The following is a 56,386-nucleotide window of genomic DNA, read 5'->3' as shown; positions in this document are numbered from 1 at the left end:
AATGGGGTGCCTGGATGGTGAAGCTGGTACTGACTCTCCGTCAAGAGACTTATCCGGCCAGGGCGTTGTGAGACACCGGACGCCGGCGCTCACGGGAAGGTCAATGCACGCAGAACTCGTTGCCCTCCGGATCCGCCATCATGACCCACTCCCCGCCCCGCTCCGCCACCCGCCGCAGCGCACGCGCACCGAGCCCCTCCAGCCGTGCGACCTCCTCCGCTCGCCGCCCCTCGCCCGGGTGCAGATCGAGGTGGAGTCGGTTCTTGCCCGTCTTCGCCTCCGGCACCCGCTGGAGCAGCAGCCGCCGCCCCAGCCCGGTCCCGCTCTCCTCCTCGAACGGGTCCTCGGGGTGTCGTACGGCGACCAGGTCCCGGAAGGCGCGGCGGCCGTGGAACTCGACCGTTGCCTCTTCCGGCAGGGCACCGAAGCCGAGCAGCTTCTCGATGAGGGCGCTGTTGTCCTCGACCTCGTACCGGAGGGCGGCGGCCCAGAAGTCGGCCTGTGCGTGCGGGTCGTTCGCGTCGATGACGATCTTCCAGTGCACGGGGGCGGGTGATGCCGGGGTCTGTGTCATGTAACCACTTATACTGGTTAGGTGAGTGGACGCGCAGGGGAATCGCCGGACCGGGCACCCGGCCTGACGCTGGTCTCGTACCAGGGGAAGGCGTACCGCTTCGACCCCGGCGCCCTGTGCCTGGAGCTGCTGACGACGGGCGGCCCGGGGGAGTTCGCGCGGTACGAGGTGCTGCACGAGCCCGCCGACCTGGTCGCCTGGACCGCACGCAGCCGACTCCCGGACGGCCTGGACATCACCGTCACCGAGGACGAGCTGGAGCGCGTGCGCGCCCTGCGCGACGCCGTGTTCCCGGTCGCCGCCGACCGCGCCCACGGCCGCCCGCCGCAAACCGCCCACCTGGACGTCGTCAACGCCGCTGCGGCCGGGCCCCCGCTGGTCGCCCGCATCGAGCCGGACGGCACCCGTGCCTGGGCCCCGGGCGCCACCGGAGCCCACCTGCTCGCCACGGTCGCCCGGGACGCGATCGACCTGTTCACCGGCCCTTACGCCCATCGCGTCCGCGAGTGCGGCGCCCACGACTGCTACCTGCTCTTCGTCGACACCTCCCGCCCGGGCCGCCGCCGCTGGTGCGCGATGGAGCACTGCGGCAACCGGGAGAAGGTCCGGGCGCACCGGTCCCGTCAGGCTCCTAGGGCGCCGTAGCCTCCGCGGCCCGCGCCTCCGCCTCGCGGGCGTCGTACGCGGTGCGGGCCGCCGCGATCTCCTCCTGGTGCCGCTCCGTCCAGGTCACCAGGGACCGGATGGTGGTGTGCAGCGTCCTGCCGAGGGAGGTCAGTTCGTACTCGACCCGCGGCGGCACCACCGGGTGCACCGTCCGCTTCACCAGGCCGTCCCGCTCCAGCGACCGCAGGGTCACCGTCAGCATCCGCTGGCTGACCCCGTCGATCTCCCGGCGCAGCTCGGTGAAGCGCAGCCGCCGGTTCTCCAGCAGCGCGATGACGAGCAGCGACCACTTGTCGGCGATCCGGTCGAGGATCTGCCGGACCTGGCAGTCCTCGCGGGTGTCCCACTGGAAGGGATCGGCGTCGACGTAGTCCACGGTGCTCTCGCAGTTACTCGGTGACTTCGAAGTGCCTTCTTCCATGTCTGTCGATGCTGCCGCAGGGTGGACGTGGTTACAAGAGGGAACCGACCCTCATGCGCGTAACCGACCTCTACAAGGGAGTGTTGACTCATGGGCACCCGTGCCTGGGCGCTGCTGTTGGTCCTCTGCGGAACGATCTTCCTCGAAGGCATCGATGTCGCGATGATGGCGGTGGCGATCCCGGCCATCCGCTCCGATCTCGGGCTGGCCACCGACACCGCGGCCTGGGTGATGAGCGGCTATGTGCTCGGTTACGCCGGCTTCACGCTGCTGGGCGGCCGGGCCGCCGATCTGCTCGGACGGCGGCGGATGTTCCTGCTCTGGCTGGCCGTCTTCCTCGCCTTCTCGGGGCTCGGCGGCTTCGCGACCGAGGGCTGGATGCTGGTCGTCGCGCGTTTCGTCACGGGCGTCGCCGCCGCGTTCATGACCCCGGCCGCGCTCTCCCTGATCACGACCTCGTACGAGGAAGGCCCGAAACGCAACAAGGCCCTGCTGGTCTTCGCCGGCACGGGCGCGGCGGGCTTCTCCCTCGGCCTGGTCATCGGCGGTCTGCTCACCCAGCTGGGCTGGCGCTGGGTGTTCTTCGCGCCCGTGCTGCTGGCCGCGGCGCTGCTCGTCGCGGCCGTACGCCTGGTGCCCCGGCAGGACGGCCCGCCCGCACGCCGGCGCGGGTTCGACCTGCCCGGTGTGATCACCGCCGCCGGCGCCATGCTGCTGGCCGCCTACACCGTCGTACGCCTCGAACACGGTCTGCACGACTGGCCGCTCACCGTGGTCTCCGGTCTCGCGGCGCTCGTCCTGGCCGGCGCCTTCGTCGTGGTCGAACGCCGCTGCCCCGATCCGCTCGTCAGGCTCGGCATCCTGCGCCAGGGGCCGGTCGTGCGCGCCGACCTGGGAGCGCTGCTCTTCCTGGGCGCCTTCTTCGGCTTCCAGTTCGTCGTCACGCTCTATCTCCAGGAACTGCGCGGCTGGTCGCCCCTCATGACGGCGGTGGCCCTGATCGTCATGGGTGTCGACGCCGTCATCGCGCCGACGCTCACCCCGAGACTGGTCGCCCGCTTCGGCAACGCCCAGGTGATCGTCGGCGGCTTCGTCCTGGCCGTGATCGCGTACGCGATGTTCCTGCCGGTCGGCATGGACTGGTCCTACGCCGCGATGTTCCCCACCCTGTTCCTCGCGGGCCTCGCCTTCGCCCTGGCCTACGGGCCGCTGACGATCGCGGCCACGGACGGGGTCACCGAGTCGGAGCAGGGTCTGGCCGGCGGGCTGCTGACCACCGCCACGCAGTTCGGCTCCGCCATCGGCATCGCGGCGGTGACCGCGGTCTACGGCCTGGCGTCCACCGGGTCCGGTTCCGAGGCCACGCTGTCGGCGTTCCGGGCGGCGCTGATCGTGCCGGTGGTCCTGGTGGTGCTGGGCACGCTGCTCTCGGTGGTGAATGCGCGGGAGGCCCGGCGGGCGGTACGCAGGGCGTCCCAGGTGAGCAGTGTCAGTGCCAGCCACACCAGCGCGAACCCGGCCCAGCGCTCCGGCGGCATCGCCTCGTGGAAGTAGAAGACGCCGAGCAGGAACTGGAAGACCGGCGTCAGGTACTGCAACAGGCCGATCGTGGACAGGGGCACGCGGATGGCGGCCGCGCCGAAGCAGACCAGGGGCAGCGCGGTGACGATCCCGGCCGAGGCCAGCAGCGCCGCGTGCCCCGCGCCCTCGGTGGTGAAGGTGGAGCCGCCCCGCGCGGTCAGCCACACCAGGAAGCCGAGCGCGGGCAGGAACTGGATCACGGTCTCGGCGGCCAGCGACTCCACGCCGCCGAGGTTCAGCTGCTTCTTCACCAGTCCGTACGTGGCGAAGGAGAAGGCGAGGCCGAGGGAGATCCACGGGGGCCGGCCGAAGCCGACGGTCAGCACGACGACCGCCGCGACGCCGGTCCCGACCGCCAGCCACTGCACCGGCCGCAGCCGCTCCTTCAGCAGCAGCACGCCCATCGCGATGGTGACCAGCGGGTTGATGAAGTACCCGAGCGAGGCCTCGACGACGTGCCCGGAGTTCACGGCCCAGATGTACAGGCCCCAGTTGAGGGTGATGACCGTCGCGGCGACCGCGACGAGGCCCAGCCTGCGCGGCTGCCGCAGCAGCTCACCGGCCCAGGCCCAGCGGCGCAGCACGAGCAGGGCGGCGCCCACGAAGACCAGCGACCACACCATCCGGTGGGCCAGGATCTCCATCGCCCCGGCGGGTTTCAGCAGGGGCCAGAACAGGGGGACGAGCCCCCACATCCCGTAGGCCGCGAAGCCGTTCAGCAGTCCTATGTGCCGCTCACCCCTCGGCTTGCCGCTCACGGGCCCCTCCTCCGTACGTGGTGTTCGCGTCCACGACGGTAACGCCGAGTGCCCCCGGCTGTCATGCCCGTATCGGTATACGGTCATGACAGCCGGGGGCAGGTGCGCTCAGGGGCCCGCCGGGGGAGTTCAGCCCTTGAGCGCGGCGGTGATGGCCTCGGAGAACGGGGTGGTCGGACGGCCGGTCAGGCGGGACAGGTCGCCGGTGGAGACGACCAGTTCGCCCTTCTCGATGGAGGCGTCGACACCCGCGAGGACCTGGGCGAACGGCTCGGGCAGACCCGCGCCGGTCAGGATGCCGACCAGGACCTCGGGGGAGACGGCGTTGTAGGCGATCTCCTTGCCGGTCTGCCGGCTCAGCTCGGCCGCGTACTCGGCGAAGCTCCAGGGGGTGTCGCCGCCCAGCTCGTACGTCTTGTTCTCGTGTCCCTCGCCGGTCAGCACGGCGACGGCGGCAGCGGCGTAGTCGGCGCGGGAGGCGGAGGAGACCTTGCCCTCACCGGCGGCGGCCACGACCGCGTTGTGCTCCAGCGCCGGGGCGAGGTTCTCGGTGTAGTTCTCGTGGTACCAGCCGTTGCGCAGCAGGGTGTAGGGCACGCCGGAGTCCAGCAGCAGCTCCTCGGTGCCGCGGTGGTCGTCGGCGAGCGCGGCGGTCAGCGTGCCCGGGGCGCTGGTGTAGGCGAGCAGGGCGACACCGGCCGCCTTGGCGGCGTCGATGACGACCTTGTGCTGCTGCACACGGCCCTTGTCGAACTCGTTGCCGGAGACCAGCAGCACCTTGTCGCCGGCGGAGAAGAGCCCGTCGAAGGACGCGGGCGCGTTGTAGTCGGCCAGCGCGATCCGCACCCCGCGGTCGGCGAGGTCGGCGGCCTTCTCCGCGTTGCGGACGACCGCGGTGATCTGCTCGGCGGGGACCTTCTCCAGCAGCTGCTCCACGACGTGACGGCCGAGATTTCCGGTGGCTCCGGTGACGACGATGCTCATGGTGATGGCTCTCCTTGTGGGGTGCGATGGCACTAACCCTAGAGGAGGCGCTAACTCTTGGAAAGTACCCACTTTGAAGTAAGGTACTGGCATGGCAGTAAGTGACGGTGAGGCCCTGTGTCCGTACCGGCTGGTGCTGGAGCACGTCACCAGCCGCTGGGGCGTGCTCGTGCTGATCGAGCTGCTGGACCGCCCGTACCGGTTCAGCGAGCTGCGCCGGGCGGTCAGCCATGACGGGGGCCGGCGCGTCAGCGAGAAGATGCTCACGCAGACGCTCCAGACCCTGGAGCGTGACGGCCTCGTCCACCGCGACGCCAAGCCCGTGATCCCGCCCCGCGTCGACTACTCCCTCACCGACCTGGGCCGCGAGGCCGCCGAGCAGGTGCGGGGTCTCTCGCAGTGGACGCACCGGCGCATGGACGACGTGGAGAAGGCCCGCCGGGCATACGACGAGGCCCGGGCCGCGTCCTAGCAGCACCGGGCCTCGTTGCCGTACGGCGGGGCCGTGCTCAGCCGACGACCGTCCAGGTGTCGCCGCCCGCCAGCAGAGCGGCCAGGTCGCCCTTGCCGTGCTGCTCGATCGCGCTGTCCAGCTGGTCGGCCATCTGCGTGTCGTAGACGGGCCGGTCGACGGAGCGCAGGACGCCGATCGGCGTGTGGTGCAGGGTGTCCGGGTCGGCGAGGCGGGACAGCGCGAACGCCGTCGTCGGGGACTCGGCGTGCGCGTCGTGGACGAGCACCTGGTCCTCGTTGTCCGGCGTCACCGCCACCACCTTCAGATCACCGGTCACCGGGTCCCGTACGACACCCTTGGCCAGGTCGCTGCCGAAGCGGATCGGCTGACCGTGCTCCAGCCGGATCACGGCCTCCTCGGCCTGCTGCTTGTCCTTCAGGGCGTCGAAGGCGCCGTCGTTGAAGATGTTGCAGTTCTGGTAGATCTCGATCAGGGCCGTGCCCTGGTGGGCGGAGGCCTGCCGCAGCACCTCCGTCAGGTGCTTGCGGTCGGAGTCGACCGTCCGCGCCACGAACGACGCTTCCGCGCCGATCGCCAGCGACACCGGGTTGAAGGGTGCGTCCAGCGAGCCCATCGGCGTCGACTTGGTGATCTTGCCGACCTCGGAGGTCGGCGAGTACTGCCCCTTGGTCAGACCGTAGATCCGGTTGTTGAACAGCAGGATCTTGAGGTTGACGTTGCGCCGCAGCGCGTGGATCAGGTGGTTGCCGCCGATGGACAGCGCGTCACCGTCACCCGTGACGACCCACACCGACAGGTCGCGGCGGGAGCTCGCCAGACCCGTGGCGATCGCCGGGGCGCGGCCGTGGATGGAGTGCATCCCGTACGTGTTCATGTAGTACGGGAAGCGGGAGGAGCAGCCGATGCCCGAGACGAAGACGATGTTCTCCTTCGCCAGCCCCAGCTCGGGCATGAAGCCCTGCACCGCGGCGAGGATGGCGTAGTCGCCGCAGCCGGGGCACCAGCGCACTTCCTGATCGGACTTGAAGTCCTTCATCGACTGCCTGCCCTCGGCCTTGGGGACGAGGGAAAGCGCTTCGATGGTGCCCGTGCCTTGTGTGGACGTCTCAGCCATCGATGGCCTCCTTCAGAGCCGCGGCGAGCTGCTCCGCCTTGAACGGCATACCGTTGACCTGGTTGTACGAGTGGGCGTCCACCAGGTACTTCGCCCGGATGAGCGTGGCGAGCTGCCCGAGGTTCATCTCGGGGATCACCACCTTGTCGTAACGCTCGAGGACCGCGCCCAGGTTCTTCGGGAAGGGGTTGAGGTGGCGCAGATGCGCCTGCGCGATCGACTCCCCGGACCGGCGCAGCCGCCGCACCGCGGCCGTGATCGGCCCGTACGTCGAGCCCCAGCCGAGGACGAGGGTCCTGGCCCCGTCCGGATCGTCCACGTCGAGGTCCGGGACCTCGATGCCGTCCACCTTCGCCTGCCGGGTGCGCACCATGAAGTCGTGGTTGGCCGGGGCGTAGGAGATGTTGCCCGTGCCGTCCTCCTTCTCGATGCCGCCGATCCGGTGCTCCAGACCCGGCGTGCCCGGGATCGCCCAGGGTCGGGCCAGGGTCTGCGGGTCGCGCTTGTACGGCCAGAACACCTCGGTGCCGTCGTCGAGCGTGTGGTTCGGTCCCTGCGCGAACTGCACCCTGAGGTCCGGCAGCTCCTCCAGGTCCGGGATGCGCCACGGCTCGGAGCCGTTGGCCAGGTAACCGTCGGAGAGGAGGAACACCGGCGTGCGGTACGTCAGCGCGATCCGGGCGGCGTCCAGTGCGGCGTCGAAGCAGTCCGCCGGCGTACGGGGCGCGACCACCGGGACCGGAGCCTCGCCGTTGCGCCCGTACATCGCCTGGAGCAGGTCCGCCTGCTCGGTCTTGGTGGGCAGACCGGTCGACGGGCCACCGCGCTGGATGTCCACGATCAGCAGCGGCAGCTCCAGCGAGACGGCGAGACCGATCGTCTCCGACTTCAGCGCCACGCCCGGGCCGCTCGTCGTGGTCACGGCCAGCGAACCGCCGAAGGCCGCCCCCAGCGCCGCCCCGATACCGGCGATCTCGTCCTCGGCCTGGAAGGTCCGCACCCCGAAGTTCTTGTGCTTGCTCAGCTCGTGCAGGATGTCCGACGCCGGCGTGATCGGGTACGACCCCAGGTACAGCGGCAGATCCGCCTGCCGGCTGGCGGCGACCAGGCCGTACGACAGGGCGAGGTTGCCGGAGATGTTGCGGTAGACACCCGGCGGGAACGCCGTGGCCGCCGGGGCGACCTCGTAGGAGACGGCGAAGTCCTCGGTGGTCTCGCCGAAGTTCCAGCCGGCCCGGAAGGCGGCGATGTTGGCCGCCGCGATGTCGGGTTTCTTCGCGAACTTCGATCGGAGGAATCTCTCCGTGCCCTCGGTGGGCCGGTGGTACATCCAGCTCAGCAGGCCCAGCGCGAACATGTTCTTGCTGCGCTCGGCCTCCTTACGGGTGAGGTCGAACTCCTTCAGCGCCTCCACGGTGAGCGTCGTCAGCGGCACGGGGTGGACCTGGTAGCCGTCCAGCGACCCGTCCTCCAGCGGACTGGTCTCGTAGCCGACCTTCTGCATCGCCCGCTTGGTGAACTCGTCCGTGTTGACGATCACCTCGGCACCGCGCGGCAGGTCGCCGATGTTCGCCTTCAGCGCGGCCGGGTTCATCGCCACCAGCACGTTCGGCGCGTCACCGGGCGTGAGGATGTCGTGGTCGGCGAAGTGCAGCTGGAAGGACGACACGCCCGGCAGGGTCCCGGCGGGCGCCCTGATCTCGGCCGGGAAGTTCGGCAGGGTCGACAGGTCGTTGCCGAACGACGCGGTCTCCGAGGTGAAACGGTCACCGGTGAGCTGCATACCGTCACCCGAGTCCCCCGCGAACCTGATGATCACCCGGTCGAGGCGGCGAACGTCCTTCGCGCCCGCCGCTTTGCGCTGCTCTCCTGCGACTGCTTCGTCGGCCTGCTCCGCTGGGCTACTGACCTGGCTGGTCACTGAACTGGACCTCCCTCGAGGCGGCTGTCCCGGGAAGGCCTTCCCGCAGGCATTCCCAGGATCAACACTACGACCGCAAGGGTCGCCTTCTTCGGGTCATTCGCATGTTGGACACGACTTTGAGACGATTAACCGCACCGACTTGTCCTGTTTCCTGATCCCTGGTGCTGTCCTTCAAGACGCTCCGCGCCCGCCTCGTGGTTCGGTCGGGGACTGGCTCGTCCGGTCAGGAGTTCAGGTACGTCAGCACGGCCAGCACCCGGCGGTGGTCCCCCTCGCTCTGGGAGAGCCCCAGCTTCAGGAAGATGTTGCTGACGTGCTTCTCGACCGCCCCGTCGCTGACCACGAGCTGCCGGGCGATCGCCGAGTTCGTCCGCCCCTCGGCCATCAGCCCCAGCACCTCCCGCTCCCGCGGGGTCAGCCCCGCGAGCACGTCCTGCTTACGGCTGCGGCCCAGCAGCTGCGCGACGACCTCCGGGTCGAGGGCCGTACCGCCCTCGGCCACCCGCACCACCGCGTCCACGAACTCACGCACTTCGGCCACCCGGTCCTTCAGCAGATAGCCGACGCCCCGGCTGGACGCCGCGAGCAGCTCCGTGGCGTAGCGCTCCTCCACGTACTGCGACAGCACCAGCACGCCGAGTCCCGGGTGCGCCTTGCGCAACCGCACCGCAGCCCGCACCCCCTCGTCGGTGTGCGTCGGCGGCATCCGCACATCGGCGACCACGACGTCCGGCAGCTCGCCCTGCGCGTCCAGCTCCGTGATGGTCTTGATCAGCGCCTCGCCGTCACCGACCCCGGCGACGACCTCGTGCCCCCGGTCGGTCAGCAGCCGGGTCAGGCCCTCCCTGAGCAGCACTGAATCCTCGGCGATGACCACCCGCACCCTGTCCTCCACGATGTTCGGCCCCCACACCCCGACGCCGCCCGTCCGCAGCCCACAACGGCTCCGCGCCCACCCGTGCGACGGGTCCAGCATTTCAGGATCGGGCGCTGGATGGGGTCGGACCGGCTTGTTGTCAGACCGATCCGACCGATTCGGGTGGGGGGGGGCGGGTGGTGGGGGCCAAGGACGGGGGGGACAGGGGCCAAGACCCAGGCCGGGCACGGGGACGGGCGAAGCCTTCAGGCGGGTCACAGGCGGGGTAAGGCGGGGGCACCGGGGTGGAGCCCCTGCCCCGCCCCGCCCCGGCCGGCCGGGGCGGGGTCACTGGGGCGGAGCCCCCTGCCAGCCCCGACCGGCCGAAGGTCACCTCACGTGCGCGCCCCGCCACGGCAACTCCGCGGTCACCCGGGTCGGCCCGCCCGCCGGCGAGTCCACCATCAGGATCCCGTCCACCGCGTCGAGCCGCTCCGCCAGCCCCGCCAGCCCGGACCCCTGGGATGAGTCGGCCCCGCCCACGCCGTTGTCCACGACCTGAAGCATCAGCCGGTTCTCCGTCCGCCACACCTCCACGCCGGCCCAGGTCGCCCGCGCGTGCTTGCTGACGTTCTGGAGCAGCTCCGACACCGTGAAGTACGCGATCCCCTCGATCGCCGGCGCCGGCCGCTCCGCCAGGTCGACCTCGACCCGCACCGGCACCGGGCACCGCGACGCCACCGCCGACAGCGCCGCGTCCAGCCCCCGGTCCGTCAGCACCGCCGGGTGGATCCCCCGGGCCAGGTCCCGCAGCTCCTGCAACGCCGTCTTCACCTCACCGTGCGCCTCGTCCACCATCCGCACGGCCGTCTCCGGATCCTCCTGGAGTTTCTCCTTCGCCAGCCCCAGATCCATGGCCAGCGCCACCAGCCGCGCCTGCGCCCCGTCGTGCAGATCCCGCTCGATGCGCCGCAGGTCGGCCGCCGCCGTGTCGACCACGACGCCCCGGTCCGACTCCAGCTCCACCACCCGCGAGGCCAGCCGCGAGGGCCCGAGCAGCCCGTACACCAGCAGCCGGTCCACCATCGTCAGCGCCCGCACGATCCACGGCGTGGCGATCGTCAGCAGCAGTCCCACCAGTGCGGCCACCGTGATCTCGAAGGGGTTGTCGAGGTAGACCCGGTGCGTCTCGTCGCCGTACAGCTGGATCCCGTCCTGGCCGGCGTACATCGGGAACACCCAGAACCACAGCGGGTACGTCAGCAGCGCCCAGCCCAGCACCCAGACGTTCACGGCGACGACGAACGAGAACACCGCCCACGGCAGATGCAGCACCGCGTACAGCAGGGCCCGCCACGAGGCGCCGCTCTTGAGGACGGCCCCCATCCACGCCATGGCACCCGGCTTCTTCATCCGCAGCGGCTCCGGGTCGGCCACCTCCAGGCCCAGCAGCGCCCGCGCCCGCAGCCGTTCCAGTGCCCCGAGGCCACGGCACCCGGCGAGCGCCGCCGCCAGCACCGGTATGCCGAGGAACGTCACCAGCAGTCCCGCCCCCAGCGACACCATCGTGACCGCGTAGGTGAACAGCAGGATGCTGATCGGCAGGCTGAGCAGCAGATAGCCGAGCTCCCGCCAGGTGCGTCCCTCGACCGGCGCCCGCAGCGCGGCGGGCAGCCGGTGCCGCCGCTCGGTGCTCCCGGGGAACCCGGGCCTGCCGTCGAGCCCGTACCCCTGTCCGTACTCCGTGGCCATCGGCGTCGCCCTTCTCCTCGTCCTGCGGCTGTTCCCTCGTACCTCCACCCTGCTCCGCCGCAGGTCGGCGGACCATGGAGTCCGTCGGCGTCTTGGGCGGGGGGTTTTCCCCACCTCCGGACTCCGGCCCGGGGCCTGCCTGTCGTCGGGAGGACCTATCCGGTGCCCGTGCCGGAGTCGTCCGTGCGGTCGCGCCAGGGCAGTTCCGCCGTGACCGTCGTCGGGCCGCCCTCGGGCGACTCCAGGACGAACAGCCCGTCGACGGCGTCCAGCCGCTCGGCCAGGCCCTTCATCCCCGTACCGCCGTCGAGACTCGCGCCCCCGCGGCCGTCGTCCCACACCTGGATGAGCAGCCGGTCGTTCCTCCGCCACACCTCCACCGACGCCGACTTCGCCGCGCTGTGCTTGCTGACGTTCTGCAGCAGCTCCGAGACGGTGAAGTAGGCGATGCCCTCGATGGCGGCGGCCGGCCGCGCCGGCAGGTCGACCGTCACCTTGACCGGGACCGTGCAGCGCGAGGAGACCGCGGACAGGGCTGCGTCCAGGCCGCGGTCGGTCAGGACCGCCGGGTGGATGCCCCGGGCCAGGTCGCGCAGCTCCTGGAGTGCCAGCTTCACCTCGCCGTGCGCCTCCTCGACCATCGCCGCCGCCGCGTCGGGGTCCTCCAGCACCTTCTCCTTCGCCAGGCCCAGCCCCATGGCCAGGTTGACCAGCCGGGCCTGCGCCCCGTCGTGCAGATCCCGCTCGATGCGCCGCAGGTCGGCGGCGGCCGTGTCGACCACGACCCCCCGGTCCGACTCCAGCTCGGCGATGCGCCGCTCCAGCTCGTCGGAGGGCGACAGCAGCCCGCGCACCATGGCCCGGTCGGCGTTGGTCAGGCCCCGCGCGATGAACGGCAGCACCGGCCACAGCACGAACAGCGAGGTCAGCGTGATGGCGAAGGTGAGGACGCCCCACGGCAGCCGTATGAACTCGTACAGCACCGTGCGCCAGCCCACCGGGTCCTTCAGCGACATCCACAGCCACTGGAGCAGGCCGCCCGCGCCACGCAGCGGCAGCCGGCTCGGTTCGTCCACCCGCACCCCGAGCAGCGCCCTGGCCCTCGCCCGCTCCATCCGGCCCAGCAGCCGCGCGCCCGTGAGCCCGGCCGCGATCAGCGGGAAGCCGATCACCGTGATCGTCAGTCCGAAGCTGATGGACAGCACCGTCACGACATAGGTGAAGCCGAGCAGCGCGACCGGGAAGTTCGCCAGGAGGTGCGCGATCTCCTTCCAGGTGTGCCGGTCGTAGGCGAGACGGGGCGGCGGCGGACGGTCGTCCTGCCCGGCCGCCGCAGTGGCCGTGCTCGTGCCGGAGGACGGAATGCGTTCGGTCATATGCGTTAGCGTGCCCGGTGGCGGGCAGCCGCGCCATGAGGCGGACCGCCAGGAGGAACTGAGGTAAACCCCACCCCCGCGTGCCAGGGCGTGACGGGCTGCTTACCCTGCCTTTATCAGGGCCTAGACTCCCGTGCGTACATATCGTCGAACGGCGGCGTCCGTGGTTCCCGGCCGTACTCCGGAGTCGCGGAATCGATCGTCGCAGGACCCAGTCCGAGTTTCAGGGAGCGAGGGACGGACGTGCCGGAACCGACCGTCGTCACCACGACCGTCGTCGCGGCGGACTACTTCCAGTCCTATTCGGTCGTCGGGCTGCTCGCCGTCGTCGGCGTGCTGTTCGTCGCCGTCGCCTTCGGGGCCGGCCGACTGCTGCGGCCCGTGGTCCCCACACCCGAGAAGCTCCTGACGTACGAGTGCGGCGTCGACCCCGTCGGCGAGGGCTGGGCCCACACCCAGGTCCGCTACTACGTCTACGCCTTCCTGTACGTGATCTTCGCCGTCGACTCGATCTTCCTGTTCCCCTGGGCGACCGTCTTCGCAGCCCCCGGCTACGGCGCGACGACCTTGGTGGAGATGTTCATCTTCCTCGGCTTCCTGGCCGTGGGCCTGCTCTACGCATACAAGAAGGGCGTCCTGGCATGGACGTGACCCCCACCGGCACCGAGCCCGTACTGCTTCCCGAGCCGAAGCGGCTCGGCGCCCTCGCGCGCCTCGCACCCGAGCCGATGAAGGTGATCCTGAACTGGGGCCGCCGCTACTCGCTCTGGGTCTTCAACTTCGGTCTCGCCTGCTGCGCGATCGAGTTCATCGCCGCGTCGATGGCCCGCCACGACTTCATCCGGCTCGGCGTCATCCCGTTCGCCCCGGGCCCCCGCCAGGCGGACCTGATGGTGGTGTCCGGCACGGTCACGGACAAGATGGCGCCGGCGGTGAAGCGCCTGTACGAGCAGATGCCGGAACCCAAGTACGTCATCTCCTTCGGCGCGTGCAGCAACTGCGGCGGCCCCTACTGGGACTCGTACTCCGTCACCAAGGGCGTCGACCAGATCATCCCCGTCGACGTCTACGTCCCCGGCTGCCCGCCCCGGCCCGAGGCGCTGCTCCAGGGCATCCTCAAGCTCCAGGAGAAGATCGCCCGCGAGTCGCTGGGGGAGCGGTACGGCACGGCGCGGCCCTCGGCGGCGGCGTTGCAGAGCGGCCTGGTGCGGCCGCCGGCCCCGTCGTCGGGTTCGGATTCGGTCTCGGCTGCGAACCCGGCCTCGGATTCGGAGGAGGGACGATGACCGCGGCCGGCTGGCTGCCCGCCGACGTCGAGGAACTCTTCGGTACGGACGCCACGGCCGAGGAGTCGTACGAGGTCCTGACGGTCGACGTACCGCCGGCGACCTGGATCTCCGCCCTGGAGACCGCACGCGACCGCCTGACCTGCACGTACTTCGACTGGCTGAGCGCGGTCGACGAACCGGGCACGGGCTTCCGCGTCACGGCCCATGTCGCCGCGCTGTCCCCGCTCCGACGCCTCCTCCTGCGTACGACGGTCCCGCACGAGGCCCCCGCCCTGCCCTCGGCCGTCGACGTCTACGCGGGTGCCGCCTGGCACGAGCGCGAGACACACGAGATGTTCGGCATCACCTTCGAAGGCCACCCGGCGCTGGACCACCTGCTCCTGCCCGAGAACTTCGAAGGCCACCCCCTGCGCAAGGACTTCGTCCTGGCCGCACGCGTCGCCAAGGCCTGGCCCGGCGCGAAGGAACCCGGCGAGTCGGAACACGGCGGCCCCAAGCGCCGCCAGATGCTTCCCCCCGGCGTCCCCGACCCGAACGAGTGGGGCCCCCTGAAGGGCCAACTCCCCCCGGCTCCGGCCCGCGGCGCCGGCCGCGCGGCAGGCGACCGCCCGGCCCGAGGCACCGCCCGCCCCGCGGGCGAACGCCCGGTACGGCGGACCCGTACGGCGGGGGAGGGCTCGGCCAGCCAGTCCGCTGCCGGTGACGCGGGTACTCCGTCCCCGACGGCCCCGCGCCGCAACCGCTCAGCGGCGGCGGGCTCGGCGAGCCAGTCCGCCGCGGGTGACGCGGGTACTCCGTCTCCGGCTGCCCCGGCCCGCGACCGCTCGGCGGAAGAGGGCTCGGCCGGCCCGGCCCCTTCCGGCGACCGGGGCACTCCCTCTCCGGCTGCCCCACGCCGTGCGCGGACGGCCGCGGAGGGCTCGGCGAGTCAGACCGTGCCGGGGGAGTCGGCTGCTCCCGATTCGGCGGGGACGCGTCGCGACCGTTCGTCGTCTGAGAGCTCGGCCGGTCCGGCCACGACGGGCGGCACGCCCTCCGAGTCGCCGGCCGCACCCCGCCGTACCCGCGCAGCGGCGGAGGGCTCGGCAAACCAGACGTCCACCGACCCTGAACCCACGACCTCCGACACCGAATCCCAGGCGACCGAAGCCGAACCGGCGGCGACCGCGAAGGGCACCCAGCCGTCGGCCACCGAGCCGAAGCCGTCGGCCACTGAGCCAGGGTCCCCGACCGCCTCGGCGGAGCCGTCGGCCACCGAGCCCGGGTCCCCGACCACCTCGGCGGAACCGCGCCGGGCGCGAAGCGCGAGTGACGGCTCGGCGTCGCAGCAGACGCAGCCAGGTGCCCCTACCGTCCCGCGTCGGGCGCGCAGCGCATCGGAGGGCTCCGCCGGCCGGCGTGCCGCGTCCCAACCCGGCGACAGCCGGCCGGGCGGGGCTTCGCGACCCCCGCGCAGCACGGACGCCCCCTGGCACCACGCCCGCCCCGCCTTCGAAGAACCGGCTCCCGAGCCGTCGCCCGAGGCAGGGCAGTTGCCGACTCCCGAACCACCGGGTGACTCGAAGACCCCGAACAGCACCTCGGAGTCACCGGACACCCCGAAGCCGACGGACAGCGGCAAGTCGCCCGACAACTCGGAGACATCGACCAGTCCGGAAACCCCCGAGCCTCCGGAGACTCCCGAGCCCTCGGCCACCCCGGGCCCCGCGGACGGCCCCGAGCTCTCGGCCACCCCGGGCCCCGCGGACGGTCCCAAGCCCTCGAACACCCCCGACACTCCGGAACCGGCGAACGACCAGCAGCCCGCCGACAACCCCGAAGACCCCACAGGAGGCCCGCGGTGAACGACGTGCTCGACGTCACCCTGCGACTCCTGATCGTCTTCGTCGTCTTCCTCACTTTCCCCTTGATCATCGGCCAGACCGAACACAAGGTGATGGCACACATGCAGGGCCGCCTCGGCCCCATGTACGCCGGCGGCTTCCACGGCTGGGCCCAGCTGATCGCCGACGGCGTGAAGTTCGCGCAGAAGGAGGACGTCGTTCCCGCGGGCGCGGACCGCCGTATCTTCCAACTGGCCCCCGCCGTCGCCCTCCTGCCGTACCTCCTCGTCCTGCTCGCGATCCCCATCGGCCCGGACGAGGGAGCCGTCGGCCAGGTCATCGACGCCGGCGTCTTCTTCGTCCTGGCCGTCATGGGCGTCGGCGTCCTCGGCTCGCTCATGGCCGGCTGGGCGTCCGCGAACAAGTTCTCCCTCCTCGGCGGCCTCCGCACCGCCGCCCAGCTCCTCGCCTACGAACTGCCGATGCTCCTGACCGCCGCCTCGGTGGCGATGGCGGCCGGCACCGTCTCGATCCCCGGCATCCTCGACGCCTTCGAGTGGTGGTGGCTGCCCTGGCAGATCGTCGGCGCGATCGTCTTCTTCGTGGCCGGCCTCGCGGAACTCCAACGCCCGCCCTTCGACATGCCCGTCGCCGACTCGGAGATCATCTTCGGCGCGTACACCGAGTACACCGGCCTTCGCTTCGCCCTCTTCCTCCTCGCCGAGTACGCCGGAATCGTCGTCCTGTGCGGCCTGACCACCGTTCTCTTCCTGGGCGGCTGGCACGGCCCATGGGGCGCCGACGGCCTCGGCTGGGTCTGGACCCTGCTGAAGACCGCCGTCCTCGCCTTCCTCGTGATCTGGCTGCGCGTCACCTACCCCCGCCTGCGCGAGGACCAGCTCCAGAAACTGTCCTGGACCCTCCTCGTCCCCCTCTCCCTCGCCCAGATCGCCCTCACCGGCATCGTCAAGGTGGTGATCCAGTAACCATGGCCCCCATTCCCGGCAGCGGCCTGGCCAAGGGCCTGGCCGTCACCCTCCGCACGATGACGAAGAAGTCCGTCACCGCGCAGTACCCCGACGCCCAGCCCGACCTCCCGCCCCGCACCCGCGGTGTGATCGGCCTGTTCGAGGAGAACTGCACGGTCTGCATGCTGTGCGCCCGCGAGTGCCCGGACTGGTGCATCTACATCGACTCCCACAAGGAGACGGTCCCGGCGGCGACCCCCGGCGGCCGCGAACGCAGCCGCAACGTCCTCGACCGCTTCGCCATCGACTTCTCCCTGTGCATGTACTGCGGTATCTGCATCGAGGTCTGTCCTTTCGACGCCCTGTTCTGGTCCCCGGAGTTCGAGTACGCCGAGACCGACATCCGCGACCTCACCCACGAGCGCGACAAGCTCCGCGAGTGGATGTGGACCGTCCCGGCACCGCCGGCCCTGGACCCCGGCGCGGAGGAGCCGAAGGAACTCGCCGCCGCCCGCAAGGCCGCCGACAAGCTGGCCGCCCAGCAGGCCCCGCCCGCCACCGAACCGCACGCCGACGAGCAGGCCCGGGCAGCCGAGCGACCGACCCGCCCGCAGGGCGACTCCAAGCAGCAGACCGACCAGCCCAGGCCGGGGCAGGAGGGCCGGGAATGACCCTCGCCGCAACCGCAGGTCTCCTCACGGCGGGCCCGACCACCGGGGCCGCGGCCGAAACCCACGGTTTCCTCTCCCCGACGGGCGTCGAGATCGCCTTCCTCCTCGTCGGCCTGGTCACCTTCGGCGCCGCGCTCGTCACCGTCACCACCCGGCAGCTGGTGCACGCCGCCCTGTGGCTGGTGGTCACCCTCGGCGGCCTGGCCGTCGAGTACCTCCTGCTCACCGCCGAGTTCATCGCCTGGGTGCAGGTCCTCATCTACGTCGGTTCCGTCGTCGTCCTCCTCCTGTTCGGTCTGATGCTCACCAGGGCCCCCATCGGCCGCTCCCCGGACGCCGACTCCGGCAACCGCTGGGCCGCCCTCACGGTGGCCGTCGCCGCCGCTGCCGCCCTGATCTGGGTCGTCGTCGATGCCTTCCGTACGACCTGGATCGACCTGGACGGTCCCGCCGCCGGTTCCACCGAGGCCACCGGCGCGAGCCTCTTCCAGAACTGGGTCCTCCCCTTCGAGGCCCTCTCCGTCCTCCTCCTCGCCGCCCTGGTCGGCGCGATCGTCCTGTCCCGCAAGGCGAAGGCCACCGCGGCGACCGCGGCCGAGAGCACCCCGGCCCCCCGGAGCGAGAAGGAAGGGACCCGCTGATGCACCTCGCCTATCCCGCCGTCCTCTCAGCCCTGCTCTTCTGCACGGGCCTGTACGGCGTCCTCGCCCGCCGCAACGCGATCCTGGTCCTGATGTCGGTCGAGCTGATGCTCAACGCCGTCAACCTCAACCTGGTCGCCTTCGACGTCTGGCTCAGCAAGACCGCCGAGGAGACCCTGCACTCCGGCCAGGCCCTCACCCTGTTCACCATCGCCATCGCCGCCGCCGAGATCGGCATCGGCCTGGCGATCGTCCTCGCCGTCCACCGCAACCGCGGCACCGCGGACATCGACAAGCTCCGCGACACCGCCGAACGGCACGACCCCGACGGCACCGACCACGACGCCCTTACGGCCGAGCAGTCCGGCGAGGCCCAGAAGGCTGAGGCCACCGCGTGACCACGACCACCCTCGCCGTCCTCGTCCCCCTCCTTACGTTCCTCGGCGCCGTCGCCGGCCTGCTCCTGGGCCGCACGGCACCCGGCTTCGTCCGCCCGCTCGCCGTCCTGCCGACGCTCGCCTCCTTGGTGCTCGCCGCGCTGGTCGCCGTGCGGCAGGGCGGTGACGCGGCCGTCAACGCGGCCACGGAACTCACCCCCACCGGCTCCGTCCCGATCGAACTCGCCCTGCACATCGACGGCTTCGCGGCCCTCGTCGCCGTCCTGGTCGGCCTGGTCGCCTCCTGTGTGCAGATCTACTCGACGGGCTATCTGCGCGACGACCCGCGCTACCCCTCGTACGCCGCCCTGGTCTCCCTGTTCACCTCCGCGATGTTTCTGGTCGTCTACTCCGGCGACCTGATCGTGCTGCTGGTCGGCTGGGAAGTCATGGGCATCTGCTCCTACTTCCTGGTCGGCCACTACTGGGAGACCCCGGAGGCCCGCGCCGCCTCCCTCAAGGCCTTCCTGGTCACCAAGCTCGGCGACGTCCCCTTCCTCATCGGGCTGTTCGCCCTGGCCACCGACGCCGGTTCGTTCCGCATCACCCGGGTCCTCGGCGCCGTCGCGAGCGGCTCGCTCGACCACCCGACGCTGATCGCCCTGCTCCTCCTCGCGGGCGTGGCGGGCAAGTCGGCGCAGTTCCCGCTGCACACCTGGCTCCCCGACGCGATGGCGGGCCCGACCCCCGTCTCCGCGCTGATCCACGCCGCGACGATGGTCGCCGCCGGTGTCTACTTCATCGCCCGTCTCCTGCCGCTGTTCGAGGCCTCCCAGGCAGCGATGGTCGTCCTCGCCGTCATGGCCGCCGTCACGATGGCCGGCTCGGCACTCGCCGCGCTCGCCCAGGACGACATCAAGCGCGTCCTCGCCTACTCGACGATCGGCCAGCTCGGCTACATGTCCGGCGCCCTCGCCGTCGGCGACCGCGGTGCCGCCGTCTTCCACCTCCTGTCCCACGGCGCCTTCAAGGCGCTGCTGTTCCTCGCGGCCGGCGTGATAATCCACGCCGCCGGCACCAACTCGCTCGCCGCCATGTCCCGTATGCGGAACCTGCGCGACCGCGTCCCCGACGCCTACTGGACGATGACCGTGGCGCTGCTCGCGCTTGCCGCGATCCCGCCGTTCAGCGGCTTCTTCTCCAAGGAGGCCGTCCTCGGCGTCGCCGAACACGTCGTCACCGGACACACCGAGCACGCCCCCGCAGCCGCGGGCTGGATCGTCCTGGTCGCCGGTCTGCTCACGGCCGTGCTCACCGCCGCCTACGCGATGCGCCTGTGGCTGCTGGCCTTCCACGGCCGGGGCGCCGAAGCCCCCGACCACGGCCGGCAGCCGCTGACGATGACCGTCGTGCTGTGGGTGCTCGCCGCCCCGTCCCTGGCCCTCGGCGGATTCGCGTTCCGCCTGCTGCCCGACTGGTTCGACGGCCGCGACCTCAGCCCGACCCTCACCACCTCCGTGCTCGGCACGGGCGTGGCCCTGGTCGGCGGCATCGTCACCTACGGCGCCTGGCGGCACACCACCGCGCTCACCGCACGCGTCCCGCTGGGCGCGGTCGCGGCCCACCCCGAGGGCGACGCCGCCCAGGTCGAGGCGGAGGCCATCGCCACCCACGAGCCGGCCTACGGCGACATCGCCTACGCGCCCGACCCCGCCGATCCCGGACGGCTCCTGCTCGGCCCGCTGCACCGCCACGCGGCCGCCGGCTTCCACATGGACGCCGTGTACAGGGCCCTCTTCGTCCGCCCGGTCCAGGCCGGGGCGAGCCTCGTCCGGTTCCTCGACCGGGAGGTCGTCGAGACCTACGTGCGCGGCGCGGGTGCGCTGCCCCGCTGGCTCGGCGCCGCCGTACGGCGCGCCCAGACCGGCAACGTCCAGACCTATGTGAGCGCGCTGCTCGCCGGCACCGTCGTCCTCGCGGTCGCCGTCGTCCTCGTCGCCACGGGAGCGTGAGCAGGCGTGATCGATATCAACGAGTCCGTGATGCAGTTCCTTCTGGCGTTCGTCGTCGTCGGGCCGCTCCTCGGCGCCGCCGCGGCTCTCCTGCCGGCCCCGCCCGGACTGAAGGGGAAGTCGCCCGAGCAGGCCGTGCTCCGGCACGGCGTCACCGTCACCGGCGCGGTCCTCATCGCGGCGATCGTCCTCGCGCTCGGCTTCGACCACGACCAGCCGTCGAAGATGCAGGCCAGCACCGACATCAGCTGGATCCCCGCACTCGACGTACGCATCCACCTCGGCATCGACGGCATCTCCCTCCCCCTTCTGGTCCTGACCGCGCTGCTGACCTTCCTCTGCGCGCTCTACTCGTACTTCAAGATGCCCGCGGGGCCGACCCCGAAGGCCTTCGTCGCGCTGCTGCTCGTCCTCGAGTCCGGCACGCTCGCGACCTTCGCCGTCCTCGACCTGCTGCTGTTCTTCCTCGCCTTCGAGATGGTGCTCATCCCGATGTACTTCCTCATCGCCCGCTGGGGCGGCGAGGGCCGGAGCCAGGCCGCGTGGCGGTTCATCCTCTACACGCTGCTCGGCTCCGTGGTCATGCTGCTCGGCCTGCTCGTGATCGGGATCAAGGCGGGCACGTTCGACATGATGGCACTCGCCACTGACAACGGCCGGTCGCTGACCACATCCGTGCAGGTCATTGCCGTTCTGGCGATCGGGATCGGCCTCGCGGTCAAGACGCCGATGTGGCCGCTGCACAGCTGGCTGCCCGATGCCCACACCGCCGCGCCGACCGTCGGCTCGGTCCTGCTGGCCGGTGTCCTGCTGAAGATGGGTACGTACGGGTTCGTCCGGATTCTCCTCCCCATCGCTCCGGACGGCTTCCGCACCTTCGCGCCCTACCTCGCAGCGCTCGCCGTCGTCGGCATCATCTACGGATCCCTGGCCTGCCTGGCCCTCGCCAAGCAGGGCGCGAAGGGCGACCTCAAGCGCCTCATCGCCTACTCCTCCGTCGGCCACATGGGCTTCGTCCTGCTCGGCATCTCCACGATGACCCCGACCGGCGTGAACGGCGCCCTGTTCGCCAACATCGCCCACGGCCTCATCACCGGCCTGCTCTTCTTCCTGGTCGGCGCGCTGAAGGACCGCACCGGCACCACCGACCTCGACACCCTCGCCGAGGAGACCGGAGCCGCGCTCTACGGCAAGGCCCCGCGCCTCGGCGGCCTGCTCGCCTTCGCCGCGGTCGCCTCGCTCGGCCTGCCGGGCCTGGCCGGGTTCTGGGGCGAGATGCTGGCCCTGTTCGGCGCGTTCCAGCCCGCCGAGGGCCTCAGCCGTCCCGCCTTCCTCACCTTCATGGCGATCGGTGCTTTCGGCACACTGCTGACGGCCGCGTACCTGCTGATCGTGGTCCGCCGCGTCTGCATGGGCGCCCTGCCCCAGGACGCCCCCAAGCTCACCGACGTCCGCTCGTACGAGTTCGCGGCCTGGACCCCGCTCGTCGTCCTCACCGTCGTCGCGGGTCTGTGGCCCAAGGCCCTCCTCGGGCTGAGCGACCCGGCCGTCCAGCAGCTCCTCGCAGGAGGCACCCGATGAGCTCCCCGGCCCAGCCCCTGGCCGAGTCGCTGGTCCAGTCCGTCGACTGGCTCGCGATCGCGCCGCCCACCATCGCGGCGGTCGTCGGACTCGTCGTCCTGGTCGCCGACCTGTTCGTCGCCGAGAACAGGAAGTCGCTGCTCGGCTGGACGTCGGTGGCCGGTCTGGCCGCCGCCACGCTGATGCTGCTGCCCCTCCTGGACGGCGACCGCAGCACCTTCTGCCTGACCGGCGACGCCACCGTGTGCAGCTACACGGCCGACCGCTTCACGCTGGTCATCCAGTTCCTGGTCCTCGGCGGTGCCCTACTCACCGCACTCCTGTCGGTCACCGCCCTGAAGGACGCCCGCAAGGAGCTTCCCGAAGGGGAGTACTGGTTCCTGCTGCTGTCCTCCGTGGCCGGCGCCGCCCTCCTGCCCGCCTCCCGCGACCTCGCGACCCTGATCGTCGCCCTCGAGGTCGCCTCCCTGCCCGCCTTCGCGCTGGTCGGCCTCAGGTACGGCAACCGGAAGTCCTCCGAAGCGGCCCTGAAGTTCTTCCTGTCCTCGGTCACCGCGACCGCGGTCAGTCTCATGGGCATCAGCTTCGTGTACGCCTCCACGGGCACCCTCTACCTCACCCAGGTCGCCGACCGCATCCAGAACGTCGACGGGCAGTTCCACACGCTCGCCCAGACCGGCGTCGTCCTCACCCTCGTCGGCTTCGCCTTCAAGACGGCCGCCGTGCCCTTCCACTTCTGGGTGCCCGACACCTACGTAGGGGCGCCCCTGCCCATCGCCGCCTACCTGTCGGTCATCGGCAAGGCGGTCGGTTTCAGCGGCTTGATCCTCGTCACGGTCGTCGCCCTCCCGTCGTACGCCGACGTCTGGGGCCCGGCCCTGGCCGCCCTGGCCGCGCTCACCATGACCGTGGGCAACGTCGGCGCCCTGCGCCAGCAGGCCACGCGCGCGTACAGTGCGGTACGCCTGCTCGCCTGGTCGTCCGTCGGCCAGGCCGGCTACCTCCTCGTGCCGATCGCGGCCGCCGCGTACTCCGGGGGCGCCGAGAAGTCGATCGGCTCCACCGTCGCCTACGCCCTGATGTACGGCGCCGTGAACCTGGGCGCCTTCGCCGTGGCCGCGCTCGTCGGCCGGACGAAGTCCCTCAACCGCGTCTCCGACTATCGCGGCCTGTACGCGTCGAGCCCCCTGTCCGCGCTGCTCCTGGCGTTCTTCCTGCTCTGCCTCGCCGGGCTGCCGCCGGGCATCATCGGCCTCTTCGCCAAGGTCACCGTCTTCTCGGCGGCCGTCGACGCCGGCCTCGGCTGGCTGGCCGTGATCATGGCCGTCAACGTCGTCATCGCGCTCTTCTACTACCTCCAGTGGACGGCCCTGCTCTTCCGCGCCCCCGCGGGCGAACCCGAGAAGCACCGCGTCCCCGCCCCACTCACCGCGGCGATCGCCCTGACCGGAGTCCTCGGCATCGCCCTGTCCGGCGCACCCCAGCTGGTCCTGCGCTTCACCGACACCGCCCTCTTCTGAACAACATCCGCATTCGCCACGCGCGCGTGGGGCACCCGGTCCTCCATGCGCGCGTGCCGCGTCACGGCGCCGTTCACCCGAACGGGGCCACACCCGCCGCCGCGCGCACAAGGGAACTAGTGCTTCCCGCCTGGCGTTGACCAGTACGGGAGGGTCCACTGGACGTGACATCACGGCACCAGTGGCACCGCAGATCAGCAAGCAAGGGTCCCCCTGCCGCACCACTTGGAGGGCGTACCGTGCACCGCCGGCACAACGGGCTCAGGACAGCAGTCCTCCTCGGAGGACTGTCCGCACTCATCATCGTCATCGGCAGCTTCTTCGGCCGCATGGGGCTCGTCATCGCCGTCCTGGTAGCGCTGGCCACCAACGCGTACGCGTACTGGAACAGCGACAAGCTGGCCCTTCGCGCGATGCGCGCCCGCCCGGTGAGCGAGTTCGAGGCCCCTGGGCTCTACCGGATGGTCCGCGAGCTCTCCACGCAGGCCCGCCAGCCCATGCCGCGCCTGTACATCTCCCCGACGGAGGCGCCCAACGCCTTCGCCACGGGCCGCAACCCGCGCAACGCCGCCGTATGCTGCACCGACGGCATCCTGCGCCTCCTGGACGAACGCGAGCTGCGGGGCGTCATCGGACACGAGCTCAGCCATGTCTACAACCGCGACATCCTCATCTCGTCGGTCGCCGGTGCCCTCGCCTCCGTGATCATGTTCCTGGTCAACTTCGCCTGGCTGATCCCGATCGGGCGCTCGGACGACGACGACGGCCCCGGTCTGCTCGGCATGCTGCTAATCATGTTCCTGGGCCCGCTGGCCGCCTCTCTCATCCAACTGGCCATCAGCCGCTCCCGGGAGTACCAGGCGGACGCCTCCGGCGCCCAGCTCACCGGCGACCCGCTCGCCCTGGCCAGCGCCCTGCGCAAGCTCGAACTCGGCACCAAGCAGCTCCCGCTGCCGCCCGAGCCGCGCATCGAGACCGCCAGCCACATGATGATCGCGAACCCGTTCCGGCCCGGCCAGGGTCTTTCGAAGATGTTCTCCACGCACCCGCCGATGGCGGACCGCATCGCCCGACTCGAGAAGATGGCAGGTGGGAACCAGTGAAGACCATCCTGAACGTCATATGGCTCGTCCTGAGCGGCTTCTGGCTCTTCCTCGCCTACATGGTCGCGGGCCTGCTCCTCTGTATCACCATCATCGGCATCCCGTTCGGCATCGCGGCCTTCCGCATCGGCGTCTACGCCCTGTGGCCCTTCGGGTACACGACGGTCGAGCGCCGTGACGCGGGCGCGCCGTCCTGCGTGGGCAACGTGCTGTGGCTGGTACTCGCCGGCTGGTGGCTGGCCCTCGGCCATATCGTCACCGGCATCGCGCTGTGCGTCACGATCATCGGCATCCCGCTCGGCGTCGCCAACTTCAAGCTCATCCCGGTATCGCTGCTCCCGCTGGGCCGCGACATCGAGCGGACGAACGAGCCGTTCGCGGTGCGCTGACGGCGGGGCAACGCCGTCCGGTTTCCCCAGGCCACGGGTTATCCACAGGCCCGCCCGGCTGTCGGTGGCGGCCTGCATCATGAACCCATGACCGCGATCGAGCAGTTGCCGACACGAGTGACGGCCAAGGCCCACAACACCTGCCCGCGTGGTTGGACTTCACCTCCCGGGCCGGCCGGCCCGGTGAGAGACCCCTGACCGGCAGCAACCGCAGCGGGGCCCGGCAGCAGTCAAGAGACCGCGATCGCAGCCAGGAAGCCCCCGACCACAGGCAGACCACAGGTAAAACTGCAGCCCTACTCGTTCCCGGCCCCCGTCCGCACCACTCGCCGCACTCCGTACGCAACCGCCCCCACCACCAGCACACCCGCGCCCACGACCACCGAAACCCCCGGCAGCGAGATGGCCAGCACCGCGCACCCCACCAGCCCGACCACCGGCACCACCCGCGCCGCAGGCGCCGAATCCAGCGTCCAGGCCGACGCGTTGGCCACCGCGTAGTACGCCAGCACCCCGAAGGAGGAGAACCCGATCGCGCCCCGGACGTCCACCGTGGCGGCCAGGACCGCGACCACCGCACCCACGGCCAGCTCCGCCCGGTGCGGCACCTGGAACCGCGGATGCACGGCCGCCAGTGCGCCCGGCAGATGCCGGTCCCGGGCCATGGCCAGTGTCGTCCGCGAGACACCCAGGATCAGGGCGAGCAGCGACCCCAGAGCGGCCACGGCCGCACCGATCCGCACCACCGGCACTAGCCAGGGCATCCCGGCCGCCCGCACAGCGTCGGCCAGCGGCGCGGTCGCGTCCCCGAGCCCGTCCGACCCCAGCACCGAAAGGACAGCCACCGCCACACCCGCGTACACCACCAGCGCGATGCCCAACGCCAGCGGAATCGCGCGCGGAATGGTGCGCGCCGGGTCGCGTACCTCCTCACCGAGGGTCGCGATCCGGGCGTACCCGGCGAACGCGAAGAACAGCAGACCGGCCGCCTGAAGTACACCGCCGGCACCGTCCGAGGCCCCGATGGCAAGCCGCCCGGCATCGGCCTCGCCGGACACCAGACACCCGACCACCACGGCCGCGAGGACAGCAAGGACCACCGCCACGATCACCCGCGTCAGCCACGCGGACTTCTGGACACCGCCGTAGTTCACCGCGGTCAGCGCCACCACAGCCGCGACCGCCACAGCATGCGCCTGCCCCGGCCAGACGTACGTGCCCACGGTGAGCGCCATAGCCGCACAGGAGGCCGTCTTCCCGACCACGAACGACCAGCCCGCGAGATACCCCCAGAACTCCCCGAGCCGCTCACGCCCGTACACGTAAGTACCGCCCGAGGCCGGATACAGGGCGGCGAGGCGAGCCGACGACGTGGCGTTGCAGTACGCGACCACGGCGGCGACGGCGAGCCCGAGGAGCAGCCCGGAACCGGCCGCGTGCGCCGCGGGCGCGAGGGCGGCGAAGATCCCGGCTCCCACCATCGAGCCGAGTCCGACGACGACGGCGTCCCCGACGCCGAGGGTGCGGCGCAGTCCAGAAGCGGAGGCTGTCATGCACCGCACCCTACTGATCAGTGCAACCGGCGGGTGCCGCCAGGGCGTCCTCCCCACCAAGGCGGCGTGAACGCGCGCGACAAGGACGACGCACGCGGAACGCCCGGCGTACGATGCACGACGCACGACGCACGAGCGCGGCCTGCCGGGAGCAAGATCACATGGCCGGGACAGTGCGGGCACAGCGTGAAAGGGCAGGTTCACGGCATGACCATCATCAGCTGGATCCTCCTGGGACTGTTGGCCGGAGCCATCGCTAAGTTCCTGCTGCCGGGGCGCGACCCGGGCGGCCTCATCGGCACAACTCTGATCGGCATCGCGGGTGCTTTCATCGGCGGCTGGATATCGGCCCGCTGGATGGACCACCCGATCACCAAGAACTTCTACGACGGCGCGACCTGGGCCGCGGCGATCGGCGGATCGCTCGTCCTCCTGATCGCCTACCGCCTCGTGTTCGGCAACTCACGCGACTGACCGCGCGCACGGCCCACGGCCGGCGTGCGCCCACCGCCGGTGGCCGGCGCGCCACACCGCCCGTGCCCGGCACGCGCCCATCGACCGCAGCCAGCAGGCGAGAAGGGTGGGCACCCAGCAGGTGCCCACCCTTCCTCGTGACCATGCAGACCGGGAGCCCGCCCGTGCAGACCGGGAGCCCCGAGGACCCGAGGACCTACCGGTAGTTCACGAACTGCATGGCGAAGTCGAAGTCCTTGCCCTTCAGCAGGGTGATGACGGCCTGAAGATCGTCACGGCTCTTGGAGCTCACCCGCAGCTCCTCGCCCTGCACCTGCGCCTTCACGCCCTTCGGGCCCTCGTCGCGGATGGTCTTCGCCACCTTCTTCGCGTTCTCCTGGGAGATGCCCTCCTTGATCGACGCGAAGATCTTGTACTCCTTGCCGGAGAGCTGGGGCTCGCCCGCGTCCAGAGCCTTCAGCGAGATGCCGCGCTTGATCAGCTTGGACTGGAAGACGTCGAGGATGGCCTTCACCCGGTCCTCGGAGTTCGCCTCCATGAGGATGTTCTCGCCGGACCACGAGATCGAGGCACCCACGCCCTTGAAGTCGTAGCGCTGCGAGATCTCCTTGGCGGCCTGGTTGAGTGCGTTGTCGACCTCCTGCCGCTCGACCTTCGAGACGATGTCGAAACTGGAGTCGGCCATGTCCTGTGGCTCCTTGTATCGGGGTGCGTGTCGTGCGTACCGGCGTACGTGGGCGGCCGCCGGGCCTGTTCGGATCCCGGGCCGCATCCGGACAAGCCTAGCCACCCCCTGCCCTCCGGGCGCCGATCAATCGGGTGGCGAAGCACCCCTCCACATCAGGTATTGTTTACGTCGTTGCCACGGAGCGCCGCCGAAGAAGGCGGTTCGACGGGCAGCAACCCCGGCGGTGTGCCCGAGCGGCCAAAGGGAGCAGACTGTAAATCTGCCGGCTCAGCCTTCCCAGGTTCGAATCCTGGCGCCGCCACACGGGAAACGAAGGGCCCGTGACCTGCGAACACAGCAGGTCACGGGCCCTTCGTCATGCGGTCGCGAGATAAGCGCTGTCTCGCTGTGCCTCGCGTTCGACCGCCCTTTCTCGGGCTGCGTGGACGGGCCGTGGGCGGCCGTCCGCATCGTTCAGCCGTGCTCGCTCAGGCGCACGGAGAGCTTGGCCTTCGCCGTCTCGTCTCCGTCCTTCAGGAGCTTGGCGTACACCCGGAACAGCACGGCCGCACTGTGGCCGGCCCGCTCGGCGACAAGCTGAGGCTCGACACCGGAGCTGAGCCATGTGGACACCCCGGCGTGACGAAGGTCATATGGAGTCGTGATGGCGTCGGAGAGGGGCCTGACGAGGGCCCTGCCTCCGACACGTTGCCTACCACCGGGGCCTACCACCGGGCGTGTGTCGCCCCGTCGTCGTCCGTCAGCCGGTGGCGGCCTTTCGGAAGCCGAGCCCCAGGAAAACGGGGATGGTGCTCCATCACTTCTCGAAGTCGGTCCACTCGTCCCGCTTCTCCGCCCAGCACACCCCATGCGCCCCGCAGGAACTTCGCCCGCTTGCTGCGTTTCCACACAGGCCGCAGGCCCGCTCGCCCTCCAGGCGCTGAAGCATGTAGACGAGGGACTCGTTCGAGTAGCGCTGGGTTCAGGGGAAATGGGGACGCAAGCCCGTCTCCATGTTGTAGACCGAGACGTGCACGTCGCTGTCGAACATCTCCACTCGCACGACGGAGGAGGCAGCGACGCTCAGCCCGATCTCCACCCGGACGGGGTTGCGGATGACAGGGCGTCATCGGACTGAGGGTCGATCACCACGACCCGAACCCTGGTGATGCGGTCTCCATTGCGTTTGTCCCCAGGGGAACGTATTTCGCGCTCGCCCCTCGGAAGGTGTAACTGCCGGACGCCTCCAAGGAAGCGGTCAGACCGGCGCTGAAGCGGTTGCCGCGATATTCCTGGGTGGGCGCGTAGTCCCGCAGAGGGAGGTGGCGGGTGTTCAGCTTCCTGAATTCAGCCAGGATGGTGTCCTGTTGAGCTTCCAGTTGGCCGGAGAGCTGAGTCTGCAGGAAGCGGTCGTGCTCGGCGTCGAGCACACAGGACCTCGGCCGAATACAGGGAACCCGCTGGTCACTCCCGGTGTCGATAGATCGAGCCCGTGCCGCGTCGGCGCCGAGCTCCGCCCATGGTGCTACGGCCGTTGCACGGAGAGGAGAGGTTGGTCGGGCTTTTTCCGGCAACAACCGAAAATTGACTTCCTGTCAGCTCGCCGGCATCACCATTCTTGTCCGGACAGCTGTCGCGAGTTCACTTCGGCGAGGAAATCTGTCCGCGCACCCATTCAGGGGGTGGGGTTCACGCGAGCCCTGCGCACGACGACCACCGTCGGCCCCGTCTCGTCGCCGTCGTTGGCCGCCAGCACCACGGCGCTGCCGCCACCGGGGCTCTCACCTCGGGCACACGAGATCCCATGGGAATGATCACCTGGGGCCTGGTGCAGCGATGCGACGGCAACACCCGCTCACGCCAAAAGACAGACAAGTCGCAGAAAGCAAGAAAACAAGAAAACAAGAAAGCGGGAAAGCGGGAAAGCGAGGAAATCGCCGGCCGAAGCCAAAATCGGGGAAATTGGGAGCCGTGATGGTGGCCGTGATCGTGGTCGGCGGGGGACCGACCGGGATGATGCCGGCCGGCGAACTGCGGCTGCGCGGAGTGCACGTGGTCGTGCTGGAGAAGCTGGCCGAACCGACCGGGCAGGAGGCCGCGGGGCGAGGGAACGGAGGAGACCACGGGGGCGGGGGATGGACGAGACGAACGGCGCGGGCAACAGGCATACGCGGGCCGCACGCGCGGCACACTGGCCCCATGTCCTCCCGTCGCAGAACCTGCCCCGAGTGCCGTCGCGAGATCGCCGTCGTCGCCGGGCGGTACGCGCGCCACGACCCGCCCGGTGCCCGGGAACACGGCGAACTCACCTCGTGCCCGGGCTCCCGCCGCCAGGCCCGGCCCGGCCCGGAACAGCCCTCCCTGGACGGCTACGCGGTCCCCGACTTCCCGGGACAACTGCCCCTGTTCTAGAGGCGGGCTCCCGGCGCCGTCAGTTGCCCGCCACCGACTTCACAGCCACGGACACCGGAGCCGGCCCGCTGATCAGCTCCAGCGTGAGGCCCGCCGTCGCAGGGGTGTCCACCAGCTCCGCCAACACGGCGGCCACGTCGTCGCGCGGGATCGGGCCGCGGCCCGTGTGCGCCTCCAGGCGTACGAGGCCGGTGCCGGCATCGTCGGTGAGCTGACCGGGGCGCAGAATCGTCCAGTCCAGGGCGGCCAGACCGCGCACGTACGCGTCCGCCTCGCCCTTGGCGCGCAGGTACACGTCGAAGATCTCGTCGCCCTGATGCTGCGGGTCGGCGCCCATGGACGACACGATCACGAAGCGCCGTACGCCCGCCTTCACCGCCGCGTCCGCGAAGAGGACCGCCGCTGCCTTGTCCACCGTGTCCTTGCGGGCCGCCCCGCTGCCCGGGCCCGCGCCCGCCGCGAACACGGCCGCGTCGGCACCCCGCAACCGCTCCGCGACCTCGTCCACGGACGCCGACTCCAGGTCGAGCACGACCGGTTCGGCACCGGCCTCCCGCAGATCGTCGGCCTGTTCAGCCTTGCGGATGATCCCCGCGACCTCGTCCCCGCGCGCTGCGAGCAGCCGCTCCAGCCGCAGCGCGATCTGACCATGACCACCAGCGATGACAGTACGCATGCCTTCGACCGTACGCCCGGACAGCCCCATTCGCCGCACGGCTTGAGCCACACCCCGACGCCCACCCGCCACGGGCCCTACGACAACTGCCCCCGCCCCTGCCGCGGCAGCCCCAGCTCCACCGAAGCCGCCGAACTGCAGTAGTCCCGCACCGCGCTGGTCCGCGCCACCACGCGCCCCCGGTGCACCACCACTCGGCTGTACGCCAGTGACAGCGCCCCCGCCAGCCGGTCCCCGCGCACCGCGAGCAACTCGGCCGGGAAACCCGCCTCCACCCGCACCTCCGGCAGCCCCAGCACCGCCCGCGCCGACCCGCTCACCGCGTCGTACGCCTCCTCGGGCGAGAGGCCGTAGCGGGAGGCGAGCAGGAACGCCGCCTCCAGCGGGTCGCCGCGCCCCACGGGGTTCGACACGTCCCGCAGTGCCCCGCTCCCGGCGGCCACCCGCACCCCGGCCGCGCGCAGCAGCCGTACCGGGGCCGCGCCCCGCCGGTCCACGCCACCGCAGCCGCCCTGCGGCAGGCACACGACCGTCACCCCGGCCGCCGCCAGTTGGTCCGCGGTCCGCGAGGCCACCGGGGAGGGCATCCGGCCCAGATCACCGCACGGGCTGAGGGTCACCCCGGGACGCAGTCCGCCCGCCATCGCCGCGAGCCGGGCCAGCCGCGCCGGATCCCCGGCGTCCGTGTGCAGGTCGACGGGGCAGCCGTGCTCGGAGGCCACCTCCAGGACCGCCTCCACGTACCCCGTCGGATCCGGGTCGAGATCCGGCCTGCCGCCCACCACCGAGGCGCCCATCTTCACCGCGTCCCGCAGCACCGCCAGCCCGTCCGCCCCGGCCACCCCGGTCAGCACCCGGGGCATCGCCACCGTCGTCAGCTCGGCCAGCCCCCGCAGCGCCCGCCGCGCCTGCAACACGGCCGCCAGCGCGCCCAGCCCCTGCACGTCCCCCACGCGCACATGGGCCCGCACCGCCGTCGCCCCGTGCCCGAGCTGGAGCAGCGCGGCCTCGGTCGCCCGGCGCTGGACGTCCTGGGGCTCGTACGAGACCGGGCCCTCGGCGTCGGCCGACAGTGCCGTGTCGGCATGGGCGTGCGGCTCGGCCGGGGCCGGCAGCAGCAGATAGCCGCCGAGATCCACTCGCGCGCCGCACGCGTGCGTGCCGCCCGCCGCCAGGCTGCCGGCCGTACCGACCGCCTCGATACGCCCCCCGCCCAGCCGTACGTCCACGGTCCGGCCATCGGTGAGCCGCGCCCCGCACAGCAGCAGCGACGACGGGTCGGCCGGACCCGGCGAGGACGACGGAGGCGGCGGTGGCTGCGGCTGGCTGTCGGGCATCGCGCTCCTGGGGCTCGGCTGCGCACGCGGGACGCATGATCACTCAGAGTGAGTCGAGCCTAGGACGGCCTCCCGCCCGTCGCGGGGAGGAGCGCAATAGTCGTACCGGCGTGGTCCGCTGTGCGGTGCGAGAGGCATGCGCGAGGCTGCCGGGAGGACGGTGCGCGCGTCCCGGGCGGGTACCCGAAACGGATTTGGGCGAACGGCGGCGGAGCGTGTAATGTCTTCATCGCTCGCCCCAATAGCTCAGTCGGCAGAGCGTCTCCATGGTAAGGAGAAGGTCAACGGTTCGATTCCGTTTTGGGGCTCTGGTGTGAACGGTTCCCGTCGCGAGGCGGGGGCCCGATCACATCAAAGCGGTGTAGCTCAGTCGGTAGAGCAAGCGGCTCATAATCGCTGTGTCACCGGTTCAAGTCCGGTCACCGCTACTGACAGTAGCCGATTGCGGGGTCGGTCCTTCGATCGGCTACTCTTCTTGCGTTAATACAGTCCATCCGTTCGTCTTAGGAGCACTCACGTGGCTGCCACCGACGTCCGCCCGAAGATCACGCTGGCCTGCGTGGAGTGCAAGGAGCGGAACTACATCACCAAGAAGAACCGGCGTAACAACCCGGACCGTCTTGAGATGAAGAAGCACTGCCCGCGTTGCAACGCGCACACCGCGCACCGCGAAACGCGATAAATCAGGCTCGTACACGAGGCCGTTCCCGAGTGATCGGGGGCGGCCTCGCGTCGTTGAATGACCCGTACCGTTCAGTAGCGGAACCAGGAGGTGCCGGGCCATGGCGCTCGACCAGTCCTTCGTGGGGCGGACGTACCCGCCCACCGAGCCCTACGAGGTGGGGCGGGAGAAGATCCGTGAGTTCGCCGAGGCGGTCGGGGACACCAACCCGGCGTACACGGACGCGGAGGCCGCCAAGGCGCTCGGCCACCCCGACGTGATCGCACCCCCGACCTTCGTCTTCTCGATCACGTTCAAGGCCGCCGGGCAAGTCGTCCAGGACCCTCAGCTCGGCCTGGACTACAGCCGAGTGGTGCACGGCGACCAGAAGTTCGCCTACCGCCGCCCGGTCCGTGTCGGTGACCGGCTCACGGTCACCTCCACCATCGAGGCGATCAAGTCCCTCGCGGGCAACGACATCCTGGACGTCCGCGGCGAGGTCCACGACGAGGCCGGCGAGCACGTCGTGACCGCCTGGACCAAGCTCGTGGCCCGTGCGGCCGAGGAGGTGTGAGCGATCCCATGACGGCGAAGATCTCCTACTCCGATGTCGAGGTCGGCACCGAACTGCCCGTGCAGACCTTCCCCGTGACCCGCGCGACCCTCGTCCAGTACGCGGGCGCCTCCGGCGACTTCAACCCGATCCACTGGAACGAGAAGTTCGCCAAGGAGGTCGGCCTGCCGGACGTCATCGCGCACGGCATGTTCACCATGGCCGAGGCGATCCGTGTGGTCACCGACTGGGTCGGCGACCCGGGTGCGGTCGTCGAGTACGGCGTCCGCTTCACCAAGCCCGTCGTCGTCCCGAACGACGACCAGGGCGCCGTGATCGAGGTCGGCGGCAAGGTCGCGGCCAAGCTCGACGACAACACGGTCCGCGTGGACCTCACGGTGACGAGCGCCGGGCAGAAAGTGCTGGGCATGTCGCGGGCGGTCGTACGGCTGGCCTAGACGGCTGTTCGAGGTGAGGGGCGTTCTCCAGTGCGGAGCGCCCCTTGCTCATGACGCTCGCGGAGCCGCTTGACTTAGTTAGTGATTGAGTACTAACTTAGCCGCATGGTCAGGATGAGTGCGGAAGAGCGGCGCGAGAGCGTCATCCGTGCGGCGACGACCGAGTTCGCGCGCGGCGGCTATCACGGCACATCGACCGAGGCGATCGCCCGGCGGGTCGGTGTCTCGCAGCCGTACCTCTTCCGGCTCTTCCCGGGTAAGAAGGCGATCTTCCTGGCGGCTGCGGAGCGCTGTGTCGAGGACACCATTCGCACCTTCGCGGAGGCCTCCGAGGGTCTGCGGGGCGAAGAGGCCCTGCACGCCATGGCGAACGCGTACACCAAGGTCATCGCCGAGCGCCCGGAGCGCTTGATGATGCAGATGCAGGTGTACGTCGCCGTCGCGGCCGCCGAGCAGGAGGGTGACTGCGAGTTCGGCGAGACGGTCCGCGCCGGCTGGATGCGGCTGTGGGACACCGTCCACCTGCCCCTGGGGGCCGACGTCAACGAGACGACGACCTTCCTGGCCCACGGGATGCTCATCAACTGCCTGGTGGGCATGGGTTTTCCTCCCGGGCATCGCGTCTGGGAGGGGATGTATCCGTCGGCGAGGTTCAAGGGCCGGCTGGAGAAATGAGCGGGGAAGGGTGCACGACTGCGCCTTTTCATGTGCGCGAAAGTTAGTAATCAATAACTAATTGATCAAGCGATTCACCTCTCTGGGGGAGAGATGCCACAGCAGACCGCACGCCGCGGGGGAGCCGCCTGGGCCCTCGTCATCACCAGCGTCGCCGGCTTCATGGCGGCCCTCGACAACCTCGTCGTCACCACCGCCCTGCCCTCCATCCGCGAGGACCTCGGCGGAGGCCTGCACGATCTGGAATGGACTGTGAGCGCCTACACGCTCACCTTCGCCGTCCTGCTGATGTTCGGCGCGGCCCTCGGCGACCGGTTCGGCCGCCGCCGGCTCTTCATCGCCGGGCTCGCCGTCTTCACCGGCGCCTCCGCCGCGGCGGCCATGGCGCCCGGCATCGACTCCCTCATCGCCGCCCGCGCGGTCCAGGGAGCCGGCGCGGCCGTGATGATGCCCCTGACGCTCACCCTGCTCACCGCGGCCGTGCCCGCCGCCAAGCGGGGCATGGCGTACGGCATATGGGGAGCCGTCAACGGACTCGCCGTCGCCTCCGGGCCGCTGGTCGGCGGCACCCTCACCGAACACATCTCCTGGCAGTGGATCTTCTGGCTGAACGTCCCGCTGGGCCTGGCCCTGCTGCCGCTCGCCCGCCTCCGCCTCGCCGAGTCCCACGGCACCGGCGCCCCGCTCGACATCCCCGGCACCCTGCTCGCCAGCGGCGGCCTCTTCGGCATCGTCTACGGCCTGGTCCGCGGCCCCGTCGACGGCTGGACCGGCTCCCTGGTCCTCACCGGCCTGATCGCGGGCGCCGCGCTGCTCGGGGGCTTCGTGCACCACGGCATCCACAACAAGAACCCGATGCTCCCGATGCGGCTGTTCCGCTCCCGGGCCTTCGCCGGCATCAACGTCGCGAGCCTGCTGATGTTCCTCGGGATGTTCGGGTCGATCTTCCTGCTCAGCCAGTACATGCAGGGCGTCCTCGGCTACTCGCCCACCGAGGCGGGCCTGCGCATGCTCCCCTGGACGGGCATGCCCATGCTCGTCGCACCGATCGCCGGCATCCTCGCCGACCGCATCGGCGGCCGCCCGGTCGTCGCCGCGGGCCTCTTCCTCCAGGCCCTGGGCCTCGGCTACATGTCGGTCGTGGCCACGGCGGACGCCTCCTACGCGGCCCAGTTGCCCGCCCTGGTCATCAGCGGCATCGGCATGGCCCTGTTCTTCGCGCCCGCCTCGCACCTGGTGATGTCCAGCGTCCGGCCCCAGGAGCAGGGCGTCGCCTCCGGTGCCAACAACGCCCTGCGCGAGGTGGGCGGAGCGCTCGGCATCGCCGTCATGGCGTCGATCTTCGCGGCGCAGGGCGGATACGAGACCGGACAGACCTTCGTCGACGGCATGCGGCCGGCTCTGGCGACGGGCTCCGCGGTGGTCGCCCTCGCGGGCGTCGCGGCCCTGCTGATCCCGACCCGCCGACGCACCGAGCGGCAGGCCGCCCCGGCCGAACCGGCGCCCCTCCTGGAGACCGCGGCCCTCTGACCCCGACGACCCGAAGGAGGAACGGTCATGCCCACCCTTCCCTGGACCGTCCCGAACACCCCGCCCCGCGACACCGAGGTGCACGTCTTCGCCTCCCGGTTCGAGACGCGCACCCTGTGGGGAGCGCTGAAGTTCCTCGCCGGTACGCCCGCCGTCTGGCGCCAGGTGCGCCGCAGTCCCGGCGTCTACGGGGCGACACTGAAGGCGAAGCCCCTCAAACGGACCTTCTGGACGCTGTCCGTCTGGGAGTCGAAGGCAGCACTCCAGGACTTCGTCCGCACGGGCGCCCACGGCCCCGCCGCCCGGGGCCTCGCCCCGCAGATGAGGGACGCGAGCTTCACCACATGGCAGGCGAGGAGCGACGACCTCCCGCTCTCCTGGTCCGAGGCGTTCCGACGCCTGCCCTGAACGACACCACGCGCGTGCGGCCCCCGTCTTCCGGACGGGGGCCGCACCCATGCGCGCCGGAGCCTGTCGGTGCCGTCTCGTACTCTTGAGCCCGTGCAGGAACTCCACGACGCCCCCCTCGCCCCGCTGACCACCTTCCGGCTGGGCGGCCCCGCGACCCGGCTGGTCACCGCGACGACGGACGACGAGGTGATCGCCGTCGTACGCGAAGCCGACGAGGCGGGCACCCCGCTGCTGCTCATCGGCGGCGGCTCGAACCTGGTCATCGGCGACAAGGGCTTCGAGGGCACCGCCCTCGTCATCGCCACCAAGGGCTACTCCCTCGACGGCACGAGGCTGGAGCTGGCCGCAGGCGAGGTGTGGACCGACGCCGTCGCCCGCACGGTCGAGGCGGGTCTGGCCGGCATCGAGTGCCTGGCCGGGATCCCCGGCTCGGCGGGCGCGACCCCCATCCAGAACGTCGGGGCGTACGGCCAGGAGGTCTCCTCGACGATCACCGAGGTCGTCGCCTACGACCGCCGGACCGGCGAGACGGTCACCCTGGCCAACGAGGACTGCGCCTTCTCCTACCGCCACAGCCGCTTCAAGTCCGACCCGGAGCGATACGTGGTCCTGCGCGTCCGCTTCTCCCTGGAGGACGCCGACGGCCTCTCCGCCCCCCTCAGGTACGCCGAGACGGCCCGCGCCCTCGGCGTCGCAGCCGGCGACCGCGTCCCGCTCGCCTCGGCCCGTGACACCGTGCTCAAGCTGCGCGCCGGCAAGGGCATGGTCCTCGACCCCGAGGACCACGACACCTGGTCGGCCGGTTCCTTCTTCACCAACCCGATCCTCAGGGACGCCGACTTCGCGACGTTCCGCGCACGCGTGCGTGAGCGCCTCGGCGAGGGCGTGGAGCCGCCCGCGTACCCCGCGGGGGAGGGCCACACCAAGACCTCCGCGGCCTGGCTGATCGACAAGGCGGGCTTCACCAAGGGCTACGGCGACGGGCCGGCCCGTATCTCCACGAAGCACACCCTGGCCCTGACCAACCGGGGCACCGCGACCACGGAGGACCTGCTCGCCCTGGCCCGCGAGGTCGTGGCCGGAGTCCGCGAGGCCTTCGGGATCACGCTGGTCAACGAGCCGGTGACGATCGGGGTCAGCCTCTAGTTGTATTGAACGCTCGTGATCAATACATCTAGTAGGCGAGTCCCACGCCCTGCTTCACGGTGGCCGCGTCGTCGACCATCCCCAGCATCGCGTGCGCCACATCGGCGCGTCCCAGGGAGCGGCCCTTCGGCGGGGTTCCCCCGACGACCGCCCGGTACATCCCGCTGACCGGCCGGTTCAGCAGCTTCGGTGGTCGCACCACGGTCCAGTCGGTGGCACTGCCGGCGATCTCCGCCTCCATCGCGCGCAGGTCGGAGTAGACGTCCTTGTAGATCCTGGAGACGACGCTGCGCGCGACACGGTCGAGGGCCCCGTCCCCCTCGGGCACGGGCCCGATCGGGGCGGCGCTGATCGCCAGCAGCCGCCGGACGCCCGCCGCCTCCATGGCGCCCAGCACCGTACGCGTCAGCCGGGTCGCGTCTCCGGCGTACTTGCGGCTGCGGGCACCGAGCCCCGACAGCACGGCGTCCCTCCCGGCCACTGCCGGACGCACCGCCTCCGCATCGGCCAGGTCCGCCCGGAACACGTCCAGGCCCGGGCCGGTCACGGTCAGCCGGGCAGGATCGCGTACGACCGCAGTGACCTGGTGACCTGCCCCCAGCGCCTGCCGCACGATCTCCTGTCCGACGCCGCCGGTGGCACCGAAAACAGTCAGCTTCATGGCGAACTCCCCCTGCCGATCGGTGGGTGAGTACTTACTCACCCCTTGTTTCCCCTAGGGTGAGTAAGTACTCACCCACTCGTCAAGGACTTTAGGAAGCAGTCATGCAGCCACCGACCCGGGAGCGCCTTCTGGACGCCGCACACCAGTTGATGCTGACCGTCGGACTCGCCCGCGCCACGACGAAGGAGATCGCCCGGGCCGCCGGCTGCTCCGAGGCCGCGCTCTACAAGCACTTCGCGAGCAAGGAGGAACTGTTCATCCGCGTCCTCACGGAACGGCTGCCGCAACTGGCGCCGCTGCTGCACGGGCTGGCCGCCGAGCCGGGCCGGGGTGCGCTGGAGGCGAACCTCACGGAGATCGCGAGTCAGGCGGCCTTGTTCTATGAGCAGAGCTTTCCGATCGCGGCGTCGCTGTACGCCGAGACCCAGTTGAAGCGGCGGCATGACGAGGTGATGCGGGAGATGGGGAAGGGGCCGCATCTCCCGATCGAGGGGTTGGCCGCGTATCTGCGGGCGGAACAGGACGCCGGGCGGGTCAGGGCGGACGCCGACACCTTTGCCGCGGCCTCGCTGTTGATGGGGGCGTGCGCGCAGCGGGCGTTCGCGTACGACGCGACGGAGGCAGGAGGACCGTCCGTGGACGCGTTCGCCGCGAGGCTGGCCCGCACGTTGCTGGCCGGCATCGCCGACTAGGACTTGTCCGGCCGGTCATGTTCGGAGCCGGATGGTGAGGGCTGCGGCGGTCGCGGTGCGGAGGCAGACGTAGCGGTGCTTGTCGTAGAGGCGACGGTCAACGACTCGGACACTGGCGTCCATGTCGCCGTTCTACCGTTGCTGCCGAGGCCGGGCGGGTCCGCAGCCCGGCGGAGCGGGGGCCTCCGCCAAACTCTTCGAGCAGGGGTACCCCCAGCGCCTACCCTCCCCCAAGCTCTCGACTTCGCTCGAGAAGGGGGACCCCCATCGCCCCCAGCGGCACGACTGCCCGCAGCCAAGCGGGACCCGCACCCCCGGCGCGGCCCCGACCCACCGCACCCGGTAGGCGCTACGAAAGCAACCAGTCGTCCACCCCGGCCAGCAGCTTCGCCTTCACATCCTCCGGCGCCGCCGACCCCCGTACCGACTGCCGCGCCACCTCCGCCAGTTCCTCGTCCGTGAACCCGTGATGCCGCCGCGCGATCTCGTACTGTGCGGCAAGACGCGACCCGAACAGCAACGGGTCGTCCGCGCCCAGCGCCAGCGGCACCCCCGCCTCGAACAGGGTCCGCAGCGGCACGTCCTCCGGCTTCTCGTACACGCCCAGCGCCACATTCGACGCCGGGCACACCTCACACGTCACCTGCCGGTCCGCCAGCCGCTTCATCAGCCGGGGATCCTCCGCGGCTCGCACTCCGTGCCCCACCCGGTTCGCGCCCAGGTCGTCCAGACAGTCCCGCACCGACGACGGCCCCGCCAGCTCACCCCCGTGCGGCGTCGACAGCAGCCCGGCCTCCCGCGCGATCCCGAACGCCCGGTCGAAGTCCCGCGCCATGCCCCGCCGTTCGTCGTTCGACAGCCCGAACCCGACGACCCCCCGGTCCGCGTACCGCACCGCCAGCCGCGCCAGGGTGCGCGCGTCCAACGGGTGCTTCATCCGGTTCGCCGCGACCAGCACCCGCATACCGAGCCCGGTCTCCCGCGACGTCGTCTCCACCGCGTCCAGGATGACCTCCAGCGCCGGGATCAACCCGCCCAGCAGCGGCGCGTACGACGTCGGATCGACCTGGATCTCCAGCCACCCCGACCCGTCCCGCAGATCCTCCTCCGCGGCCTCCCGCACCAGCCGCTGGATGTCCTCCGGCTCCCGCAGACACGAGCGCGCCGCGTCGTACAGCCGCTGAAAGCGGAACCATCCCCGCTCGTCCGTCGCCCGCAGTCTCGGCGGCTCCCCGCCGACCAGCGCCTCGGTCAGCGCGTCGGGCAGGCGCACCCCGTGCTTGTCGGCCAGTTCCAGCACGGTCGTGGGCCGCATCGACCCGGTGAAGTGCAGGTGCAGGTGGGCTTTCGGCAGTTCAGAGACATCACGTACACGCTCCATTCCAGGATCCTGCCGTACGCCTCAGCGGTCCCGGTAGCGGTTTCCCCGAACGTGGTCTTGCTCGCACTCCCGCACGAGAAAGCGGGCCGCTCCCCGAAAGGGGAACGGCCCGCTTCGAACCACTCACGTGAGTAGTCAGTCCCTGGCCTCCGCCAGCAGCTTCTGCATCCGGCTCACGCCCTCGACGAGATCCTCGTCACCCAGCGCGTACGACAGTCGCAGATACCCGGGCGTACCGAACGCCTCACCCGGCACGACCGCGACCTCGGCCTCCTCCAGGATCAGCGCGGCCAGCTCGACCGTGTCCTTGGGCCGCCGGCCCCGGATCTCCTTGCCGACCAGCGCCTTCACCGACGGGTACGCGTAGAACGCGCCCTCCGGCTCCGGGCACACCACGCCCTCGATCTCGTTCAGCATCCGCACGATGGTCTTGCGGCGCCGGTCGAACGCCTCACGCATCTTCTCCACGGCGACCAGGTCACCGGAGACGGCGGCCAGCGCGGCGGCCTGGGCGACGTTGGACACGTTCGACGTGGCGTGCGACTGGAGGTTCGTCGCGGCCTTGACCACGTCCTTCGGGCCGATGATCCACCCGACTCGCCAGCCGGTCATCGCGTAGGTCTTCGCGACACCGTTCACCACGATGCACTTGTCGCGCAGCTCGGGCAGCACCGCCGGCAGCGACACGGCGGAGGCGTCGCCGTAGACGAGGTGCTCGTAGATCTCGTCGGTCATCACCCACAGACCGTGCTCGACGGCCCAGCGGCCGATCGCCTCGGTCTCCTGCTCGCTGTAGACGGCGCCGGTCGGGTTCGACGGCGAGACGAACAGGACGACCTTCGTCTTCTCCGTACGGGCCGCCTCCAGCTGCTCGACGGTCACCCGGTAGCCGGTCGTCTCGTCGGCGACGACCTCCACCGGGACACCCCCGGCCAGCCGGATCGACTCCGGGTACGTCGTCCAGTACGGCGCGGGCACGATGACCTCGTCGCCCGGGTCGAGGATCGCGGCGAAGGCCTCGTAGATGGCCTGCTTGCCGCCGTTGGTGACGAGGATCTGCGACGCGTCGACCTCGAGGCCCGAGTCGCGCAGCGTCTTCGCGGCGATCGCGGCCTTCAGCTCGGGCAGGCCACCGGCCGGCGTGTAGCGGTGGAACTTCGGGTTCTTGCAGGCCTCGATCGCGGCCTCGACGATGTAGTCCGGGGTCGGGAAGTCGGGCTCACCCGCGCCGAAGCCGATCACCGGCCGCCCTGCGGCCTTGAGGGCCTTGGCCTTGGCGTCCACGGCGAGGGTGGCGGACTCGGAGATCGCGCCGACTCGGGCGGAGACCCGGCGCTCGGTGGGAGGGGTTGCAGCGCTCATGGACCCCATCGTTTCAGACAGGAAACGTGCGAGGCACGGGGGTTTCACAGACTGAACAACACCGGGCAAACCCCTGAACAACAGTCCGGATCTACCGCACGGCCTGGGCGATCTTCAGCCGGAGCCCGGCCGTCCGCACCCCGCTCCGCAGGCGATCTTCCGCCAACGAGGCCTCCCCGGAGCCCTTTCTGTTCGACGACCGGCCGCAGACCACGTACACTCTCACCTCGTTGGCCTTCAGCAGGCCGCGCCCGTTCGGTGCACACCAAGCATCCGGACAGATGCGGTACGTTGGGGGACACACAAAGGGTCGTAGCTCAATTGGTAGAGCACTGGTCTCCAAAACCAGCGGTTGGGGGTTCAAGTCCCTCCGGCCCTGCTACACACACCTTCGCCAGGATGTGTGCGCATGTACGTACAGCAATGCACCGCCGTGCGGCTCAGACCGGGCGCGGCACGGCCACGACCCGGAATCAGGTGAGGACGAGTGACGGACGCCGTGGGCTCCATCGACATGCCTGATGCCCAGGACGAGGCGCCGGAGTCCAAGAAGACCCGCAAGGGCGGCAAGCGCGGCAAGAAGGGCCCGCTGAGGCGGCTTGCTCTCTTCTACCGCCAGATCGTCGCGGAGCTGCGCAAGGTCGTCTGGCCGACCCGCAACCAGCTCACGACGTACACGACCGTGGTGATCATCTTCGTGGTCATCATGATCGGCCTGGTCACCGTGATTGACTATGGACTCAGCCACGCCGCCAAGTACGTGTTCGGCTGAGCCGCCAGCGAAGAGCGCCGAGGTACCCGGCGCTCCTTTCGCATGTTCCACCCCTATGTATCCAGGAAGAAGCAGCCACCGTGTCTGACCCGAACGTGAACGACGCCATCGAGCCTGTCGAGTCCGTCGAGGACGAGCTCGACGCCGTCGAGGGCGCGGACAGCGAGGACACCGAGGCCTCCGCCGAGGTCGAGGCTGCCGACGCCGTCGCGGACGACGCCGCCGAGGCGGAGACCGAGGCCGGCGAAGAGGCCGCGGAAGAACTCGAGGAAGAGCCCGAGGACGACCGCGACCCGATCGAGAAGCTCCGCGAGGAACTGCGGGTCCTGCCCGGCGAGTGGTACGTCATCCACACCTACGCCGGCTACGAGAACCGCGTGAAGACCAACCTGGAGCAGCGCGCCGTCTCGCTGAACGTCGAGGACTTCATCTTCCAGGCCGAGGTGCCGCAGGAAGAGGTCGCCCAGATCAAGAACGGCGAGCGCAAGACGATCAAGCAGAACAAGCTCCCGGGCTACGTCCTCGTCCGCATGGACCTGACGAACGAGTCCTGGGGCGTCGTCCGCAACACCCCGGGCGTCACCGGCTTCGTGGGCAACGCCTACGACCCGTACCCGCTGACGCTGGACGAGATCGTCAAGATGCTCGCCCCGGAGGCCGAGGAGAAGGCCGCCCGAGAGGCCGCCGAGGCCGAGGGCAAGCCGGCTCCGCAGCGCAAGGTCGAGGTCCAGGTACTGGACTTCGAGGTCGGCGACTCGGTCACCGTCACCGACGGCCCGTTCGCCACGCTGCAGGCGACCATCAACGAGATCAACCCGGACTCGAAGAAGGTCAAGGGCCTCGTCGAGATCTTCGGCCGCGAGACGCCGGTCGAGCTCTCCTTCGACCAGATCCAGAAGAACTAGCAGTCACCCAGCTTCCGAACAGGTCAGACGGGCTCCTGGAGCCTGCCTGACCTGCTCGGTTTTTGGCCGCACATGGATACCCGTTATCGTTGTGCGGTATGCCTCCATCCGGATGATCCGGATCGGGGGCTGGAAAACTCTCACTAGGACCCGGAGAGAGCAATGCCTCCCAAGAAGAAGAAGGTCACGGGGCTCATCAAGCTCCAGATCCAGGCCGGTGCCGCCAACCCGGCCCCGCCGGTCGGCCCCGCGCTGGGCCAGCACGGCGTCAACATCATGGAGTTCTGCAAGGCCTACAACGCCGCGACCGAGTCGCAGCGTGGCTGGGTGATCCCGGTGGAGATCACGGTCTACGAGGACCGTTCCTTCACCTTCATCACCAAGACCCCGCCGGCCGCGAAGATGATCCTCAAGGCCGCGGGCGTGGAGAAGGGCTCCGGCGAGCCGCACAAGACCAAGGTCGCGAAGATCACGCGTGACCAGGTCCGCGAGATCGCCACCACCAAGATGCCCGACCTCAACGCCAACGACCTGGACGCCGCCGAGAAGATCATCGCCGGCACCGCCCGTTCCATGGGCGTCACGGTCGAGGGCTGAGCCCCAACCCCATCAGCAGAAGTGGCAGGGCCTGCTCGGCCCGGACCACGACTCCTAAGAATCCACAGGAGCAGTAGTGAGCAAGCGCAGCAAGTCCCTTCGCGCTGCGGACGCCAAGGTCGACCGGGAGAAGCTCTACGCCCCGCTCGAGGCCGTCCGTCTCGCCAAGGAGACCTCCACGACCAAGTTCGACGGCACCGTCGAGGTCGCCTTCCGTCTGGGTGTCGACCCGCGCAAGGCCGACCAGATGGTCCGTGGCACCGTGAACCTCCCGCACGGCACCGGTAAGACCGCCCGGGTCCTGGTCTTCGCGACCGGCGACCGTGCCGAGGCCGCGCGTGCCGCGGGCGCCGACATCGTCGGCGCCGACGAGCTGATCGACGAGGTGTCGAAGGGCCGTCTGGACTTCGACGCCGTCGTCGCCACCCCGGACCTCATGGGCAAGGTCGGCCGCCTCGGCCGCGTGCTCGGTCCGCGTGGTCTGATGCCGAACCCGAAGACCGGCACCGTCACCCCCGACGTCGCCAAGGCCGTCACCGAGATCAAGGGCGGCAAGATCGAGTTCCGTGTCGACAAGCACGCGAACCTGCACTTCATCATCGGCAAGTCGTCCTTCGACGACGACAAGCTGGTGGAGAACTACGGCGCGGCGCTGGAGGAGATCCTCCGTCTGAAGCCGTCCGCCGCCAAGGGCCGGTACATCAAGAAGGCCGCCATCACCACCACGATGGGCCCCGGCATCCCGGTTGACCCGAACCGCACCCGCAACCTCCTCGTCGAGGAGGACCCGGCTGCGGTCTGAGCCTGACGGCTCACCCAACCGGTCACGGGCCCCGCACCTCTCACAGGTGCGGGGCCCGTTCCCTTTTCCGGTACGTACGCCGGTGGCCTGGGTTAACGTGCGGGAACCGGATGCGAACGGGGGGACGTATGCAGGGCACGACCGTGTGCCGCGTGGGTCTGGTGCTCGCGGCGGCGACCACGCTGACGGGGGTGGCCGCCTGCACCTCCCCGGGGTCCACCGACGGCCCCGGCAAGGACGACCGGGCCGCGCACGAAAGGTCCGTCGCGGCCCTGCGCTCCGCCGAGCGCGCCACTCGGCGGGCCGAGTCCGCCCGGGTCGAGTCCACGACGACCATGGGCTCGCTGATGTCCATGACCGCCGACGGCACCCTCGGCTGGGGCGACGGCGTCACCGGCACCCTGACCATCACCTACACCGGTGGCACCCTGGCCGACACCATGCGCCGGCTCGGCAGTACCTCCATGGAGGCCCGCTACCTGCCGGACGCCTACTACGCGCGCATGGGCGAGAAGTTCGCCGAGCAGGCCGGCGGCAAACACTGGATCCGGTACGCCTACGAGGACCTGGAAGCCCTCGCCGGGGGCTCCGGCGCCCACCTCGGCGACCAGATGCGCACCACCACGCCGAACCAGTCCGTGAAGCTACTGCTGGCCTCGGGCGACGTCCGAAAGGTCGGCGAGGAGTCCGTGCGCGGCCGGCCCGCCACGCACTATTCCGGCACCGTGGCCGCCGCGGACGTCACCGACGCCGCCCTGAAGAAGCAGCTCACCGAGGCCGGCGTGACCAGTGAGACCGTCGACGTCTGGATCGACGAGCGGAACCTGCTGGCCAAGAAGGTGGAGAAGGCGCGGATGACCACGGGCCTGATGACCCAGACCGCGCACTACGGCGACTACGGCGTGCGGGTCCGGGCCCAGCGGCCCCCGTTGTCCGACACCGGGGACTTCGAGGAACTGATGCGGAAGAAGGCCGGTACGTCCTGAGGTCCCCGTGAATCCGCATAGATCGCGTCCCTCAAGGGCGGGAAGGCGGACACCCGAGAGCGGCGCGAGAAGAGCATCAAACAGTACGAGAAGCTGAGCGTCGGCAAGCTCACGATGGACATGACCATCACCTTCCGCCTCGCCGGCCAAGGACGTCGCCGACCTCGCCGACTTGTTCAAGGAACTCGACGCGAGCTGATCCGTCGTACGGGCGGATTTGCTTGACGGCGATCCGTTCCCGTACTCTCCTACAGAAGCCAAAGACCGCTGGTCGTTACCGCGCGCTCGCATGAGGGCGCGGTGGCCGAAGGATCCGCTGAACGGCGGACGACCCGCGCAGGTGACACTGGAGAAGCTCCCGGAGTCCGCCGCCCCGTGCGTGCGTGCAACCGGTCGAGCTGCGCCCCGTGCCTCTGCGCCGGGGCGTTTCGTTTTCCCCAGTCCTCCTTCGGGTCCGCGCGGTCCGAATCACCCGGAAGGAGGCCGAGGCTCATGGCGAGGCCTGACAAGGTCGATGCCGTCGAGGAGATGCGGGACAAGTTCCGCAACTCGAACGGCGCCGTCGTCACCGCGTACACCGGTCTCACCGTCTCGCAGCTCCAGCAGCTGCGTCGTTCACTCGGTGAGAACGCTAACTACCGTGTGGCGAAGAACACCCTGACCAAGATTGCGGCCAACGAGGCCGGGATCACCTCGATCGACGACCTGTTCACGGGTTCGTCGGCCGTCGCCTTCGTGACCGGTGACCCGGTCGAGGCGGCGAAGGGTCTGCGTGACTTCGCCAAGGACAACCCCAACCTGGTCATCAAGGGCGGCGTCCTTGACGGCAAGGCGTTGTCCGCCGATGAGATCAAGAAGCTTGCGGACCTCGAGTCCCGCGAGGTTCTGCTCTCCAAGCTGGCCGGTGCCATGAAGGGCAAGCAGTCCCAGGCTGCCTCTGTCTTCCAGGCGCTGCCGTCGAAGCTCGTCCGCACCGTGGACGCGCTCCGTGCCAAGCAGGACGAGCAGGGCGGTGCCGAGTAACTCGGCTCGCATCCCGGCCGCCGCTGCCTGAACGCGGAGGCCGTCGCGGGCCACACGTACGCCCGCCTCACCAGTACATCCGGCACCTGCCGATTTAGTGGAAGGACCGCCATCATGGCGAAGCTCAGCCAGGAAGACCTGCTCGCGCAGTTCGAGGAGATGACCCTCATCGAGCTCTCCGAGTTCGTGAAGGCGTTCGAGGAGAAGTTCGACGTCACCGCCGCCGCTGCCGCGCCGGTCGTCGTCGCCGGTGGTGCCGCTGGTGGCGCCGCCGCCGAGGCCGCTGAGGAGAAGGACGAGTTCGACGTCGTCCTCACCGGCGCCGGTGACAAGAAGATCCAGGTCATCAAGGTCGTGCGCGAGCTGACCTCCCTGGGCCTGAAGGAGGCCAAGGACCTGGTCGACGGTGCGCCGAAGCCGGTTCTGGAGAAGGTCAACAAGGAGGCCGCCGACAAGGCGAAGGAGTCCCTCGAGGGCGCCGGTGCCTCCGTCGAGGTCAAGTAAGACCTCCCGGATCCGTCAGGATCCACGACACGTCCCACTGGGCGTGTAACGCGTAAGCGCGGAAGAGCGATCATCCATCCGGGTGGTCGCTCTTCGGCGTTTCCGGGGTCCGGCCACGGTTGCCTTGCACCCTCTGTGACGGGGGGTATGGTGATCTTCGTCGTGACTCTGGGCCGGCCCCGGTTCGGGCAGGGGGGCCTTGACGAACCGCACGCAGCGCGCAATTCTCAGGACGCGTCGTCACAAGGATCCGAATCCGAGGTATGGATCGGCGACGAAGAGGGCAGTATCAACGTGCGTTGAGGGCAGCGCCTTGTCGCAGGAGTGGAACAACGAGGGTGAACACGGGTTTCAGAACCCGGACTGGACATCAGTGTGCCGTGTGGCTACACTGACCCTTTGCGCTGCCTGTTAGCTGTCCCCTGCCCGTCACCAGGGGTTCGCCCTCGCTCGAGCATCGAGACAAGACCACGTCCGACCAGGCCTTTCGGCCGGATCGGCACAGCTTGTCTCCGTGTACGGGAGAGGGGCCGGTACGCGCGTAGTGAGTCCGAGCCCTCGGAAGGACCCCCTCTTGGCCGCCTCGCGCAATGCCTCGACCGCGAATACGAACAACGCCGCCAGCACCGCCCCGCTGCGCATCTCTTTTGCAAAGATCAAGGAGCCTCTCGAGGTTCCGAACCTGCTCGCGCTGCAGACCGAGAGCTTCGACTGGCTGCTCGGTAACACGGCCTGGCAGAGTCGGGTCGAGGAGGCTCTGGAGAACGGTCAGGACGTCCCCACCAAGTCCGGGCTCGAGGAGATCTTCGAGGAGATCTCCCCGATCGAGGACTTCAGCGGGTCGATGTCGCTGACCTTCCGCGACCACCGCTTCGAGCCGCCCAAGAACTCGATCGACGAGTGCAAGGAGCGCGACTTCACGTACGCGGCCCCGCTCTTCGTCACCGCCGAGTTCACCAACAACGAGACCGGCGAGATCAAGTCCCAGACGGTCTTCATGGGCGACTTCCCGCTCATGACGAACAAGGGCACCTTCGTCATCAACGGCACCGAGCGTGTCGTGGTGTCGCAGCTCGTCCGTTCGCCCGGTGTCTACTTCGACTCCTCCATCGACAAGACGTCCGACAAGGACATCTTCTCCGCGAAGATCATCCCGTCCCGGGGTGCCTGGCTGGAGATGGAGATCGACAAGCGCGACATGGTCGGTGTCCGCATCGACCGCAAGCGCAAGCAGTCCGTCACCGTCCTGCTCAAGGCGCTCGGCTGGACCACCGAGCAGATCCTCGAGGAGTTCGGCGAGTACGAGTCCATGCGCGCCACCCTGGAGAAGGACCACACCCAGGGCCAGGACGACGCGCTGCTCGACATCTACCGCAAGCTGCGTCCGGGCGAGCCCCCCACGCGTGAGGCCGCGCAGACGCTGCTCGAGAACCTCTACTTCAACCCCAAGCGCTACGACCTGGCCAAGGTCGGCCGCTACAAGGTCAACAAGAAGCTGGGTGCGGACGCTCCGCTGGACGCGGGCATCCTGACCGTCGAGGACATCATCTCGACGATCAAGTACCTGGTGAAGCTGCACGCGGGCGAGACCGAGACGGTCGGCGACAGCGGTACGAACATCGTCGTCGAGACCGACGACATCGACCACTTCGGCAACCGTCGCCTGCGCAGCGTCGGCGAGCTCATCCAGAACCAGGTCCGTACGGGTCTGGCGCGTATGGAGCGTGTCGTCCGCGAGCGGATGACGACCCAGGACGTCGAGGCGATCACGCCGCAGACCCTGATCAACATCCGGCCGGTCGTCGCCTCCATCAAGGAGTTCTTCGGCACCAGCCAGCTGTCGCAGTTCATGGACCAGAACAACCCGCTGTCGGGTCTGACGCACAAGCGGCGTCTCTCCGCGCTCGGCCCGGGTGGTCTGTCCCGTGAGCGGGCCGGCTTCGAGGTCCGTGACGTGCACCCCTCGCACTACGGCCGCATGTGCCCGATCGAGACCCCTGAAGGCCCGAACATCGGTCTGATCGGTTCGCTCGCCTCCTACGGCCGGGTCAACGCGTTCGGTTTCGTCGAGACCCCCTACCGCAAGGTGTTCGAGGGCCAGGTCACCGACGAGGTCGACTACCTGACCGCCGACGAGGAGGACCGCTTCGTCATCGCGCAGGCCAACGCGCCGTTGACGGACGACCTCCGCTTCGCCGAGGCCCGCGTGCTGGTCCGGCGCAAGGGCGGCGAGGTCGACTACGTCACCGGCGAGGACGTGGACTACATGGACGTCTCGCCGCGCCAGATGGTGTCGGTCGCGACCGCCATGATCCCCTTCCTCGAGCACGACGACGCCAACCGTGCCCTCATGGGCGCGAACATGATGCGTCAGGCCGTACCGCTGATCAAGTCCGAGTCCCCGCTCGTCGGCACCGGCATGGAGTACCGCTCCGCGGTCGACGCCGGCGACGTGGTCAAGGCCGAGAAGGCCGGTGTGGTCCAGGAGGTCTCCGCGGACTACATCACCACCGCCAACGACGACGGCACGTACATCACGTACCGCCTGGCCAAGTTCGCCCGCTCCAACCAGGGCACCTCGGTCAACCAGAAGGTCATCGTCGCCGAGGGCGACCGGATCATCGAGGGCCAGGTCCTCGCCGACGGTCCGGCCACCCAGCAGGGCGAGATGGCGCTGGGCAAGAACCTGCTCGTGGCGTTCATGCCGTGGGAGGGTCACAACTACGAGGACGCGATCATCCTGTCGCAGCGCCTCGTGCAGGACGACGTCCTCTCCTCGATCCACATCGAGGAGCACGAGGTCGACGCCCGTGACACCAAGCTCGGCCCCGAGGAGATCACCCGGGACATCCCGAACGTCTCCGAGGAGGTCCTCGCCGACCTCGACGAGCGCGGCATCATCCGCATCGGTGCCGAGGTCATCGCCGGTGACATCCTCGTCGGCAAGGTCACGCCCAAGGGTGAGACCGAGCTGACGCCCGAGGAGCGCCTGCTGCGCGCGATCTTCGGTGAGAAGGCCCGTGAGGTCCGTGACACCTCGCTGAAGGTGCCGCACGGCGAGACCGGCAAGGTCATCGGTGTGCGCGTCTTCGACCGCGAAGAGGGCGACGAGCTTCCCCCCGGTGTGAACCAGCTGGTGCGCGTCTACGTCGCGCAGAAGCGCAAGATCACCGACGGTGACAAGCTCGCCGGCCGGCACGGCAACAAGGGCGTCATCTCGAAGATCCTGCCGATCGAGGACATGCCGTTCCTGGAGGACGGCACCCCGGTCGACATCATCCTCAACCCGCTCGGTGTCCCGTCCCGAATGAACCCGGGACAGGTTCTGGAAATCCACCTCGGCTGGCTCGCCAGCCAGGGCTGGGACGTCTCCGGTCTCGCCGACGAGTGGGCGCAGCGCCTGCAGGCCATCGACGCCGACCAGGTCCCGCCGCGGACCAACGTCGCGACGCCGGTCTTCGACGGTGCCCGCGAGGACGAGCTGGCCGGTCTGCTGGAGCACACCATCCCGAACCGCGACGGCGAGCGCATGGTGCTCCCGTCCGGCAAGGCGCGGCTGTTCGACGGCCGCTCCGGTGAGCCGTTCCCGGAGCCGATCTCGGTCGGCTACATGTACATCCTCAAGCTGCACCACCTGGTCGACGACAAGCTGCACGCCCGTTCGACCGGTCCGTACTCCATGATCACCCAGCAGCCGCTGGGTGGTAAGGCCCAGTTCGGTGGCCAGCGGTTCGGCGAGATGGAGGTGTGGGCACTCGAGGCGTACGGCGCCGCCTACGCGCTCCAGGAACTGCTGACCATCAAGTCCGACGACGTCACCGGCCGCGTGAAGGTCTACGAGGCCATCGTCAAGGGCGAGAACATCCCCGAGCCCGGCATCCCCGAGTCCTTCAAGGTGCTCATCAAGGAGATGCAGTCTCTCTGCCTGAACGTGGAGGTGCTGTCCAGCGACGGTATGTCCATCGAGATGCGTGACACCGACGAGGACGTCTTCCGCGCTGCGGAGGAGCTCGGCATCGACCTGTCCCGGCGCGAGCCGAGCAGCGTCGAAGAGGTCTGACGGGAGTCCGGCGGACCTTGGGAGACCAAGGTCCGTCGGCCCCAGGACCCCCGTATCAGACCAAAGACTTACAACCCTGAGAGGGATTGACGCATAGTGCTCGACGTCAACTTCTTCGACGAGCTCCGGATCGGTCTGGCTACCGCTGACGACATCCGTCAGTGGAGCCACGGCGAGGTCAAGAAGCCCGAGACCATCAACTACCGCACGCTCAAGCCCGAAAAGGACGGACTCTTCTGCGAGAAGATCTTCGGTCCGACCCGGGACTGGGAGTGCTACTGCGGCAAGTACAAGCGTGTCCGCTTCAAGGGCATCATCTGTGAGCGCTGTGGCGTCGAGGTCACGCGCGCCAAGGTGCGCCGTGAGCGGATGGGCCACATCGAGCTCGCCGCGCCCGTCACGCACATCTGGTACTTCAAGGGCGTCCCGTCGCGGCTGGGTTACCTGCTCGACCTCGCCCCGAAGGACCTGGAGAAGGTCATCTACTTCGCGGCGTACATGATCACGTACGTCGACGAGGAGCGCCGTACGCGCGACCTGCCCTCGCTGGAGGCCCACGTCTCCGTCGAGCGCCAGCAGATCGAGCAGCGCCGCGACGCCGACCTGGAGGCCCGCGCCAAGAAGCTCGAGACCGACCTGGCCGAGCTGGAGGCCGAGGGCGCCAAGGCCGACGTGCGCCGCAAGGTGCGCGAGGGTGCCGAGCGCGAGATGAAGCAGCTGCGCGACCGTGCGCAGCGCGAGATCGACCGGCTCGACGAGGTGTGGAACCGGTTCAAGAACCTCAAGGTCCAGGACCTCGAGGGCGACGAGCTGCTCTACCGCGAGCTGCGCGACCGCTTCGGCACGTACTTCGACGGTTCGATGGGTGCTGCGGCGCTGCAGAAGCGCCTGGAGTCCTTCGACCTCGACGAGGAGGCCGAGCGTCTCCGCGAGATCATCCGTACCGGCAAGGGCCAGAAGAAGACCCGTGCGCTCAAGCGCCTGAAGGTCGTCTCCGCGTTCCTGCAGACCAGCAACAGCCCCAAGGGCATGGTGCTCGACTGCGTGCCGGTCATCCCGCCGGACCTTCGCCCGATGGTGCAGCTGGACGGTGGCCGCTTCGCGACCTCCGACCTGAACGACCTGTACCGCCGTGTGATCAACCGGAACAACCGCCTGAAGCGGCTTCTCGACCTCGGCGCGCCCGAGATCATCGTGAACAACGAGAAGCGCATGCTCCAGGAGGCCGTCGACGCGCTGTTCGACAACGGCCGCCGTGGTCGTCCCGTCACGGGTCCCGGTAACCGCCCGCTGAAGTCCCTCAGCGACATGCTGAAGGGTAAGCAGGGTCGCTTCCGTCAGAACCTGCTCGGTAAGCGTGTGGACTACTCCGCGCGTTCCGTGATCGTCGTCGGTCCGCAGCTGAAGCTGCACCAGTGCGGTCTGCCGAAGGCGATGGCGCTGGAGCTCTTCAAGCCGTTCGTGATGAAGCGCCTGGTCGACCTGAACCACGCGCAGAACATCAAGAGCGCCAAGCGCATGGTCGAGCGCGGCCGCACGGTCGTGTACGACGTGCTGGAAGAGGTCATCGCGGAGCACCCGGTTCTGCTGAACCGTGCGCCCACGCTGCACCGCCTCGGCATCCAGGCCTTCGAGCCGCAGCTGGTCGAGGGCAAGGCCATTCAGATCCACCCGCTCGTCTGCACCGCGTTCAACGCGGACTTCGACGGTGACCAGATGGCCGTGCACCTGCCGCTGTCCGCGGAGGCGCAGGCCGAGGCCCGCATCCTGATGCTGTCCTCGAACAACATCCTCAAGCCCGCCGACGGCCGTCCGGTGACGATGCCGACCCAGGACATGGTCCTCGGTCTGTTCTTCCTCACCACCGACGGCGAGATGCGCGACCTCAAGGGCGAGGGCCGTTCCTTCGCCTCGGTCGCCGAGGCGATCATGGCCTTCGACGCGGGCGAGCTGTCGCTCCAGTCGAGGATCGACGTCCGCTTCCCGGTCGGCACCATCCCGCCGCGTGGCTGGACCCCGCCGGCGCGTGAGGAGGGTGAGCCCGAGTGGCAGCAGGGTGACAGCTTCCGGCTGAACACCACCCTGGGCCGTGCGCTCTTCAACGAGCTGCTGCCCGAGGACTACCCGTTCGTCGACTACGAGGTCGGCAAGAAGCAGCTCTCCGAGATCGTCAACGACCTCGCCGAGCGCTACCCGAAGGTCATCGTGGCGGCGACGCTCGACAACCTGAAGGCGGCCGGCTTCTTCTGGGCGACCCGCTCCGGCGTCACCGTGGCCATCTCCGACGTCGTCGTTCCCGAGGCGAAGAAGGAGATCGTCCGCGGGTACGAGGCGCAGGACGAGAAGGTCCAGAAGCAGTACGAGCGCGGTCTGATCACCAAGGACGAGCGCACGCAGGAGCTCATCGCGATCTGGACCAAGGCGACCAACGAGGTCGCCGAGGCGATGAACGACAACTTCCCGAAGACCAACCCGATCTTCATGATGGTGAACTCGGGTGCACGAGGCAACATGATGCAGATGCGTCAGATCGCCGGTATGCGTGGTCTGGTGTCGAACGCGAAGAACGAGACGATCCCGCGTCCCATTAAGGCCTCCTTCCGTGAGGGCCTGTCCGTGCTGGAGTACTTCATCTCCACGCACGGTGCCCGTAAGGGTCTGGCGGACACCGCTCTGCGTACCGCCGACTCGGGTTACCTCACCCGTCGTCTGGTCGACGTCTCCCAGGACGTCATCATTCGCGAGGAGGACTGCGGCACCGAGCGCGGTCTGCGTCTGAAGATCGCCGGCCGGAACGCCGAGGGCACGCTGCTCAAGGCGGAGGACGCCGAGACGTCCGTGTACGCGCGCTGCCTCGCCGAGGACATCGTGGTCGACGGCAAGGTGCTGGCCCCGGCCGGTACCGACCTCGGCGACGTGCTCATCGACGAGCTGGTCCGCCACGGCGTCGAGGAGGTCAAGACCCGCTCGGTCCTGACCTGCGAGTCCGCCGTCGGCACCTGCGCGATGTGCTACGGCCGTTCGCTGGCCACCGGCAAGCTGGTCGACATCGGTGAGGCGGTCGGCATCATCGCCGCCCAGTCCATCGGTGAGCCCGGTACCCAGCTGACGATGCGTACCTTCCACACCGGTGGTGTGGCCGGTGACGACATCACCCAGGGTCTGCCGCGTGTCGTCGAGCTCTTCGAGGCCCGTACCCCGAAGGGTGTCGCCCCGATCTCCGAGGCCTCCGGCCGCGTCCGGATCGAGGAGACCGAGAAGACCAAGAAGATCGTCATCACGCCGGACGACGGCAGCGACGAGACGGCGTACCCGATCTCGAAGCGCGCCCGACTCCTGGTCAGCGAGGGCGAGCACGTCGAGGTGGGCCAGAAGCTCACCGTGGGTGCCACCAACCCGCACGACGTGCTGCGCATCCTGGGTCAGCGTGCCGTCCAGGTCCACCTGGTCGGCGAGGTCCAGAAGGTCTACAACTCGCAGGGTGTGTCGATCCACGACAAGCACATCGAGATCATCATCCGGCAGATGCTCCGCCGCGTGACGATCATCGAGTCCGGCGACGCCGAGCTGCTGCCCGGCGAGCTGGTCGAGCGCTCGAAGTTCGAGACCGAGAACCGTCGTGTGGTCCAGGAGGGCGGTCACCCGGCCTCCGGTCGTCCGCAGCTGATGGGTATCACCAAGGCCTCGCTGGCGACGGAATCCTGGCTGTCGGCCGCCTCCTTCCAGGAGACGACCCGAGTCCTGACGGACGCGGCGATCAACGCCAAGTCCGACAGCCTCATCGGCCTCAAGGAGAACGTCATCATCGGTAAGCTCATCCCGGCCGGTACGGGTCTGTCCCGCTACCGCAACATCCGGGTCGAGCCGACCGAGGAGGCCAAGGCCGCGATGTACTCGGCCGTCGGCTACGACGACATCGACTACTCGCCGTTCGGCACGGGCTCCGGCCAGGCTGTGCCGCTGGAGGACTACGACTACGGTCCGTACAACCAGTAAGCGAGTCGCTTGAGCCGGAGGGCGGTCACCTTGGGGTGGCCGCCCTCCGGCGTTTCAGTGCCGGCTCTCCAGATGCGCCTGTAAGCGATGGAGCCGGGTGTGGACATCGGGATGGGAGTCGAGCAGCCGCGCGATCACCCCCTCCTTCGTGAAGGCGGCACCCAGCGCGGCGGCCGGGACGCGAGGGGACTCCTCCCGGTCGCACTCCTGGTGCAGTACGGCCATCAGCTGGGGCGCGAAGCCGAGGCCCGCGGCATGCTCGTCGGCCCGGAGCTCTGAGCGCCGGGACACGGCGGCCACCAGATACGGCGTGGCCAGCGGCAGGAAGATCAGCCCGTACGTGGCGGTCGCCAGTGCGACCACGGCCGCGCCGGACACGCCGATCACCACAGCGGCCACACCTGTCGGGAGCCGGTCCAGCCGGGTGGCCAGCCGCAGCAGCAGACGCCAGGCGAGCCGGGCCGGCAGCGCGTACCAGAGGGACAGCAGGGAGGCCCACGCGTGTCCCCGCGTGTGGTGACCCAGCTCGTGGGCGAGGACACCGGCGAGTTGCCCGGGCGTCAGTGTCCGCAGCGAGTGACTGGTCACGCCGACGATGTGACCGGCCGCCGCCATGGCGTTGACCGCGTCGCTTTCCTCGATCCACAGCTGGTAGACGCCTGCGTCCACTCCGGCCCGGGCGGTCACCTCGCGCCAGACGGGCCGCAGCCGCCCGTCCTCCTCCGGGGTGGGGTAGCGCAGTCTGAACAGCCACCGGGCCATGAGCCGCTCGCACGGCCGGTGGAAGACCAGCGTTCCGCTCACGACCCAGCAGCCGAAGAGAAGCCACCACGGCAGATTGCTCGGGTAGGACAGGGCGTACGACACGACGAAGACGACGGCCAGACTGGCCGCCACGTGGGGAAGGTGCAGCGCCAGCGAGCCGATGGCGGTGATGTCCGTCCCGCGCTGCCGAGCGGCTATGTGGACGCGGCCGGGGCGGCGGGGGAGGTCGCCGTGGTCCGGTGGGGACGTGGTCATGGGACTTCCTTTCCGTGCGGGGCAGAGAGCGGCGAGGTTCAGGCGAGGAGCATCGATCCGGGGAACAGCACGGTCGCGCAGCCGAACGAGATCAGTCCGGTCCGGATCCAGAAGTGCTTGCGGGCGGCGATGCCGCTTGTCTCGGCGAGGGCGAGCAAGACGCCACGGACGGGGTCGCGGCCCGTCTCGACGAGGGCCGCGCTCAGCCGGCCGG

The 56,386-nt window shown here is 69.8% G+C and carries 51 protein-coding genes, 4 tRNA genes and 4 pseudogenes (1 of these 59 only partly in view); 39 read left to right on the top strand and 20 right to left on the bottom strand.

Annotation, left to right across the window (positions count from 1 at the left end):
* Positions 1-100: 100 nt before the first annotated feature.
* Entirely contained in the window at positions 101-574 is a 474-nt protein-coding gene (locus ACZ6TU_RS03470; RefSeq protein WP_467672167.1) for a VOC family protein, read from the bottom strand.
* A gap of 21 nt (positions 575-595) precedes the next feature.
* Here ACZ6TU_RS03470 and ACZ6TU_RS03465 point away from each other — a divergent pair, with 21 nt between their 5' ends.
* A complete protein-coding gene (locus ACZ6TU_RS03465) occupies positions 596-1,219 on the top strand; it encodes a CGNR zinc finger domain-containing protein (protein WP_467672165.1) in 624 nt (207 codons plus the stop codon).
* Here the strand turns inward: ACZ6TU_RS03465 and ACZ6TU_RS03460 are convergent.
* A complete protein-coding gene (locus ACZ6TU_RS03460) occupies positions 1,206-1,661 on the bottom strand; it encodes a winged helix-turn-helix transcriptional regulator (RefSeq protein ID WP_467672163.1) in 456 nt (151 codons plus the stop codon). The genes ACZ6TU_RS03465 and ACZ6TU_RS03460 overlap by 14 nt on opposite strands.
* 90 nt (positions 1,662-1,751) lie before the next feature.
* On the opposite strand from ACZ6TU_RS03460, the pseudogene ACZ6TU_RS03455 reads away from it, so the two are divergent.
* A pseudogene (locus ACZ6TU_RS03455) lies at positions 1,752-2,906 on the top strand (MFS transporter); the annotation flags it as partial.
* Positions 2,907-2,986: 80 nt separating this feature from the next.
* Here the strand turns inward: ACZ6TU_RS03455 and rarD are convergent.
* Both rarD and ACZ6TU_RS03445 read right to left on the bottom strand, forming a co-directional pair.
* Positions 2,987-4,000 carry an EamA family transporter RarD gene (gene rarD / locus ACZ6TU_RS03450; protein WP_467672161.1) on the bottom strand — a complete coding sequence of 338 codons (1,014 nt, stop codon included), beginning with the start codon at positions 3,998-4,000 and terminating at the stop codon, positions 2,987-2,989.
* A 129-nt stretch (positions 4,001-4,129) separates the two neighbouring features.
* On the bottom strand, positions 4,130-4,984 hold the full coding sequence (locus ACZ6TU_RS03445; RefSeq protein ID WP_467672159.1) for an SDR family oxidoreductase: 855 nt from the start codon (positions 4,982-4,984) through the stop codon (positions 4,130-4,132).
* A gap of 91 nt (positions 4,985-5,075) precedes the next feature.
* Here ACZ6TU_RS03445 and ACZ6TU_RS03440 point away from each other — a divergent pair, with 91 nt between their 5' ends.
* The gene (locus ACZ6TU_RS03440) at positions 5,076-5,456 is read left to right on the top strand and encodes a winged helix-turn-helix transcriptional regulator (RefSeq protein WP_467672157.1); all 381 of its coding nucleotides are present in this window, start codon (positions 5,076-5,078) and stop codon (positions 5,454-5,456) included.
* Positions 5,457-5,493: 37 nt separating this feature from the next.
* Here ACZ6TU_RS03440 and ACZ6TU_RS03435 read toward each other — a convergent pair whose 3' ends face one another.
* The 5 genes from ACZ6TU_RS03435 to ACZ6TU_RS03415 form a co-directional block, all read right to left on the bottom strand.
* On the bottom strand, positions 5,494-6,573 hold the full coding sequence (locus tag ACZ6TU_RS03435) for a 2-oxoacid:ferredoxin oxidoreductase subunit beta (RefSeq protein WP_467672155.1): 1,080 nt from the start codon (positions 6,571-6,573) through the stop codon (positions 5,494-5,496).
* On the bottom strand, positions 6,566-8,494 hold the full coding sequence (locus tag ACZ6TU_RS03430) for a 2-oxoacid:acceptor oxidoreductase subunit alpha (RefSeq protein WP_469546287.1): 1,929 nt from the start codon (positions 8,492-8,494) through the stop codon (positions 6,566-6,568). The genes ACZ6TU_RS03435 and ACZ6TU_RS03430 overlap by 8 nt, the downstream gene beginning before the upstream one ends.
* Positions 8,495-8,720: 226 nt before the next feature.
* Positions 8,721-9,392 carry a LuxR C-terminal-related transcriptional regulator gene (locus ACZ6TU_RS03425; protein WP_467672151.1) on the bottom strand — a complete coding sequence of 224 codons (672 nt, stop codon included), beginning with the start codon at positions 9,390-9,392 and terminating at the stop codon, positions 8,721-8,723.
* A 351-nt stretch (positions 9,393-9,743) separates the two neighbouring features.
* Positions 9,744-11,105, bottom strand: a complete 1,362-nt coding sequence (locus tag ACZ6TU_RS03420) for a sensor histidine kinase (protein ID WP_467672149.1) — start codon at positions 11,103-11,105, stop codon at positions 9,744-9,746.
* Between the two features lie 155 nt (positions 11,106-11,260).
* Positions 11,261-12,481, bottom strand: a complete 1,221-nt coding sequence (locus ACZ6TU_RS03415) for a sensor histidine kinase (protein WP_467672147.1) — start codon at positions 12,479-12,481, stop codon at positions 11,261-11,263.
* Between the two features lie 243 nt (positions 12,482-12,724).
* Between ACZ6TU_RS03415 and ACZ6TU_RS03410 the strand changes: the two genes are divergently transcribed.
* From ACZ6TU_RS03410 to ACZ6TU_RS03355, 12 genes and pseudogenes are all read left to right on the top strand, one after another.
* Complete coding sequence (locus ACZ6TU_RS03410) at positions 12,725-13,132, top strand: NADH-quinone oxidoreductase subunit A (protein ID WP_010041427.1); 408 nt, start codon at positions 12,725-12,727, stop codon at positions 13,130-13,132.
* A complete protein-coding gene (locus ACZ6TU_RS03405; RefSeq protein WP_467672145.1) occupies positions 13,123-13,767 on the top strand; it encodes an NADH-quinone oxidoreductase subunit B in 645 nt (214 codons plus the stop codon). The genes ACZ6TU_RS03410 and ACZ6TU_RS03405 overlap by 10 nt, the downstream gene beginning before the upstream one ends.
* A pseudogene (locus ACZ6TU_RS03400) lies at positions 13,764-14,630 on the top strand (NADH-quinone oxidoreductase subunit C); the annotation flags it as partial. The gene ACZ6TU_RS03405 and the pseudogene ACZ6TU_RS03400, both read left to right, overlap by 4 nt.
* Positions 14,631-15,610: 980 nt before the next feature.
* Positions 15,611-16,579, top strand: a complete 969-nt coding sequence (locus ACZ6TU_RS03395; RefSeq protein ID WP_010049241.1) for a complex I subunit 1/NuoH family protein — start codon at positions 15,611-15,613, stop codon at positions 16,577-16,579.
* 2 nt (positions 16,580-16,581) lie between these two features.
* Positions 16,582-17,232, top strand: coding sequence for a NuoI/complex I 23 kDa subunit family protein (locus ACZ6TU_RS03390; RefSeq protein WP_467672141.1), 651 nt, complete (start codon positions 16,582-16,584; stop codon positions 17,230-17,232).
* Entirely contained in the window at positions 17,229-17,873 is a 645-nt protein-coding gene (locus ACZ6TU_RS03385; protein WP_467672139.1) for an NADH-quinone oxidoreductase subunit J family protein, read from the top strand. Before ACZ6TU_RS03390 ends, ACZ6TU_RS03385 begins: the two co-directional genes overlap by 4 nt.
* Positions 17,873-18,271, top strand: a complete 399-nt coding sequence (nuoK, locus tag ACZ6TU_RS03380) for an NADH-quinone oxidoreductase subunit NuoK (protein ID WP_059424736.1) — start codon at positions 17,873-17,875, stop codon at positions 18,269-18,271. Before ACZ6TU_RS03385 ends, nuoK begins: the two co-directional genes overlap by 1 nt.
* A complete protein-coding gene (locus ACZ6TU_RS03375; RefSeq protein ID WP_469546277.1) occupies positions 18,268-20,262 on the top strand; it encodes an NADH-quinone oxidoreductase subunit 5 family protein in 1,995 nt (664 codons plus the stop codon). Before nuoK ends, ACZ6TU_RS03375 begins: the two co-directional genes overlap by 4 nt.
* Positions 20,263-20,268: 6 nt before the next feature.
* On the top strand, positions 20,269-21,843 hold the full coding sequence (locus tag ACZ6TU_RS03370) for a complex I subunit 4 family protein (protein WP_469546274.1): 1,575 nt from the start codon (positions 20,269-20,271) through the stop codon (positions 21,841-21,843).
* Positions 21,840-23,363: an NADH-quinone oxidoreductase subunit N gene (locus ACZ6TU_RS03365; protein ID WP_467672133.1), complete on the top strand. Its 1,524-nt coding sequence runs from the start codon at positions 21,840-21,842 to the stop codon at positions 23,361-23,363. The genes ACZ6TU_RS03370 and ACZ6TU_RS03365 overlap by 4 nt, the downstream gene beginning before the upstream one ends.
* Before the next feature lie 239 nt (positions 23,364-23,602).
* Positions 23,603-24,466, top strand: a complete 864-nt coding sequence (htpX, locus tag ACZ6TU_RS03360) for a zinc metalloprotease HtpX (RefSeq protein ID WP_467672132.1) — start codon at positions 23,603-23,605, stop codon at positions 24,464-24,466.
* Entirely contained in the window at positions 24,463-24,855 is a 393-nt protein-coding gene (locus tag ACZ6TU_RS03355) for a YccF domain-containing protein (protein ID WP_467672130.1), read from the top strand. Before htpX ends, ACZ6TU_RS03355 begins: the two co-directional genes overlap by 4 nt.
* 296 nt (positions 24,856-25,151) lie before the next feature.
* Here ACZ6TU_RS03355 and ACZ6TU_RS03350 read toward each other — a convergent pair whose 3' ends face one another.
* The gene (locus tag ACZ6TU_RS03350; protein WP_467672128.1) at positions 25,152-26,408 is read right to left on the bottom strand and encodes an APC family permease; all 1,257 of its coding nucleotides are present in this window, start codon (positions 26,406-26,408) and stop codon (positions 25,152-25,154) included.
* Between the two features lie 207 nt (positions 26,409-26,615).
* On the opposite strand from ACZ6TU_RS03350, the gene ACZ6TU_RS03345 reads away from it, so the two are divergent.
* A complete protein-coding gene (locus tag ACZ6TU_RS03345) occupies positions 26,616-26,882 on the top strand; it encodes a GlsB/YeaQ/YmgE family stress response membrane protein (RefSeq protein WP_467672126.1) in 267 nt (88 codons plus the stop codon).
* 196 nt (positions 26,883-27,078) lie between these two features.
* Here the strand turns inward: ACZ6TU_RS03345 and ACZ6TU_RS03340 are convergent, their stop codons facing one another.
* A complete protein-coding gene (locus ACZ6TU_RS03340) occupies positions 27,079-27,567 on the bottom strand; it encodes a YajQ family cyclic di-GMP-binding protein (RefSeq protein ID WP_020275031.1) in 489 nt (162 codons plus the stop codon).
* Positions 27,568-27,789: 222 nt separating this feature from the next.
* Here ACZ6TU_RS03340 and ACZ6TU_RS03335 point away from each other — a divergent pair.
* A tRNA-Tyr gene (locus tag ACZ6TU_RS03335) sits at positions 27,790-27,871 on the top strand.
* 152 nt (positions 27,872-28,023) lie between these two features.
* On the opposite strand, the pseudogene ACZ6TU_RS03330 reads toward ACZ6TU_RS03335, so the two are convergent.
* Positions 28,024-28,206, bottom strand: a pseudogene (locus ACZ6TU_RS03330) (site-specific integrase); the annotation flags it as partial.
* 488 nt (positions 28,207-28,694) lie between these two features.
* Positions 28,695-28,979, bottom strand: coding sequence for a hypothetical protein (locus ACZ6TU_RS03325; protein WP_467672124.1), 285 nt, complete (start codon positions 28,977-28,979; stop codon positions 28,695-28,697).
* Between the two features lie 544 nt (positions 28,980-29,523).
* On the opposite strand from ACZ6TU_RS03325, the pseudogene ACZ6TU_RS03320 reads away from it, so the two are divergent.
* Both ACZ6TU_RS03320 and ACZ6TU_RS03315 read left to right on the top strand, forming a co-directional pair.
* Positions 29,524-29,658 (top strand): annotated as a pseudogene (locus ACZ6TU_RS03320) (FAD-dependent monooxygenase); the annotation flags it as partial.
* 90 nt (positions 29,659-29,748) lie between these two features.
* Positions 29,749-29,961, top strand: coding sequence for a hypothetical protein (locus ACZ6TU_RS03315; protein WP_020275027.1), 213 nt, complete (start codon positions 29,749-29,751; stop codon positions 29,959-29,961).
* 19 nt (positions 29,962-29,980) lie between these two features.
* Here ACZ6TU_RS03315 and ACZ6TU_RS03310 read toward each other — a convergent pair whose 3' ends face one another.
* Together ACZ6TU_RS03310 and ACZ6TU_RS03305 are read right to left on the bottom strand one after the other, a co-directional pair.
* Positions 29,981-30,637 (bottom strand): NAD(P)H-binding protein, encoded by a 657-nt coding sequence (locus ACZ6TU_RS03310; RefSeq protein ID WP_467672120.1) that lies wholly within the window; start codon positions 30,635-30,637, stop codon positions 29,981-29,983.
* Between the two features lie 77 nt (positions 30,638-30,714).
* Positions 30,715-31,974 carry an amidohydrolase family protein gene (locus ACZ6TU_RS03305; protein WP_467672118.1) on the bottom strand — a complete coding sequence of 420 codons (1,260 nt, stop codon included), beginning with the start codon at positions 31,972-31,974 and terminating at the stop codon, positions 30,715-30,717.
* A gap of 235 nt (positions 31,975-32,209) precedes the next feature.
* Here ACZ6TU_RS03305 and ACZ6TU_RS03300 point away from each other — a divergent pair.
* The 9 genes from ACZ6TU_RS03300 to ACZ6TU_RS03260 all read left to right on the top strand — a co-directional run bounded on the left by ACZ6TU_RS03300 (position 32,210) and on the right by ACZ6TU_RS03260 (position 37,408).
* A tRNA-Thr gene (locus ACZ6TU_RS03300) sits at positions 32,210-32,282 on the top strand.
* Between the two features lie 47 nt (positions 32,283-32,329).
* Positions 32,330-32,402: transfer RNA gene (locus tag ACZ6TU_RS03295), tRNA-Met, on the top strand.
* An 89-nt stretch (positions 32,403-32,491) separates the two neighbouring features.
* A complete protein-coding gene (gene rpmG / locus ACZ6TU_RS03290) occupies positions 32,492-32,656 on the top strand; it encodes a 50S ribosomal protein L33 (protein ID WP_003948671.1) in 165 nt (54 codons plus the stop codon).
* A 100-nt stretch (positions 32,657-32,756) separates the two neighbouring features.
* Positions 32,757-33,209, top strand: coding sequence for an FAS1-like dehydratase domain-containing protein (locus tag ACZ6TU_RS03285; RefSeq protein WP_467672116.1), 453 nt, complete (start codon positions 32,757-32,759; stop codon positions 33,207-33,209).
* 8 nt (positions 33,210-33,217) lie between these two features.
* Positions 33,218-33,646, top strand: a complete 429-nt coding sequence (locus tag ACZ6TU_RS03280; RefSeq protein WP_467672584.1) for a MaoC family dehydratase — start codon at positions 33,218-33,220, stop codon at positions 33,644-33,646.
* 105 nt (positions 33,647-33,751) lie between these two features.
* Positions 33,752-34,321: a TetR/AcrR family transcriptional regulator gene (locus tag ACZ6TU_RS03275; RefSeq protein WP_467672114.1), complete on the top strand. Its 570-nt coding sequence runs from the start codon at positions 33,752-33,754 to the stop codon at positions 34,319-34,321.
* A 93-nt stretch (positions 34,322-34,414) separates the two neighbouring features.
* Positions 34,415-35,851, top strand: a complete 1,437-nt coding sequence (locus tag ACZ6TU_RS03270) for an MFS transporter (protein ID WP_467672112.1) — start codon at positions 34,415-34,417, stop codon at positions 35,849-35,851.
* Positions 35,852-35,878: 27 nt separating this feature from the next.
* Positions 35,879-36,259: a DUF3291 domain-containing protein gene (locus ACZ6TU_RS03265; protein ID WP_467672110.1), complete on the top strand. Its 381-nt coding sequence runs from the start codon at positions 35,879-35,881 to the stop codon at positions 36,257-36,259.
* A 93-nt stretch (positions 36,260-36,352) separates the two neighbouring features.
* On the top strand, positions 36,353-37,408 hold the full coding sequence (locus ACZ6TU_RS03260; RefSeq protein WP_467672108.1) for a UDP-N-acetylmuramate dehydrogenase: 1,056 nt from the start codon (positions 36,353-36,355) through the stop codon (positions 37,406-37,408).
* Positions 37,409-37,436: 28 nt separating this feature from the next.
* On the opposite strand, the gene ACZ6TU_RS03255 is transcribed toward ACZ6TU_RS03260, so the two are convergent.
* The gene (locus tag ACZ6TU_RS03255) at positions 37,437-38,069 is read right to left on the bottom strand and encodes an NAD(P)-dependent oxidoreductase (RefSeq protein WP_467672106.1); all 633 of its coding nucleotides are present in this window, start codon (positions 38,067-38,069) and stop codon (positions 37,437-37,439) included.
* Between the two features lie 104 nt (positions 38,070-38,173).
* Between ACZ6TU_RS03255 and ACZ6TU_RS03250 the strand changes: the two genes are divergently transcribed.
* Positions 38,174-38,764 carry a TetR/AcrR family transcriptional regulator gene (locus tag ACZ6TU_RS03250; protein WP_467672104.1) on the top strand — a complete coding sequence of 197 codons (591 nt, stop codon included), beginning with the start codon at positions 38,174-38,176 and terminating at the stop codon, positions 38,762-38,764.
* A gap of 349 nt (positions 38,765-39,113) precedes the next feature.
* Here the strand turns inward: ACZ6TU_RS03250 and ACZ6TU_RS03245 are convergent, their stop codons facing one another.
* Both ACZ6TU_RS03245 and ACZ6TU_RS03240 read right to left on the bottom strand, forming a co-directional pair.
* Positions 39,114-40,145 (bottom strand): adenosine deaminase, encoded by a 1,032-nt coding sequence (locus tag ACZ6TU_RS03245; protein ID WP_467672102.1) that lies wholly within the window; start codon positions 40,143-40,145, stop codon positions 39,114-39,116.
* Between the two features lie 135 nt (positions 40,146-40,280).
* Entirely contained in the window at positions 40,281-41,507 is a 1,227-nt protein-coding gene (locus ACZ6TU_RS03240; protein WP_467672100.1) for a pyridoxal phosphate-dependent aminotransferase, read from the bottom strand.
* A 306-nt stretch (positions 41,508-41,813) separates the two neighbouring features.
* On the opposite strand from ACZ6TU_RS03240, the gene ACZ6TU_RS03235 reads away from it, so the two are divergent.
* From ACZ6TU_RS03235 to ACZ6TU_RS03190, 10 genes are all read left to right on the top strand, one after another.
* Positions 41,814-41,886, top strand: a tRNA-Trp gene (locus ACZ6TU_RS03235).
* A 108-nt stretch (positions 41,887-41,994) separates the two neighbouring features.
* Positions 41,995-42,279 carry a preprotein translocase subunit SecE gene (gene secE / locus ACZ6TU_RS03230; protein WP_467672098.1) on the top strand — a complete coding sequence of 95 codons (285 nt, stop codon included), beginning with the start codon at positions 41,995-41,997 and terminating at the stop codon, positions 42,277-42,279.
* 80 nt (positions 42,280-42,359) lie between these two features.
* On the top strand, positions 42,360-43,184 hold the full coding sequence (nusG, locus tag ACZ6TU_RS03225) for a transcription termination/antitermination protein NusG (RefSeq protein WP_467672096.1): 825 nt from the start codon (positions 42,360-42,362) through the stop codon (positions 43,182-43,184).
* A gap of 162 nt (positions 43,185-43,346) precedes the next feature.
* A complete protein-coding gene (gene rplK / locus ACZ6TU_RS03220) occupies positions 43,347-43,781 on the top strand; it encodes a 50S ribosomal protein L11 (protein WP_006130605.1) in 435 nt (144 codons plus the stop codon).
* Between the two features lie 76 nt (positions 43,782-43,857).
* Complete coding sequence (gene rplA / locus ACZ6TU_RS03215; protein ID WP_467672094.1) at positions 43,858-44,583, top strand: 50S ribosomal protein L1; 726 nt, start codon at positions 43,858-43,860, stop codon at positions 44,581-44,583.
* Between the two features lie 128 nt (positions 44,584-44,711).
* Positions 44,712-45,569 (top strand): SCO4651 family lipoprotein, encoded by an 858-nt coding sequence (locus ACZ6TU_RS03210; RefSeq protein WP_467672092.1) that lies wholly within the window; start codon positions 44,712-44,714, stop codon positions 45,567-45,569.
* A gap of 492 nt (positions 45,570-46,061) precedes the next feature.
* Positions 46,062-46,592 carry a 50S ribosomal protein L10 gene (rplJ, locus tag ACZ6TU_RS03205; protein WP_274818423.1) on the top strand — a complete coding sequence of 177 codons (531 nt, stop codon included), beginning with the start codon at positions 46,062-46,064 and terminating at the stop codon, positions 46,590-46,592.
* Between the two features lie 114 nt (positions 46,593-46,706).
* Positions 46,707-47,096, top strand: coding sequence for a 50S ribosomal protein L7/L12 (gene rplL / locus ACZ6TU_RS03200; RefSeq protein ID WP_003992329.1), 390 nt, complete (start codon positions 46,707-46,709; stop codon positions 47,094-47,096).
* 574 nt (positions 47,097-47,670) lie between these two features.
* Positions 47,671-51,156, top strand: a complete 3,486-nt coding sequence (gene rpoB, locus ACZ6TU_RS03195; protein WP_467672090.1) for a DNA-directed RNA polymerase subunit beta — start codon at positions 47,671-47,673, stop codon at positions 51,154-51,156.
* A 96-nt stretch (positions 51,157-51,252) separates the two neighbouring features.
* Entirely contained in the window at positions 51,253-55,152 is a 3,900-nt protein-coding gene (locus ACZ6TU_RS03190; protein WP_467672088.1) for a DNA-directed RNA polymerase subunit beta', read from the top strand.
* Positions 55,153-55,206: 54 nt separating this feature from the next.
* Here the strand turns inward: ACZ6TU_RS03190 and ACZ6TU_RS03185 are convergent, their stop codons facing one another.
* Both ACZ6TU_RS03185 and ACZ6TU_RS03180 read right to left on the bottom strand, forming a co-directional pair.
* Positions 55,207-56,172, bottom strand: a complete 966-nt coding sequence (locus tag ACZ6TU_RS03185) for a M48 family metalloprotease (protein ID WP_467672086.1) — start codon at positions 56,170-56,172, stop codon at positions 55,207-55,209.
* Between the two features lie 38 nt (positions 56,173-56,210).
* Positions 56,211-56,386, bottom strand: partial view of a Pycsar system effector family protein gene (locus ACZ6TU_RS03180; protein ID WP_467672084.1) — the 3' portion only. 331 nt of this gene lie beyond the right edge of the window; 176 of the gene's 507 nt are visible here — the last part of the coding sequence; the start codon falls outside the window, past its right edge — the gene reads right to left on this strand; its stop codon occupies positions 56,211-56,213.

The organism is Streptomyces sp. NPDC052064, from assembly GCF_055585925.1.
The sequence above is the reverse complement of the archived record's forward strand: the minus strand, read 5'-3'. Positions and strand labels throughout refer to the sequence as shown.

Bases quoted from the DNA above. Each gene is read 5' to 3' on its own strand.
- ACZ6TU_RS03275 (WP_467672114.1), top strand. From the start codon at position 33,752: ATGGTCAGGATGAGTGCGGAAGAGCGGCGCGAGAGCGTCATCCGTGCG.
- ACZ6TU_RS03340 (WP_020275031.1), bottom strand. From the start codon at position 27,567: ATGGCCGACTCCAGTTTCGACATCGTCTCGAAGGTCGAGCGGCAGGAG.
- ACZ6TU_RS03280 (WP_467672584.1), top strand. From the start codon at position 33,218: ATGACGGCGAAGATCTCCTACTCCGATGTCGAGGTCGGCACCGAACTG.
- ACZ6TU_RS03390 (WP_467672141.1), top strand. From the start codon at position 16,582: ATGGCCCCCATTCCCGGCAGCGGCCTGGCCAAGGGCCTGGCCGTCACC.
- ACZ6TU_RS03365 (WP_467672133.1), top strand. From the start codon at position 21,840: ATGAGCTCCCCGGCCCAGCCCCTGGCCGAGTCGCTGGTCCAGTCCGTC.
- ACZ6TU_RS03440 (WP_467672157.1), top strand. From the start codon at position 5,076: ATGGCAGTAAGTGACGGTGAGGCCCTGTGTCCGTACCGGCTGGTGCTG.
- ACZ6TU_RS03460 (WP_467672163.1), bottom strand. From the start codon at position 1,661: ATGGAAGAAGGCACTTCGAAGTCACCGAGTAACTGCGAGAGCACCGTG.
- nuoK (WP_059424736.1), top strand. From the start codon at position 17,873: ATGCACCTCGCCTATCCCGCCGTCCTCTCAGCCCTGCTCTTCTGCACG.
- ACZ6TU_RS03240 (WP_467672100.1), bottom strand. From the start codon at position 41,507: ATGAGCGCTGCAACCCCTCCCACCGAGCGCCGGGTCTCCGCCCGAGTC.
- ACZ6TU_RS03305 (WP_467672118.1), bottom strand. From the start codon at position 31,974: ATGCCCGACAGCCAGCCGCAGCCACCGCCGCCTCCGTCGTCCTCGCCG.
- rplK (WP_006130605.1), top strand. From the start codon at position 43,347: ATGCCTCCCAAGAAGAAGAAGGTCACGGGGCTCATCAAGCTCCAGATC.
- ACZ6TU_RS03285 (WP_467672116.1), top strand. From the start codon at position 32,757: ATGGCGCTCGACCAGTCCTTCGTGGGGCGGACGTACCCGCCCACCGAG.
- ACZ6TU_RS03245 (WP_467672102.1), bottom strand. From the start codon at position 40,145: ATGGAGCGTGTACGTGATGTCTCTGAACTGCCGAAAGCCCACCTGCAC.
- ACZ6TU_RS03470 (WP_467672167.1), bottom strand. From the start codon at position 574: ATGACACAGACCCCGGCATCACCCGCCCCCGTGCACTGGAAGATCGTC.
- ACZ6TU_RS03350 (WP_467672128.1), bottom strand. From the start codon at position 26,408: ATGACAGCCTCCGCTTCTGGACTGCGCCGCACCCTCGGCGTCGGGGAC.
- ACZ6TU_RS03270 (WP_467672112.1), top strand. From the start codon at position 34,415: ATGCCACAGCAGACCGCACGCCGCGGGGGAGCCGCCTGGGCCCTCGTC.
- rplJ (WP_274818423.1), top strand. From the start codon at position 46,062: ATGGCGAGGCCTGACAAGGTCGATGCCGTCGAGGAGATGCGGGACAAG.
- ACZ6TU_RS03345 (WP_467672126.1), top strand. From the start codon at position 26,616: ATGACCATCATCAGCTGGATCCTCCTGGGACTGTTGGCCGGAGCCATC.
- ACZ6TU_RS03445 (WP_467672159.1), bottom strand. From the start codon at position 4,984: ATGAGCATCGTCGTCACCGGAGCCACCGGAAATCTCGGCCGTCACGTC.
- ACZ6TU_RS03405 (WP_467672145.1), top strand. From the start codon at position 13,123: ATGGACGTGACCCCCACCGGCACCGAGCCCGTACTGCTTCCCGAGCCG.
- ACZ6TU_RS03415 (WP_467672147.1), bottom strand. From the start codon at position 12,481: ATGACCGAACGCATTCCGTCCTCCGGCACGAGCACGGCCACTGCGGCG.
- ACZ6TU_RS03435 (WP_467672155.1), bottom strand. From the start codon at position 6,573: ATGGCTGAGACGTCCACACAAGGCACGGGCACCATCGAAGCGCTTTCC.
- rplL (WP_003992329.1), top strand. From the start codon at position 46,707: ATGGCGAAGCTCAGCCAGGAAGACCTGCTCGCGCAGTTCGAGGAGATG.
- ACZ6TU_RS03210 (WP_467672092.1), top strand. From the start codon at position 44,712: ATGCAGGGCACGACCGTGTGCCGCGTGGGTCTGGTGCTCGCGGCGGCG.
- ACZ6TU_RS03310 (WP_467672120.1), bottom strand. From the start codon at position 30,637: ATGCGTACTGTCATCGCTGGTGGTCATGGTCAGATCGCGCTGCGGCTG.
- ACZ6TU_RS03255 (WP_467672106.1), bottom strand. From the start codon at position 38,069: ATGAAGCTGACTGTTTTCGGTGCCACCGGCGGCGTCGGACAGGAGATC.
- ACZ6TU_RS03420 (WP_467672149.1), bottom strand. From the start codon at position 11,105: ATGGCCACGGAGTACGGACAGGGGTACGGGCTCGACGGCAGGCCCGGG.
- ACZ6TU_RS03265 (WP_467672110.1), top strand. From the start codon at position 35,879: ATGCCCACCCTTCCCTGGACCGTCCCGAACACCCCGCCCCGCGACACC.
- ACZ6TU_RS03185 (WP_467672086.1), bottom strand. From the start codon at position 56,172: ATGACCACGTCCCCACCGGACCACGGCGACCTCCCCCGCCGCCCCGGC.
- ACZ6TU_RS03385 (WP_467672139.1), top strand. From the start codon at position 17,229: ATGACCCTCGCCGCAACCGCAGGTCTCCTCACGGCGGGCCCGACCACC.
- ACZ6TU_RS03250 (WP_467672104.1), top strand. From the start codon at position 38,174: ATGCAGCCACCGACCCGGGAGCGCCTTCTGGACGCCGCACACCAGTTG.
- ACZ6TU_RS03315 (WP_020275027.1), top strand. From the start codon at position 29,749: ATGTCCTCCCGTCGCAGAACCTGCCCCGAGTGCCGTCGCGAGATCGCC.